The organism is Kitasatospora sp. NPDC048365, from assembly GCF_043200835.1.
GTDB classification, from domain to species: domain Bacteria; phylum Actinomycetota; class Actinomycetes; order Streptomycetales; family Streptomycetaceae; genus Kitasatospora; species Kitasatospora terrestris.
On the sequence record NZ_JBICYJ010000004.1, the window covers coordinates 109,838 to 165,607 of the forward strand.

General features: G+C 72.5%; 56 protein-coding genes (2 of these 56 only partly in view). 49 read left to right on the top strand and 7 right to left on the bottom strand.

Annotation, left to right across the window (positions count from 1 at the left end):
* From ACGFX4_RS05340 to ACGFX4_RS05465, 26 genes are all read left to right on the top strand, one after another.
* Positions 1 to 111, top strand: partial view of a hypothetical protein gene (locus ACGFX4_RS05340; RefSeq protein ID WP_393070435.1) — the end only. Its footprint begins 408 nt before the window's first position; 111 of the gene's 519 nt are visible here — the last part of the coding sequence; its start codon lies off the left edge, out of view; its stop codon occupies positions 109 to 111.
* A gap of 1,156 nt (positions 112 to 1,267) precedes the next feature.
* Complete coding sequence (locus ACGFX4_RS05345) at positions 1,268 to 1,444, top strand: hypothetical protein (RefSeq protein WP_393070436.1); 177 nt, start codon at positions 1,268 to 1,270, stop codon at positions 1,442 to 1,444.
* A gap of 336 nt (positions 1,445 to 1,780) precedes the next feature.
* The gene (secY, locus tag ACGFX4_RS05350; RefSeq protein ID WP_393070438.1) at positions 1,781 to 3,088 is read left to right on the top strand and encodes a preprotein translocase subunit SecY; all 1,308 of its coding nucleotides are present in this window, start codon (positions 1,781 to 1,783) and stop codon (positions 3,086 to 3,088) included.
* Complete coding sequence (locus tag ACGFX4_RS05355; protein WP_393070440.1) at positions 3,088 to 3,741, top strand: adenylate kinase; 654 nt, start codon at positions 3,088 to 3,090, stop codon at positions 3,739 to 3,741. Before secY ends, ACGFX4_RS05355 begins: the two co-directional genes overlap by 1 nt.
* Before the next feature lie 109 nt (positions 3,742 to 3,850).
* Positions 3,851 to 4,687, top strand: a complete 837-nt coding sequence (gene map / locus ACGFX4_RS05360) for a type I methionyl aminopeptidase (RefSeq protein WP_345697568.1) — start codon at positions 3,851 to 3,853, stop codon at positions 4,685 to 4,687.
* Between the two features lie 54 nt (positions 4,688 to 4,741).
* The gene (mscL, locus tag ACGFX4_RS05365) at positions 4,742 to 5,164 is read left to right on the top strand and encodes a large conductance mechanosensitive channel protein MscL (protein WP_393070442.1); all 423 of its coding nucleotides are present in this window, start codon (positions 4,742 to 4,744) and stop codon (positions 5,162 to 5,164) included.
* A gap of 135 nt (positions 5,165 to 5,299) precedes the next feature.
* Positions 5,300 to 5,521 (top strand): translation initiation factor IF-1, encoded by a 222-nt coding sequence (gene infA / locus ACGFX4_RS05370; protein WP_003956442.1) that lies wholly within the window; start codon positions 5,300 to 5,302, stop codon positions 5,519 to 5,521.
* A 35-nt stretch (positions 5,522 to 5,556) separates the two neighbouring features.
* Complete coding sequence (gene rpmJ, locus ACGFX4_RS05375; RefSeq protein WP_003956441.1) at positions 5,557 to 5,670, top strand: 50S ribosomal protein L36; 114 nt, start codon at positions 5,557 to 5,559, stop codon at positions 5,668 to 5,670.
* A gap of 175 nt (positions 5,671 to 5,845) precedes the next feature.
* Positions 5,846 to 6,226 carry a 30S ribosomal protein S13 gene (rpsM, locus tag ACGFX4_RS05380; protein WP_345697566.1) on the top strand — a complete coding sequence of 127 codons (381 nt, stop codon included), beginning with the start codon at positions 5,846 to 5,848 and terminating at the stop codon, positions 6,224 to 6,226.
* A gap of 72 nt (positions 6,227 to 6,298) precedes the next feature.
* The gene (gene rpsK / locus ACGFX4_RS05385; RefSeq protein ID WP_345697565.1) at positions 6,299 to 6,706 is read left to right on the top strand and encodes a 30S ribosomal protein S11; all 408 of its coding nucleotides are present in this window, start codon (positions 6,299 to 6,301) and stop codon (positions 6,704 to 6,706) included.
* A gap of 116 nt (positions 6,707 to 6,822) precedes the next feature.
* Positions 6,823 to 7,845, top strand: a complete 1,023-nt coding sequence (locus ACGFX4_RS05390) for a DNA-directed RNA polymerase subunit alpha (protein ID WP_030457404.1) — start codon at positions 6,823 to 6,825, stop codon at positions 7,843 to 7,845.
* A gap of 129 nt (positions 7,846 to 7,974) precedes the next feature.
* Positions 7,975 to 8,454: a 50S ribosomal protein L17 gene (gene rplQ / locus ACGFX4_RS05395; RefSeq protein ID WP_393070444.1), complete on the top strand. Its 480-nt coding sequence runs from the start codon at positions 7,975 to 7,977 to the stop codon at positions 8,452 to 8,454.
* Positions 8,455 to 8,559: 105 nt separating this feature from the next.
* The gene (gene truA / locus ACGFX4_RS05400) at positions 8,560 to 9,432 is read left to right on the top strand and encodes a tRNA pseudouridine(38-40) synthase TruA (RefSeq protein ID WP_393070446.1); all 873 of its coding nucleotides are present in this window, start codon (positions 8,560 to 8,562) and stop codon (positions 9,430 to 9,432) included.
* A 54-nt stretch (positions 9,433 to 9,486) separates the two neighbouring features.
* Positions 9,487 to 11,145, top strand: a complete 1,659-nt coding sequence (locus tag ACGFX4_RS05405) for an ABC-F family ATP-binding cassette domain-containing protein (RefSeq protein ID WP_393070447.1) — start codon at positions 9,487 to 9,489, stop codon at positions 11,143 to 11,145.
* A gap of 207 nt (positions 11,146 to 11,352) precedes the next feature.
* Entirely contained in the window at positions 11,353 to 11,796 is a 444-nt protein-coding gene (gene rplM, locus ACGFX4_RS05410) for a 50S ribosomal protein L13 (protein WP_345697561.1), read from the top strand.
* A gap of 48 nt (positions 11,797 to 11,844) precedes the next feature.
* Positions 11,845 to 12,351, top strand: a complete 507-nt coding sequence (gene rpsI, locus ACGFX4_RS05415) for a 30S ribosomal protein S9 (protein ID WP_393070449.1) — start codon at positions 11,845 to 11,847, stop codon at positions 12,349 to 12,351.
* A gap of 147 nt (positions 12,352 to 12,498) precedes the next feature.
* A complete protein-coding gene (gene glmM / locus ACGFX4_RS05420; protein ID WP_393070451.1) occupies positions 12,499 to 13,863 on the top strand; it encodes a phosphoglucosamine mutase in 1,365 nt (454 codons plus the stop codon).
* A 130-nt stretch (positions 13,864 to 13,993) separates the two neighbouring features.
* A complete protein-coding gene (locus tag ACGFX4_RS05425; RefSeq protein ID WP_393070453.1) occupies positions 13,994 to 15,109 on the top strand; it encodes a LamG-like jellyroll fold domain-containing protein in 1,116 nt (371 codons plus the stop codon).
* 241 nt (positions 15,110 to 15,350) lie between these two features.
* Entirely contained in the window at positions 15,351 to 16,142 is a 792-nt protein-coding gene (locus tag ACGFX4_RS05430) for a glycosyltransferase family 2 protein (RefSeq protein ID WP_393070455.1), read from the top strand.
* A gap of 4 nt (positions 16,143 to 16,146) precedes the next feature.
* Complete coding sequence (locus tag ACGFX4_RS05435) at positions 16,147 to 16,677, top strand: hypothetical protein (RefSeq protein ID WP_393070456.1); 531 nt, start codon at positions 16,147 to 16,149, stop codon at positions 16,675 to 16,677.
* Positions 16,678 to 16,712: 35 nt separating this feature from the next.
* The gene (locus ACGFX4_RS05440) at positions 16,713 to 17,828 is read left to right on the top strand and encodes a glycosyltransferase family 4 protein (protein ID WP_393070458.1); all 1,116 of its coding nucleotides are present in this window, start codon (positions 16,713 to 16,715) and stop codon (positions 17,826 to 17,828) included.
* A complete protein-coding gene (locus tag ACGFX4_RS05445; protein WP_393070460.1) occupies positions 17,825 to 20,125 on the top strand; it encodes a DUF2206 domain-containing protein in 2,301 nt (766 codons plus the stop codon). The genes ACGFX4_RS05440 and ACGFX4_RS05445 overlap by 4 nt, the downstream gene beginning before the upstream one ends.
* Positions 20,122 to 21,276, top strand: coding sequence for a glycosyltransferase family 4 protein (locus tag ACGFX4_RS05450; RefSeq protein ID WP_393070461.1), 1,155 nt, complete (start codon positions 20,122 to 20,124; stop codon positions 21,274 to 21,276). The genes ACGFX4_RS05445 and ACGFX4_RS05450 overlap by 4 nt, the downstream gene beginning before the upstream one ends.
* Positions 21,269 to 22,624 (top strand): lipopolysaccharide biosynthesis protein, encoded by a 1,356-nt coding sequence (locus ACGFX4_RS05455; protein WP_393070463.1) that lies wholly within the window; start codon positions 21,269 to 21,271, stop codon positions 22,622 to 22,624. The genes ACGFX4_RS05450 and ACGFX4_RS05455 overlap by 8 nt, the downstream gene beginning before the upstream one ends.
* Positions 22,624 to 23,871, top strand: coding sequence for a polysaccharide pyruvyl transferase family protein (locus tag ACGFX4_RS05460; protein ID WP_393070464.1), 1,248 nt, complete (start codon positions 22,624 to 22,626; stop codon positions 23,869 to 23,871). The genes ACGFX4_RS05455 and ACGFX4_RS05460 overlap by 1 nt, the downstream gene beginning before the upstream one ends.
* Complete coding sequence (locus ACGFX4_RS05465) at positions 23,868 to 25,013, top strand: glycosyltransferase family 4 protein (protein WP_393070465.1); 1,146 nt, start codon at positions 23,868 to 23,870, stop codon at positions 25,011 to 25,013. The genes ACGFX4_RS05460 and ACGFX4_RS05465 overlap by 4 nt, the downstream gene beginning before the upstream one ends.
* Before the next feature lie 8 nt (positions 25,014 to 25,021).
* Here ACGFX4_RS05465 and ACGFX4_RS05470 read toward each other — a convergent pair whose 3' ends face one another.
* Together ACGFX4_RS05470 and coaA are read right to left on the bottom strand one after the other, a co-directional pair.
* On the bottom strand, positions 25,022 to 26,245 hold the full coding sequence (locus tag ACGFX4_RS05470; RefSeq protein ID WP_393070467.1) for a cellulase family glycosylhydrolase: 1,224 nt from the start codon (positions 26,243 to 26,245) through the stop codon (positions 25,022 to 25,024).
* A 97-nt stretch (positions 26,246 to 26,342) separates the two neighbouring features.
* Positions 26,343 to 27,332 carry a type I pantothenate kinase gene (gene coaA, locus ACGFX4_RS05475; protein WP_345697548.1) on the bottom strand — a complete coding sequence of 330 codons (990 nt, stop codon included), beginning with the start codon at positions 27,330 to 27,332 and terminating at the stop codon, positions 26,343 to 26,345.
* A gap of 99 nt (positions 27,333 to 27,431) precedes the next feature.
* Here coaA and glmS point away from each other — a divergent pair, with 99 nt between their 5' ends.
* A complete protein-coding gene (glmS, locus tag ACGFX4_RS05480) occupies positions 27,432 to 29,288 on the top strand; it encodes a glutamine--fructose-6-phosphate transaminase (isomerizing) (RefSeq protein ID WP_393070468.1) in 1,857 nt (618 codons plus the stop codon).
* Positions 29,289 to 29,327: 39 nt separating this feature from the next.
* On the opposite strand, the gene ACGFX4_RS05485 is transcribed toward glmS, so the two are convergent.
* Complete coding sequence (locus tag ACGFX4_RS05485) at positions 29,328 to 29,879, bottom strand: Uma2 family endonuclease (RefSeq protein ID WP_393070719.1); 552 nt, start codon at positions 29,877 to 29,879, stop codon at positions 29,328 to 29,330.
* A 149-nt stretch (positions 29,880 to 30,028) separates the two neighbouring features.
* On the opposite strand from ACGFX4_RS05485, the gene ACGFX4_RS05490 reads away from it, so the two are divergent.
* The 6 genes from ACGFX4_RS05490 (at position 30,029) to ACGFX4_RS05515 (ending at position 35,308) form a co-directional block, all read left to right on the top strand.
* Positions 30,029 to 30,397, top strand: coding sequence for a holo-ACP synthase (locus ACGFX4_RS05490; RefSeq protein WP_393070470.1), 369 nt, complete (start codon positions 30,029 to 30,031; stop codon positions 30,395 to 30,397).
* A 17-nt stretch (positions 30,398 to 30,414) separates the two neighbouring features.
* A complete protein-coding gene (locus tag ACGFX4_RS05495; protein WP_393070472.1) occupies positions 30,415 to 31,839 on the top strand; it encodes an NAD(P)H-hydrate dehydratase in 1,425 nt (474 codons plus the stop codon).
* Positions 31,840 to 31,971: 132 nt separating this feature from the next.
* Positions 31,972 to 33,156, top strand: coding sequence for an alanine racemase (gene alr, locus ACGFX4_RS05500; protein WP_393070474.1), 1,185 nt, complete (start codon positions 31,972 to 31,974; stop codon positions 33,154 to 33,156).
* Positions 33,153 to 34,511, top strand: coding sequence for an alpha/beta fold hydrolase (locus ACGFX4_RS05505; protein WP_393070476.1), 1,359 nt, complete (start codon positions 33,153 to 33,155; stop codon positions 34,509 to 34,511). Before alr ends, ACGFX4_RS05505 begins: the two co-directional genes overlap by 4 nt.
* A gap of 33 nt (positions 34,512 to 34,544) precedes the next feature.
* Positions 34,545 to 35,057 (top strand): tRNA (adenosine(37)-N6)-threonylcarbamoyltransferase complex ATPase subunit type 1 TsaE, encoded by a 513-nt coding sequence (gene tsaE / locus ACGFX4_RS05510; RefSeq protein WP_393070478.1) that lies wholly within the window; start codon positions 34,545 to 34,547, stop codon positions 35,055 to 35,057.
* Between the two features lie 89 nt (positions 35,058 to 35,146).
* The gene (locus ACGFX4_RS05515) at positions 35,147 to 35,308 is read left to right on the top strand and encodes a hypothetical protein (protein WP_393070480.1); all 162 of its coding nucleotides are present in this window, start codon (positions 35,147 to 35,149) and stop codon (positions 35,306 to 35,308) included.
* Positions 35,309 to 35,320: 12 nt separating this feature from the next.
* Here ACGFX4_RS05515 and ACGFX4_RS05520 read toward each other — a convergent pair whose 3' ends face one another.
* On the bottom strand, positions 35,321 to 35,884 hold the full coding sequence (locus ACGFX4_RS05520; protein ID WP_393070482.1) for a hypothetical protein: 564 nt from the start codon (positions 35,882 to 35,884) through the stop codon (positions 35,321 to 35,323).
* 138 nt (positions 35,885 to 36,022) lie between these two features.
* Here ACGFX4_RS05520 and tsaB point away from each other — a divergent pair, with 138 nt between their 5' ends.
* Genes tsaB through ACGFX4_RS05545 form a run of 5 tightly spaced genes read left to right on the top strand, consistent with a single transcriptional unit; the run spans position 36,023 to position 39,420 of the window.
* Positions 36,023 to 36,670, top strand: coding sequence for a tRNA (adenosine(37)-N6)-threonylcarbamoyltransferase complex dimerization subunit type 1 TsaB (gene tsaB, locus ACGFX4_RS05525; RefSeq protein WP_393070484.1), 648 nt, complete (start codon positions 36,023 to 36,025; stop codon positions 36,668 to 36,670).
* Positions 36,671 to 36,690: 20 nt separating this feature from the next.
* Positions 36,691 to 37,170: a ribosomal protein S18-alanine N-acetyltransferase gene (rimI, locus tag ACGFX4_RS05530; protein WP_393070486.1), complete on the top strand. Its 480-nt coding sequence runs from the start codon at positions 36,691 to 36,693 to the stop codon at positions 37,168 to 37,170.
* The gene (gene tsaD / locus ACGFX4_RS05535; RefSeq protein ID WP_393070488.1) at positions 37,163 to 38,245 is read left to right on the top strand and encodes a tRNA (adenosine(37)-N6)-threonylcarbamoyltransferase complex transferase subunit TsaD; all 1,083 of its coding nucleotides are present in this window, start codon (positions 37,163 to 37,165) and stop codon (positions 38,243 to 38,245) included. The genes rimI and tsaD overlap by 8 nt, the downstream gene beginning before the upstream one ends.
* The gene (locus ACGFX4_RS05540) at positions 38,242 to 38,508 is read left to right on the top strand and encodes a hypothetical protein (RefSeq protein WP_393070490.1); all 267 of its coding nucleotides are present in this window, start codon (positions 38,242 to 38,244) and stop codon (positions 38,506 to 38,508) included. Before tsaD ends, ACGFX4_RS05540 begins: the two co-directional genes overlap by 4 nt.
* Before the next feature lie 45 nt (positions 38,509 to 38,553).
* Positions 38,554 to 39,420 (top strand): polysaccharide deacetylase family protein, encoded by an 867-nt coding sequence (locus tag ACGFX4_RS05545; RefSeq protein WP_393070492.1) that lies wholly within the window; start codon positions 38,554 to 38,556, stop codon positions 39,418 to 39,420.
* On the opposite strand, the gene ACGFX4_RS05550 is transcribed toward ACGFX4_RS05545, so the two are convergent.
* The gene (locus ACGFX4_RS05550) at positions 39,421 to 40,587 is read right to left on the bottom strand and encodes an SAM-dependent methyltransferase (protein ID WP_393070494.1); all 1,167 of its coding nucleotides are present in this window, start codon (positions 40,585 to 40,587) and stop codon (positions 39,421 to 39,423) included.
* 215 nt (positions 40,588 to 40,802) lie between these two features.
* Between ACGFX4_RS05550 and groES the strand changes: the two genes are divergently transcribed.
* The 3 genes from groES (at position 40,803) to ACGFX4_RS05565 (ending at position 43,929) form a co-directional block, all read left to right on the top strand.
* Entirely contained in the window at positions 40,803 to 41,108 is a 306-nt protein-coding gene (gene groES / locus ACGFX4_RS05555; protein WP_014136232.1) for a co-chaperone GroES, read from the top strand.
* 98 nt (positions 41,109 to 41,206) lie between these two features.
* The gene (groL, locus tag ACGFX4_RS05560) at positions 41,207 to 42,841 is read left to right on the top strand and encodes a chaperonin GroEL (protein WP_393070496.1); all 1,635 of its coding nucleotides are present in this window, start codon (positions 41,207 to 41,209) and stop codon (positions 42,839 to 42,841) included.
* Between the two features lie 83 nt (positions 42,842 to 42,924).
* The gene (locus ACGFX4_RS05565; RefSeq protein ID WP_393070498.1) at positions 42,925 to 43,929 is read left to right on the top strand and encodes a LysR substrate-binding domain-containing protein; all 1,005 of its coding nucleotides are present in this window, start codon (positions 42,925 to 42,927) and stop codon (positions 43,927 to 43,929) included.
* A 25-nt stretch (positions 43,930 to 43,954) separates the two neighbouring features.
* Here ACGFX4_RS05565 and ACGFX4_RS05570 read toward each other — a convergent pair whose 3' ends face one another.
* Positions 43,955 to 44,281, bottom strand: coding sequence for a WhiB family transcriptional regulator (locus ACGFX4_RS05570; protein WP_345697531.1), 327 nt, complete (start codon positions 44,279 to 44,281; stop codon positions 43,955 to 43,957).
* A 544-nt stretch (positions 44,282 to 44,825) separates the two neighbouring features.
* Here ACGFX4_RS05570 and ACGFX4_RS05575 point away from each other — a divergent pair.
* From ACGFX4_RS05575 to guaB, 3 genes are all read left to right on the top strand, one after another.
* A complete protein-coding gene (locus ACGFX4_RS05575) occupies positions 44,826 to 45,437 on the top strand; it encodes a response regulator transcription factor (RefSeq protein WP_014136228.1) in 612 nt (203 codons plus the stop codon).
* 174 nt (positions 45,438 to 45,611) lie between these two features.
* Entirely contained in the window at positions 45,612 to 46,307 is a 696-nt protein-coding gene (shbA, locus tag ACGFX4_RS05580; protein WP_393070501.1) for an RNA polymerase sigma factor ShbA, read from the top strand.
* 273 nt (positions 46,308 to 46,580) lie between these two features.
* Positions 46,581 to 48,083 carry an IMP dehydrogenase gene (guaB, locus tag ACGFX4_RS05585; RefSeq protein ID WP_393070503.1) on the top strand — a complete coding sequence of 501 codons (1,503 nt, stop codon included), beginning with the start codon at positions 46,581 to 46,583 and terminating at the stop codon, positions 48,081 to 48,083.
* Positions 48,084 to 48,136: 53 nt separating this feature from the next.
* Here the strand turns inward: guaB and ACGFX4_RS05590 are convergent, their stop codons facing one another.
* Entirely contained in the window at positions 48,137 to 48,733 is a 597-nt protein-coding gene (locus tag ACGFX4_RS05590; RefSeq protein ID WP_393070505.1) for a hypothetical protein, read from the bottom strand.
* A 118-nt stretch (positions 48,734 to 48,851) separates the two neighbouring features.
* Here ACGFX4_RS05590 and ACGFX4_RS05595 point away from each other — a divergent pair, with 118 nt between their 5' ends.
* The 5 genes from ACGFX4_RS05595 to ACGFX4_RS05615 form a co-directional block, all read left to right on the top strand.
* Entirely contained in the window at positions 48,852 to 49,979 is a 1,128-nt protein-coding gene (locus ACGFX4_RS05595; protein WP_345697527.1) for a GuaB3 family IMP dehydrogenase-related protein, read from the top strand.
* Positions 49,980 to 50,146: 167 nt separating this feature from the next.
* Entirely contained in the window at positions 50,147 to 52,150 is a 2,004-nt protein-coding gene (locus ACGFX4_RS05600; RefSeq protein ID WP_393070508.1) for a serine/threonine-protein kinase, read from the top strand.
* A 113-nt stretch (positions 52,151 to 52,263) separates the two neighbouring features.
* Positions 52,264 to 53,385, top strand: a complete 1,122-nt coding sequence (locus tag ACGFX4_RS05605; RefSeq protein ID WP_393070510.1) for a protein kinase — start codon at positions 52,264 to 52,266, stop codon at positions 53,383 to 53,385.
* A gap of 167 nt (positions 53,386 to 53,552) precedes the next feature.
* The gene (locus ACGFX4_RS05610) at positions 53,553 to 55,301 is read left to right on the top strand and encodes a serine/threonine-protein kinase (protein ID WP_393070512.1); all 1,749 of its coding nucleotides are present in this window, start codon (positions 53,553 to 53,555) and stop codon (positions 55,299 to 55,301) included.
* 74 nt (positions 55,302 to 55,375) lie between these two features.
* Positions 55,376 to 55,770 carry the 5' portion of a succinic semialdehyde dehydrogenase gene (locus tag ACGFX4_RS05615; protein ID WP_393070514.1) on the top strand. The gene runs 1,240 nt beyond the window's last position, so only the first 395 of its 1,635 coding nucleotides appear in the window; the start codon lies at positions 55,376 to 55,378; its stop codon lies beyond the right edge, outside the window.

Sequence of the window (55,770 nt, forward strand, 5' to 3'; positions counted from 1 at the left end):
CTCAAGCACGTTCAGGACGGTTACCTCCTGGACAGCAACGGGGGTGGCAGTGTTTACGCCACTGCGGACCCGGGCCCGGGCACCAACAACCACTACCAGCTGTGGCACTAGCCGGTGACCGTGCGGCCCAATGGCATCGCGAGATCCAGTGATAAGTAATTTCTCTGACTGGCGATGATTTATCGGCCAATGTTGGGCGAAGCGGCCCGCCGACCCTCGGGTCCGGTGGGCCGCTTTGTCGTAGCAGGCTCGACAGTTGCGTCGGCCGGGATCGGGCCGACCGGCCGGACGCGAGTTCTGCGGCCCCTGAGCCCGAATCCACCGGGCTGTGACTGGCGCGGGGGTGGGGCTGGTCCCGCTGGCCGAGCGGGTCGGGCTTCCCGACCTGGCCGGCGAGCGGCGGATCGACGGTGCCGGCAGCAGCGGTGGCGCCAACCCGGCTGCGAAAGTGATGACGCTGGTCGCGGCGGTGTGCGTCGGGGCCGACTCGATGGACCACACCGGCCGACTCCGGCACGGCGCCATGGGCCGACTGTTCGGCGGGGTGCCGGCGGCCTCGACCTTGGGCACTTTCCTGCGCTCGTCGGCCCACGGGCAAAACCGGCAACTCCGCGCGCTCATCGGGACTTCCTCGTCCACCTGGCGGCCGAGGTCGGCCGGTTCACGGGCGTGTGCACGCTGCACCCGATCGTGGCCACCCTCTCCACCCCGAGGGCCCGCCCGGTGATCGCGGCCGTGAGGCTGCGGCGGGGCAATGCAGCCGACGCCCGCGGCGCCGGGCCCTTCACGGGCTAGGCCCCGCCCGCCATGCCGGGGCGGGCCGTACGGCGATCGTCTGCGCGGACAGCCAGTTCTACAACGCCGATGTCGTAGCCGCCTGCCGCCGCACGAGAGCGCACTTCCCGCTGACCGTGCGGACGAACCCCACGTCGCCGCCGTCGGCGAGGACACCTGGACGCCGATCCGCCACCCCGAGGCATTCCTGGACCCTGACGCCGGCGAGCCGGTCTCCGACGCCGAGGGCGCCGAGATCCCCTGCACCGCGTTCACCGGCCGCCGGAAGCCGAGCACGCCACCGCCCGCCCGATCGTCCGCCGGGTCCGCCGCCTGAATTGTGAAGTCCAGTCCCGGCGGGGAGGGCCGTTCATCTCCTGGCGTTACCGCCCCGTGTTCACCGACAGTCCCTCCACCGTGCTCCAGCCGAGCTCCGCCACCGCCGGCACCCGAGCGTCGAGCAGGTCACGCGGACGGCAAGGGCTCGGATCCCTTGCCGGGACCCTTCCGTGCGAGGGTCACCACCGCGACCCTGCGCGTTTACCTCATCCACATCCCGGCCGGCCTCGCCCGTTCGGCCCGGCGGGTGACGCTGCACCTGCCCGACCGCTGGTCCTGGCAGCATGCTTTCACCGGCCTCTTCGACGCCGCCCACCCGCCACCGGCCTGATCAACTACCCGGCCACCCCCCCCCGACAGGGCCCTACCGGAGCAGACGTGGAAAGGCTGGACAGACCAGCAGACACTCCACGCGTCCACCGGGATCCCCGGCCCAGGCGAGGCCGGCCGTGCCAGCTGTCTGTGGGCAAACCCGGGCATCCCGTACCCCGTGAGTGGGGGAGCGCCAGCTCACGCTTCTGCGAGTGGCCGCGCACTGTTAGAGTCCCTGGAGTTCCCTTGTAGGCTGCGCGCAGGATGGTGCTGTCTGTACGAGGGCCCGAACCACAAACTCCCCATTCAGGACCGACCCTCCCGCCGACGACGCGCGGGAGGCGCAGGAGGCACCGTGCTCAGTGCGTTCGCGCGGGCGTTCCAGACGCCCGACCTGCGCAAGAAGCTGCTGTTCACGCTGGGCATCATGGTGCTGTTCCGGCTGGGCGCCCACATCCCCGTGCCCGGGGTCAACTTCGAAGCGGTTCACGCCTGTGTGAGCTCGCAGAAGCAGGGGCTGTTCGGGCTGGTCAACCTTTTCAGCGGCGGCGCGCTGCTGCAGCTGACCATCTTCGCGCTCGGCATCATGCCGTACATCACGGCCAGCATCATCCTCCAGCTCCTCACCGTGGTCATCCCGCGGCTCGAGGCGCTGAAGAAGGAGGGGCAGGCCGGCACGGCGAAGATCACTCAGTACACCCGCTACCTGACCATCGCGCTCGCCGTGCTCCAGGGCACCGGCATCCTCGCGACTGCGTCCAGCGGCGCGCTGTTCTCGAGCTGCCCGCAGGGTAACGACATCGTGCCGGACACCTCGGTCTTCCGGATCGCCACCATGGTGATCATCATGACCGCCGGCACCACCGTGATCATGTGGCTGGGCGAGCTGATCACCGACCGCGGTATCGGCAACGGCATGTCCATCCTGATCTTCACCTCGATCGCGGCGGGCTTCCCCGGTTCGATGTGGGCGATCAAGGAGTCCGGCAAGCTGCTGGACGGCTGGGGCGAGTTCGCCAGCGTCGTCGCGGTCGGCATCATCGTCGTCTGCCTGGTCATCTTCGTGGAGCAGGCGCAGCGTCGGATCCCGGTGCAGTACGCCAAGCGCATGATCGGCCGCCGCGCGTTCGGCGGAACTTCGACCTACATCCCGCTCAAGGTGAACCAGGCCGGTGTGATTCCGGTCATCTTCGCCTCGTCGCTGCTGTACATCCCTGCGCTGGTCGTACAGCTGACCAACTCCCAGGCCGGTTGGGCCGTTTGGATCAAGAACCACTTCGTGCGCGGTGACCACCCGATCTACATGGTCACGTACTTCGCGCTGATCGTGTTCTTCGCCTTCTTCTACGTCGCCATCTCCTTCAACCCCGAAGAAGTTGCCGACAATATGAAGAAGTATGGTGGGTTCATCCCGGGCATCCGGGCCGGCCGCCCCACGGCCGAGTACCTGAACTACGTGCTCACCCGCATCACGTGGCCGGGTTCGCTCTACCTGGGCCTGATCGCCCTCATCCCGATGATCGCCCTGGTCGCCTTCGGACAGCAGACCAACTTCCCGTTCGGCGGCACCTCCGTCCTCATCGTCGTAGGCGTTGGACTCGAAACTGTGAAGCAGATCGAGAGCCAGCTCCAGCAGCGCAATTACGAAGGGTTCCTCCGCTGATGCGAATCGTCCTCGTCGGACCCCCCGGGGCCGGGAAGGGTACTCAGGCGCACGTTCTGGCCAAGACCCTGTCCATTCCCCACATCTCCACCGGAGACCTGTTCCGCGCCAACATCAGCCAGGGCACCGAGCTGGGCCTTGAGGCTAAGGCGTACATGGACGCGGGTCGCCTGGTGCCGGATGAGGTCACCATCGGGATGGCCAAGGACCGGATGCTCCAGGAGGACGCCGTGAACGGCTTCCTGCTGGACGGCTTCCCCCGCAACCTCGGCCAGGCCAAGGCCCTGGACGAGATCCTGGCCACCGAGGGCATCGCCCTCGACGGTGTGCTCGACCTGGAGGTCCCCGAGGACGAGGTCGTCAAGCGGATCGCCGGCCGCCGGCTGTGCCGCACCAACGGCGCCCACGTCTTCCACGTGGACTACAACGCGCCGAAGACCGAGGGCGTCTGCGACGAGTGCGGCGGCGAGCTGTACCAGCGCTCGGACGACACCGAGGAGGCCGTGCGGGTCCGTCTGGAGGAGTACCACTCCAAGACCGAGCCGATCATCGGCTACTACCAGGAGCAGGGCCTCCTGGTGACCATCTCCGCCCTGGGGAAGGTCGACGAGGTGACCGAGCGCGCGGTCGCCGCCCTCAAGAAGAACGACTGACGTACGACGTCGCCGGACGGCCGGGAAGCCCAGTGGGGCTTCCCGGCCGTCCGTGCGTCGTACCGTTGGTAGCGAAGCAGACGAGAAGCAGACGGAAGGCGTTGACCAGATGGTGGAGATCAAGACCCCCGAGCAGATCGCCAAGATGCGGGCGGCCGGGCTGGTCGTCGCCGAGGCGCTGAAGGCGTGCCGGGAGGCGGTGGCCCCGGGCATCACCACCCAGGACCTGAACGACATCGCCGACAAGGTCATCACCGACCACGGCGCCACCTCGAACTTCCGCGCCGACCACGGCGGCCTGTGGTTCCCGGGCGTGATCTGCGCCTCGGTGAACGAGGAGGTCGTCCACGGCATCCCCGGCGAGCGGGTGCTCCGCGAGGGCGACCTGATCTCGATCGACTGCGGCGCCATCCTGGACGGCTGGCACGGCGACGCGGCGATCACGGTCGCGGTCGGCGCCACCGCCCAGGAGAACGAGATGCTCTCCCGGGTCACCGAGGGCTCGATGTGGGCCGGCATCGCCCAGATGAAGAAGGGCAACCGGCTGGTCGACGTCTCCCGGGCGATCGAGGGCTTCATCCGCCGCCAGCCGCTGCCGCCCAAGGGCAAGTGGGGCATCACCGAGGGGTACGGCGGCCACGGCATCGGCACCGCGATGCACATGGAGCCGCACGTGCTGAACTACGTCGCCGGCCGCGGCAAGGGCATGAAGCTGGTGCCCGGCACCGTGCTGGCGATCGAGCCGATGGTGAGCCTCGGCACCCCGCACACCACCGTGCTGGAGGACGACTGGACGGTCGTCACCGACGACGGCACCTGGGCCTCGCACTGGGAGCACTCGGTGGCCGTCACCGAGCAGGGCCCGCTGGTGCTGACCGCCTTCGACGGCGGGAAGGCGGAGCTGGCCAAGCTCGGCGTGCAGGCGGCTCCTGACCCGCTCGGCTAGCCGGTATCGTCTCTGGTTCGAAGACCAGGGACGAATCAGGCAGGGGAGCGAGCAGTGCTCAAGGGTTTCCGCGACTTCATGATGCGCGGCAACGTGATCGACATGGCCGTCGGTGTGGTGATCGGCGCGGCCTTCACCGCCGTCGTCACCGGCTTCGTCTCGGCCTTCCTCACCCCGCTCGTGGGTGTGGTGGTCGGGGCGGCCGGCGACTTCAGCTCGTACAAGTTCACGGTGGCGAGCGTCACCTTCCCGTACGGACAGTTCCTGAACGTGCTGATCGCGTTCACGATGACCGCCGCGGTGCTGTACTTCTGCGTGGTGCTGCCGGTGACCAAGGCCACCGCGCGCTACATGCCGAAGAAGCCGAAGACCCCCAAGCGCCCGTGCCCCGAGTGCCTGACCGAGATACCGCAGGCCGCCCGCCGCTGCTCGGCGTGCACCGCCCACGTGGAGCCGGTGGCAGCGGGCGTCCTCTAAGCGTGTAGCATGGACTGTCGGCTCTCTCGTAGCGTGTTTCGGCACGCCCTCATCCCTCTCGGGTGAGGTGAAGCCTGGTTCGCACGAGCGTTCCGCATACGGTAGCCGGACCCCGAAGGGTGGATCTCGCAGTTCATGGCTAAGAAGCAAGGCGCCATTGAGATCGAGGGCACCGTGATCGAGTCTCTTCCGAACGCGATGTTCAAGGTCGAGCTGCAGAACGGTCACAAGGTCCTCGCGCACATCAGCGGCAAGATGCGCATGCACTACATCCGCATCCTCCCGGATGACCGGGTCGTCGTGGAGCTCTCTCCCTACGACCTGACCCGCGGCCGGATCGTCTACCGATACAAGTAAATCGCTCCAGATCTAGACCCCGGAGAACCTGAATCATGAAGGTCAAGCCGAGCGTCAAGAAGATCTGCGACAAGTGCAAGGTGATCCGCCGCCACGGCCGGGTCATGGTGATCTGCGACAACCTGCGCCACAAGCAGCGCCAGGGCTGATCCTCGCCCCAGCATTTCTCGTAGTACTTCGCGCGACGCGCACAACGTCATAAGCGGGCCGCCCGATCCGTTCCCCGAACGGACTGCCACCCCCGGTCAGAGGCCGGGGCTCCTTGTCGAGAGACATCGAGTAGGCGGCACGCAAGACCTCTGAGAAGAACCACAGGAGCCATGAATGGCACGCCTTTCCGGCGTTGATCTCCCCCGCGAGAAGCGGATCGAGATCGCCCTCACCTACGTCTACGGCATCGGCAAGACCCGCGCGCAGCTGGCGCTGGCCGAGACCGGCGTGAACCCGGACATCCGCGTCCGCGACATCACCGAGGACGACCTCGTCAAGCTGCAGAAGTTCGTGGACGCGAACTTCGAGGTCGAGGGTGACCTCCGCCGTGCCGTCGCCGCCGACATCCGCCGCAAGGTCGAGATCGGCTGCTACGAGGGTCTGCGTCACCGTCGCGGCCTGCCGGTCCGCGGTCAGCGCACCCACACCAACGCGCGTACCCGCAAGGGCCCGCGTCGCGCGATCGCCGGCAAGAAGAAGCCGGGCAAGAAGTAGTCCGTCCCGTAACCGGACATCCCTCCGGCCCGCGGGTTAGCGGACCGACCACCTCAGTAGGAGAACAGACTTATGCCCCCCAAGGGTCGTCAGGCTGCCGGCGCGAAGAAGATCCGCCGCAAGGAGAAGAAGAACGTCGCTCACGGGCACGCCCACATCAAGAGCACGTTCAACAACACCATCGTTTCGATCACCGACCCGCAGGGCAACGTGATCTCCTGGGCCTCGGCCGGCCACGTCGGTTTCAAGGGCTCGCGCAAGTCCACCCCGTTCGCCGCGCAGATGGCCGCCGAGGCCGCTGCCCGTCGCGCGATGGAGCACGGCATGCGCAAGGTCGACGTCTTCGTCAAGGGCCCGGGTTCCGGCCGCGAGACCGCGATCCGTTCGCTGTCCGCCACCGGCATCGAGGTCGGCTCGATCCAGGACGTCACCCCCACCCCGCACAACGGCTGCCGTCCGCCGAAGCGCCGCCGCGTCTGACGCTGTAGCGCCGCGTTGAAACCTCGTACGGGGTCCTGTTTCTCACAGGACCCCGTACGCTTGAGTCCATCGGCATCAAATAGTGGGTGCCGAAGACAACTGGAGGATCCAGAAACATGCTGATCGCTCAGCGTCCCTCGCTGACCGAAGAGGTCGTCGACGAGTTCCGCTCGCGGTTCGTGATCGAGCCGCTCGAGCCGGGCTTCGGCTACACCCTCGGCAACTCCCTGCGTCGCACCCTGCTGTCGTCGATCCCCGGTGCCGCTGTCACCAGCATCCGGATCGACGGCGTCCTGCACGAGTTCACCACCGTGCCGGGCGTCAAGGAGGACGTGACCGACCTCATCCTCAACATCAAGCAGCTGGTCGTCTCCTCGGAGCACGACGAGCCGGTCGTGATGTACCTGCGCAAGCAGGGTCCGGGTGTGGTCACCGCCGCCGACATCGCGCCCCCGGCCGGTGTCGAGGTGCACAACCCCGAGCTGGTCCTCGCCACGCTGAACGGCAAGGGCAAGCTGGAGATGGAGCTGACCGTCGAGCGCGGTCGCGGCTACGTCTCCGCCGTGCAGAACAAGGCTTCCGGCCAGGAGATCGGCCGCATCCCGGTCGACTCGATCTACAGCCCCGTGCTGAAGGTCACCTACAAGGTCGAGGCCACCCGTGTCGAGCAGCGGACCGACTTCGACAAGCTCATCGTCGACGTCGAGACCAAGCCCGCCATGCGCCCCCGTGACGCCATGGCCTCGGCCGGCAAGACCCTCGTCGAGCTGTTCGGCCTCGCCCGCGAGCTGAACGTCGACGCCGAGGGCATCGACATGGGCCCGTCCCCGACGGACGCCGCCCTGGCCGCCGACCTGGCGCTGCCGATCGAGGAGCTGGAGCTCACCGTTCGGTCGTACAACTGCCTCAAGCGCGAGGGCATCCACACCGTGGGTGAGCTCGTCGCCCGCTCCGAGGCCGACCTGCTCGACATCCGCAACTTCGGTGCGAAGTCGATCGACGAGGTCAAGGCGAAGCTGGCCGGCATGGGCCTGGCCCTCAAGGACAGCCCGCCCGGATTCGACCCGACCGCCGCCGCCGACGCCTTCGGCGCCGACGACCTGGACGACCAGGGTTACGCGGAGACCGAGCAGTACTGAGTTTGAACCGTCGGAACGGCCGCCTCGGCGGCCGTTCCCGCGGGTCGAGACAAGTCCTGGGAGCACAGTGCGCCCAGGCCCGCCGAGGTACCTGGTACGGCCCCGGTCGGAGATCCAAGGAGTAATTCCATGCCGCGTCCCACCAAGGGTGCCCGCCTCGGCGGCGGCCCGCACCACGAGCCCCTGCTGCTCGCCGGTCTGGCCCGTGAGCTGTTCCAGTACGGCCGCATCACCACCACCGAGGCCAAGGCCCGTCGCCTGCGCCCGCTGGCGGAGAAGCTGATCACCAAGGCGAAGAAGGGCGACATCCACAACCGTCGCCTGGTGCGCAAGACCATCACCGACGTGTCGGTGCTGCACACCCTCTTCACCGAGATCGCCCCGCGCTTCGAGAACCGCCCGGGTGGCTACACCCGTATCACCAAGATCGGCACCCGTCGTGGCGACAACGCCTCGATGGCCGTGATCGAGCTGGTCGAGGGCGAGATCGCCACCAAGGCGACCGTTGCCGAGGCCGAGGCCGCCGCCAAGCGCGCGGTCAAGGAGGCCGAGCAGGCCGAGGCCGTCGAGGCCAAGGCCGACGAGGCCACCGAGGCCGAGCAGGCCTGACGCCTTTAGGTGTTGCCGCGGGCCCGTTCTCCCATCCGTGGGGGAGCGGGCCCGTTCCTTCTGTCTGGAGTAGATGTGGTCACTGATTGCGCCGAGCAGCCCCCCGTGAAGGACGGCCCCGCCGACGGGTACGTCCGGATCCGGCTGGACCTCGCCTACCACGGGGCCGAGTTCTCCGGCTGGGCACGGCAGCGCGGGCGGCGCACCGTCCAGGAGGAGATCGAGAGCGCGCTGCAGGTCGTCACCCGCAGCTCCGAGCTCTACCCGCTGACCGTGGCCGGCCGCACCGACGCGGGCGTGCACGCCCGCGGCCAGGTCGCGCACGTCGACCTGCCGGTCGAGCTGTGGGCCGCGCACGGGGAGAAGCTGCTGCGCCGGCTCGCCGGACGGCTGCCCGGCGACGTCCGGATCTACCGGGTGGCCGAGGCGCCGTACGGCTTCGACGCGCGCTTCTCCGCGGTCTGGCGGCGCTACGCGTACCGGGTCGCCGACCACCCCGGTGGGGTCGACCCGCTGCTGCGCGGGCACGTGCTCTGGCACGACCGGCCGCTGGACGTCGAGAAGATGAACGCCGCAGCGAAGCTGCTGCTCGGCGAGCACGACTTCGCCGCGTACTGCAAGAAGCGCGAGGGCGCGACCACCATCCGCACCCTGCTGGAGCTGCACTGGGACCGGGTGCCGGTCGACCCGTACGCGGCGCAGGAGGGCTCGCTGGCGGTGGCCACCGTCCGGGCGGACGCCTTCTGCCACAACATGGTGCGGGCGCTGGTCGGTGCGATGCTGCTGGTCGGCGACGGGCACCGGCCGGTGGAGTTCCCCGGCGAGGTGCTGGCCGGCGGGGTGCGCAACTCCGCGGTCAACGTGATCCGGCCGTACGGGCTGACCCTGGAGGAGGTCGGCTACCCGGCCGACGACCAGCTGGCCGCCCGCAACAAGGCGGCCCGCCGGCTGCGCACCCTGCCGGGCGCCGGCGCCTGACCGGTAGGAAAAGCCGTTTGGACCCACTGCGGAGGGCCAGGCACAATCGCCGCTATGGGACACGTCGAGATTTCGCACCTTGAGTACTACCTGCCGGACGGACGGGTGCTGTTCGACGACGCGTCCTTCCGGGTCGGCGAGGGTGCCGCGGTGGCGCTGGTGGGCGCCAACGGCGCGGGCAAGACCACGCTGCTGCGCATGATCGCCGGTGACGTGCAGCCGCACGGCGGCTCGGTGACGGTCAGCGGCGGGCTCGGCGTGATGCGCCAGTTCGTCGGGACCACCGGCCGTGAGGACAGCAAGGACGCTCCGGGCGCGCTGCCCGCCGACGCCTCGGTGCGCGACCTGCTGGTCTCGGTTGCCCCGGCCCGGATCGCCGCCGCCGCCCGCATGGTCGACGCGGCCGAGCTGGCGATGATGGCGCAGGACGACGAGAAGACGCAGATGGCCTACGCCCAGGCGCTCTCCGACTGGTCCGACGCCGGCGGCTACGAGTACGAGGCCGACTGGGACGTGTGCACCATGGCCGCGCTCGGCATCTCCTTCGACAAGGCGCAGTGGCGCGGGCTGAACACCCTCTCCGGCGGCGAGCAGAAGCGACTGGTGCTGGAGGCGCTGCTGCGCGGCCCGGACGAGGTGCTGCTGCTCGACGAGCCGGACAACTACCTGGACGTACCGGGCAAGCGCTGGCTGGAGGAGGCCATCAAGGCGACCTCCAAGACGGTGCTGTTCATCTCGCACGACCGCGAGCTGCTCTCCACCACCGCCGAGAAGATCATCAGCGTGGAGTCCGGCGCGGCCGGCTCCAGCGTCTGGGTGCACGGCGGCGGCTTCGAGTCCTTCCACCAGGCCCGCCAGGACCGGTTCGCCCGCTTCGAGGAGCTCGGGCGCCGCTGGGACGAGGAGCACGCCAAGCTGAAGAAGCTGGTGGTCACCCTGCGCCAGGCCGCATCGGTCAGCCACGCCCTCGCCACCCGCTACGCCGCCGCCCAGACCCGGCTGAAGAAGTTCGAGGAGGCCGGCCGGCCGGAGGAGCCGCCGCGCGAGCAGTCCATCACCATGCGCCTGAAGGGCGGCCGCACCGGCGTGCGGGCCTTCACCATGGAGCAGCTGGAGCTGACCGGCCTGATGAAGCCCTTCGACCTGGAGGTCTTCTACGGCGAGCGGGTCGCCGTGCTGGGCTCCAACGGCTCCGGCAAGTCGCACTTCCTGCGGATGCTGGCCGGCGACGAGAGCGTGAAGCACGGCGGCAACTGGAAGCTCGGCGCCCGCGTGGTGCCGGGCCACTTCCGGCAGTCCCACGCCCACCCGGAGCTGCTGGGCCGCACGGTGCGCTCGATCGTGGAGGAGGAGCACGCGCTCAGCCGGGGCGCCGCGATGGGGGCGCTGCGCCGCTACGAGCTGGACCGGCAGGAGGAGCAGAAGTTCGAATCGCTCTCCGGCGGCCAGCAGGCCCGGCTGATGATCCTCAAGCTGGAGCTGTCCGGCTCGACCGCGCTGCTGCTGGACGAGCCGACCGACAACCTGGACCTGGAGAGCGCCGAGGCGCTGCAGCAGGGCCTGGAGGCCTTCGACGGCACGGTGCTCTGCGTGACCCACGACCGCTGGTTCGCCCGGAGCTTCGACCGCTTCCTGGTCTTCGGCGAGGACGGCCGGGTGTACGAGGCTCCCGAGCCGGTCTGGGACGTGACCCGCGTGGTCCGTGACCGCTGAGTTTGGATTCAGCCCCCTCGCCCCGGTATTGTGGGCCCTTGTTGTGCGTATTGGCTCGCTCCATCTCACGTGAGAGGTCGGTACGCCGGAGACACCAAGGCCGATGACCAGCGGCCCAACCCGATTGCGTCCGGGGCGGGCAAGGCTGATCCCTCGGTTCAGGGTGCTCCTGTCAGACACACTCACTGAAAAGCGAAGGCTACGACCGTGCGTACGTACAGCCCCAAGCCCGGCGACGTCCAGCGTCAGTGGCACGTCATCGACGCGACCGACGTCGTGCTCGGCCGCCTGGCCTCCCAGGCCGCCAGCCTGCTCCGCGGCAAGCACAAGGCGATCTACGCGCCGCACGTTGACACCGGCGACTTCGTCGTCATCATCAACGCTGACAAGGTGCACCTGTCGGGTAACAAGAAGACCCAGAAGATGGCGTACCGCCACAGCGGTTTCCCGGGCGGTCTCCGCTCGGTCCGCTACGACGAGCTGCTCGACAAGAACCCCGAGAAGGCCGTCGAGAAGGCCATCAAGGGCATGCTCCCCAAGAACACCCTGGGCCGTCAGATGCTCTCGAAGCTGAAGGTCTACTCGGGCGACCAGCACCCGCACGCTGCGCAGCAGCCGGTGCCGTTCGAGATCACCCAGGTCGCGCAGTAATTCCGGCCACCTAACCCCATCACTGAAAAGCAGGAGCTGAGGAACACCGTGGCCGAGACTGCCATCGAGAGCACCACCCTCGAGGTCGACTTCGACGAGAACGTCGAGGAGTACACCACCGAGACCGAGTACACCACCGAGTCGCTGGCCGGCCGCTTCGGCGAGGCCGTCCCCGGCGCCGGCCTCGGCCGCCGCAAGGAGGCGATCGCCCGCGTGCGCATCGTCCCCGGCACCGGCCAGTGGAAGATCAACGGTCGCACCCTGGAGAACTACTTCCCCAACAAGGTGCACCAGCAGACCGTGAACGAGCCCTTCAAGCTCCTCGAGCTCGACGGCCGTTACGACGTTGTCGCCCGCATCTCGGGTGGCGGCGTCTCCGGTCAGGCCTACGCGCTGCGCCTCGGCGTGGCCCGCGCCCTGAACGAGGCGGACGTGGACAACAACCGCGGCCCGCTCAAGAAGGCCGGCTTCCTGACCCGTGACTCTCGCGCCGTCGAGCGCAAGAAGGCCGGTCTCAAGAAGGCCCGCAAGGCGCCGCAGTACAGCAAGCGCTAATCGCATCCCGCGAGTGCGACTCGTACGCCCCGGAGTACTTCACGTACTCCGGGGCGTCGTGCTCCCGGCCTTGTGCGGAGGTCGTGGAGTGATTCGATGGAAAGCCGGTCGACGACGGCTGGAACGGCTGAGGACAGGACGACAAGCATGGGACGACTCTTCGGAACCGACGGGGTGCGCGGTGTGGCCAACGAGGGCCTGACCGCCGAACTAGCCCTCGGCCTGTCGGTCGCGGCGGCTCACGTGCTGGGCGACGCGGGCGCCTTCGACGGACACCGTCCGGTCGCCGTGGTCGGACGTGACCCGCGCGCCTCCGGAGAGTTCCTGGAGGCCGCCGTGATCGCCGGCCTGGCCAGCGCGGGCGTCGACGTCCTGCGGGTCGGCGTGCTGCCCACCCCGGCCGTGGCGTACCTCACCGGCGCGCTCGGCGCCGACTTCGGCGTGATGCTCTCCGCCAGCCACAACGCCATGCCGGACAACGGCATCAAGTTCCTCGCCCGCGGCGGCCACAAGCTGGACGACGCGATCGAGGACGCGATCGAGGCCCACTACCGGCGCTACGGCGTCGGCGACGACGAGTGGAAGCGCCCCACCGGCGCCGACGTCGGCCGGGTCCGCAGCTACAACGAGGGCTTCGACAAGTACGTCGCCCACCTGGTCGCCGTCCTGCCGAACCGCCTCGACGGCGTCAAGGTCGTCATCGACGGTGCGCACGGCGCCGCCGCCCGGGTCGCCCCGGAGGCCTTCGCCCGGGCCGGCGCGGAGGTCGTCTACACCCTCGGCGCCGAGCCCACCGGCCTCAACATCAACGACGGCGTCGGCTCCACCCACCTGGACAAGCTGCGCGTCGCGATGCAGGAGCACGCCGCGGACCTCGGCATCGCCCTCGACGGCGACGCCGACCGCTGCCTGGCCGCCGACGCGGACGGCAACGAGGTCGACGGCGACCAGATCATCGCGATCCTCGCGGTCGCCATGAAGGAGGCCGGCACGCTGCGCCGCGGCACCGCCGTCGCCACCGTGATGTCCAACCTGGGCTTCAAGCTGGCGATGGAACGCGAGGGCATCGAGCTGGTGCAGACCGCGGTCGGCGACCGGTACGTGCTGGAGGAGATGAAGCAGCACGGCTTCGCGCTCGGCGGCGAGCAGTCCGGCCACGTGATCCTGCTCGACCACGCGACCACCGGCGACGGCACCCTCACCGGCCTGATGCTGGGCGCCCGACTGGCGGCCACCAAGCAGTCGCTGGCCGACCTGGCGTCGGTGATGACCCGGCTGCCGCAGGTGCTGATCAACGTCAAGGGCGTGGACAAGAACCGGGTCGAGAGCTGCGAGGAGCTGCAGGCCGCGGTCCGCGAGGCGGAGGCCGAGCTCGGCGCCACCGGGCGGGTGCTGCTGCGCAAGTCCGGCACCGAGCCGCTGGTCCGCGTGATGGTCGAGGCGGCGGACGAGGCCCAGGCGAACGCCGTCTGCGGGCGCCTCGCCGACGCCGTCCGCACCCACCTGGGCTGACGGACCGACCGTCTCGGCAGTGGCCTGACCGACGGTCAGGCCACTGTAAAGACGCGGAAATGTTTCGATGAAGGGTCTTCACCGGCATCCGCCGTTGGGATGAACGACCGGATGTTCTAGCATCCGGTCTATGACTGACGGTACCCAGCAGCCCGACGGGGCTGCCGCGCCCGGCCCGGGCCCCAGCGCCACGCCCCCGGAGCCCTTCGCGGGCGGGCAGCCGCCCGCGCCGCAGCCCGGGTACGGATACCCGCCCCAGCAGGGCGGATACGGGTATCCGTACGAGACCGGCGGCTACGGGTACCCGCAGGGTCAGTACGGTCCGCCGCCGGCGTTCCCGCTGCAGTCCGGCCCGCCGACCGAGCCGGACTGGTCGGCGCTGGCGGACGAGGCGGAGGCGGAGAGCCGGCGCAAGCGCCGCCGCTGGACGGCCGTCGTGGCGGCGGTCGCGGTGCTGCTGGGTGTGGGCGTCGGTGTGGTGGTGGTGAAGACCCGTCACAGCGGCACCCCGGTCGCCGACCCGAGTTCCTCGGCGAGCGCGAGCGCCTCGGCCTCGGCCAGCGGCGGCGGATCCGCGGCCACCGTGCCAGGGGACGAGAACCTGCTCGCCGACCGGGCCGGCCAGGCGCACCTGGCGATGGGCCCGGACGCGCAGGTGGGCAAGGACAAGAACGGGAACGTGTTGCGGCTGCGGAGCAACGGCAACTCCTTCGCGCAGTCCGCCGACCGGCTGGTCGACGTCACCAAGAGCTTCAGCATCTCGGCCTGGGTCTACTGCGAGGCGCCGGCCGGCGCCCGAATGGCCATCAGCGAGGGCGACGGCGTCTCCTACTCCTTCGAGTTGGGCCGCGACGACACCAACGGTCGGAAGGGGTGGGTCTTCCGGGTGCAGACCGCCGACAAGGGCGCGGACAGCACCGCCGTGGAGGTGATGTCGGCGAGTGACACCACATCGGGTCAGTGGGCGCTGCTCACCGGCACCTACGACGCCACGTCGAAGACCGTCGCGCTGTACGTCAACGGCGCCCCGGCCGGCACCGCGACGGTGCCCGGGATTTGGGCCGGACCCGGCCCGCTCCAGCTCGGCCGCAGCCGCCACCACGGGATCTGGGGCAACTACTGGGCGGGCGTGCTCGCCAACGTCAAGGTCTGGGACAAGGCGCTGACCCCCGCTCAGGTGGCAAGCCTCAAGGACGGCAAGGCCGAAGCGGGTGCGAAGCCCACCAATGCCTGGTTGGTCGGCTGAGCGAAAACTGCCAGTTTACCCAATGGCAAGTCAGCTCGCCGTCACAATGTGATCACGCGCGAGTCGGATGCTGCCCGCGGATGGACTAGGCTTGCCCGCGGTTCGAGTCCAGCGCTCCGTCGTACGCGGCCGTTCATGCCGCCACCCGGTTCGGGACGGGGCGATTGTCGCGGGCGGACGGCATCCGAGTGGAGACCGCTCGGAGCCGGAAAGCCAAGCATCCGCTCCAGGGGGGAGCCACGTGAGTCGTCTGTCGATCGTCATCCCGGCGCTCAACGAAGCCGAGAACCTGCCAACGGTTTTCGACACCATTCCGGTGGCGGAGCTGGAGGCGGCCGGCTGGCAGACCGAGGTGGTCGTGGTGGACAACGCCTCCACCGACGGCACCGCGGACGTGGCCCGGGCCCTCGGGGCCACGGTCGTGACACAGCCTCGGCGCGGATACGGCAACGCCTACCAGGCGGGGTTCGACCGGGCGACCGGTGACGTCATATCCACCGGCGACGCGGACTGCACCTACCCGTTCGACTCGCTGCCCGAGCTGTTGAGTGTCCTGGTCGAGCAGGACGTCGAGTTCATGACGACCAATCGGCTCGGCCGCGCGAACCGCTCGGCGATGAAGCGTACGCACACCATCGCCAACCATGCGCTCAGCGCGCTCAGCCGCGGGCTCTTCCGCAATGGACTGCGGGACTCCCAGTCGGGCATGTGGGTGTTCCGGCGCTACGTCTGGGACGGCCTGGACGTCCGATCGCCCGGCATGGCCTTCTCGCAGGAGATCAAGAACGCGGCGACCCGCGCCGGGTACCGCTACCTCGAAGTGCCGATCGAGTACCGCCCGCGCGGTGGCGAGGTGAAGCTGAAGGCGCTCCCGGACGGGATGGCCAACCTCCGGCAGCTCTTCGAGCACCGGCTGCGCCGGGAGGCCGGGCGACGGGTCGAGTGCCCGGGGACCCTCGCCCCGAGGCAGGCCGCACCGGCCGTCGACGCCGCCGACGACAGTGCGCTGACCGCGCATTACGAGGCGGTCTGAGCACGTGATCGAGTCCGCCCGGACCGTCGAGCGGTCTGCGGACCGCCCCTCGGACCCGCCCGCACCGCGGTCGGAGGCCCGGCCGCGGCGCCGACGGCCGGCCGGGCACGGAAAGCGGCTGCGCACGGCGGCGGCTGCTCTGGCCGCCGCCGTCGCGGTGGTCGGCGTGTGCTCGCTGGAGCCCGTCCGAACCGTGCTGGAGCAGTCCTTCACCAAGCAGCAGACCCCGTTCGCGGAGCTCTACTTCACCGCCTCGCCCACCTTCGAGGGCGCCACCGTGGTCGTGCCGCTGGCGCTCAACGACCACGGCACGGGCGCGAAGTCGTACGAGGTGAAGGTGACGCTAGAATCGGCCGACGGCAAGGCGGTGGCCACCACCACCGCGCCGCTGGTACCGCACGAGGGGGCTCCGGTGCCGATCGTCGTCCGCCTGGAGGCGAAGGGCGAGGTGTCGACGGTGCGCGTCTCCCTTCCCGGTCACCCGCAGAAGCTGCACTTCAGGTTCGGAAGCGCTCAGATCAAGGGCAATCCGTGACCTCCGGACCGCGAACTCCCCGCCCAGGAACCCCGATGCGTACCGTCCTGCAGGTCACCCCGTACTACCCGCCGCACCTGGGCGGGCTGGAACGGGTCGTCGAGCACCTCTCCCAGCAGCTGTCCCACCGGCACGACGTACGCGTCGTCACCACCGTGCTCGGTGCCGGGGGAGCGGAACGGCACGAGCGGCAGGGCCGGCTGAGCGTGCGCCGGCACCGGGCGGTCGAGGTCGCCCACACCGCGGTCGCTCCCGGCCTCCCGATCTCCCTGCTCAGGGCCCCGCGCGGTTCGGTGGTCCACCTGCACTGCGCCCACGCGCTGCTGCCGGAACTGGTGGCGCTCACCAGTCTGGTGCGCCGCGGGCGGTTCCTGGTCCACTTCCACCTCGACGTGGACTCTTCCGGTCCGCTCGGCGGGCTGCTGCCGCTGTACAAGAAGCACGTCCTCGCCCGGGTGCTGCGGGCAGCGGTCGGCGTGATCGTCCTGACCCGGTCCCAGGCCGACTTCGTCCGCGACCGGTACCGCGTGCCCGCGGAGCGGGTGTTCGTGGTGCCCAACGGGGTCGGCCGGGAGTTCTTCCGGCCCGTCCGGGAGCCGCGGCAGCGTCCGCTCGAGCTGTTGTACGTCGGCCGGCTCAGCGCCCAGAAGAACGTCGCCCGCCTGCTGGAGGCCATGGCCCTCGTACGGCAGCCGGTCCGGCTGCGCCTGGTCGGCGACGGTGAACTGCGGGAGCGGCTGGAGGCCCGGGCGGCCGAGCTGGGCCTCGGATCGGTCGAGTTCGCGGGAGGCCTGCACGGGGCCGACCTGGTGGCGGCCTACGAGGCGGCGGACGCCTTCGTGCTGCCGTCCGACCGGGAGGGGATGCCGCTGGTCGCGCTGGAGGCCATGGCGGCGGCACTGCCGGTCCTGGCCACCGCCGTCCCCGGCAACACCGAACTGCTCGGCGAGGTGGGCCTGCTCGCAGCGCCCGAGCCGACCGCGCTGGCCGCCGCGATCGACCGGCTGGCCGCGGATCCCGCCCTGCGCGGGACGCTGTCGGCGCGGAGCGCCGAGGCCGCCCGCGGCTACTCCTGGGAGGCGGTCGCCGCCCGGGTCGAACAGGTCTACGGCGAGCTCTACGGCGAGCTCCGTCCCGCGGTGGCGGCATGACCGTGCCGGCCGTCCTGCGGGGGCGGCTCGGTGTGATGGTGGGCGTCGGCCTGGCCTGCGTGCTGGAGGCGGTGCCGGGGATGCCGGCCGTTCCGCGCACCCTGGCCGGTCTGTGGCTGCTCCTGGGGGCGCCGGTGGCGCTGTGGCGCGGTACCGCGAGCCGGGTGGTCTCCACCCGTGACGCCTCCCTGATGCTGTCGGTCGGCTTCGCCGTGATCACCGACATCCTGGTGGCCCTAGGGCTGAACACGGTGCTGCCACTGCTCGGGGACGACCGCCCGCTCGGGCGACTGGACCTGTCGGCGGCGACCATGACGGTGCTCCTGGTGATCGGCGTGCTCGCCCCCGAGGAGGAGCGCGAGGAACCGGTGGCCGGCTCGGGCCTGCCACGAGGCGCAAAGACCGTCGGAGGCCTCGGGGCGCTCGCCCTGCTGCTCTCGGTCGCCGGACCGATCCGGCTCAACAACGGCTTCAGCGGCGCGGTCAGCACGGTGGCGCTGGTGGTGATCGCCGCCCTGCTGGTGCTCCTGGTGGCCCGGCGGCGGCGCCACCCGGCATCCCTCACCGGGACCGGGCTGTACGTCGCCGCCACCGCGTTGCTGCTGCTCAACTCCCTGCGCGGCTGGTACATCACCGGCCACGACATCCAGCGCGAGTACAAGTACTTCCGGCTCACCCTCGGCGGCTCGCTGTGGGACCCCGCGACCTACGTCGACGCCTACAACGCCTGCCTGAGCGTCACCCTGCTGCCGGTGAGCGTGGTCCGGCTGACCGCCGTCCCGGACCTGTACGTCTTCAAGGTGCTGCTCCCGCTGCTGTTCGCCTTCACCCCGGTGCTGGTCTACCGGTCGGTGCGCAACGTGGCACCGCAGTTCGTGGCGCTGCTCTCGGCCGTCTACTTCATGATCTTCCCGACCTTCTTCAGCGACATGACCTTCCTGGGCCGCCAGGAGGTCGCGTTCTTGCTGCTCGGCTGCTCGATGACGGTGCTGACCGACCCGGGCAGGCCGCGGGCGCGGAGACGGTGGGCCTTCAGCGTGCTGATGGCCGGGGTGGTCCTCTCGCACTACTCCACGACCTACGTGGTCGTGGCCACGCTCGGCATCGCCTTCGCGGTCGACAAGACCTGGCGGCTGGCCGCGCGGGCGCGGGAATCGCGGCCCCGCCGACGCAGTCAGAACGACCAGTCCACCTCGTTCGTGACCTGGTGGATGGTGCTCCTGCCGGCCGTCCTCGCGCTGCTCTGGGCCGGGCCGGTCACCGGAACCTCGGGCCAGCTGCAGAGCACGCTGCGGATCGTGGCGCAGAACGTGCTGCACCCGGGCCAGGCGCAGAGCGGTTCGTCCGACACCTCGTACAGCCTGCTCGGCGGTACCAAGGCGAGCCCGGAGGAACTGCTGGCGGACTTCCGCGAGGAGTCCCTCGAACAGACCGAGAGCCAGCGCGCCGCCGGCGCCTACATGCCGCTCACCAAGCTGAAGTCCACCCCCACGCCCGTGGTGGCGCAGGCGGACCTGCCGGTGACCGGGGCCGGCAAGGCCCTGGAGGCGATCGGCATACCGGTGCCGGGGCTCAACGGGGCACTGCGCCAGGGGGCCGCTCTGCTCCTCCAACTGCTGGTGCTGGTCGGCTTCGTGGTGGTGTTCCGCAGCCGCAACCGCTCGTTCCGGCCGGCCCGGGACCAGATCACCCTGACCGCCGGGGCACTCGCGGTCGTCGCGCTGTTCACGCTGCTGCCGCAGCTGTCGGTGGACTACAGCGTGCTCCGCGCGTTCCAGCAGGGCCTGTTCTTCTTCGCGCCGTTCGTGGCGGCCGGCACCCTGTGGGCGCTGCGCTGGGCGAACCGGCGCACCGTACCGCTGGCCTGCGTGCTGACCACGGCGCTGTTCCTCGACCTGACCGGCGTGGTGCCCAAGGTGCTGGGCGGCTACCCGGCGCAGCTCCAGCTGAGCAACGCCGGCCGCTACTACGACATCTACTACCCGCATGCCGAGGAGCGCCAGGCGGCGTACTGGCTGACGCAGCGGACCGCCAACGACAAGGGGCAGCTGGTCCAGACGGACCGCTACGGCTTCAGCCGGCTGCAGACCCTGCTCACCGGCAAGAGCCAGGGCGAGATCTTCCCGACCTTCATGCGCACCCACTCCTACGTGCTGCTCGGCACGACCGCGGCCAGGAAGGACGAGGTGACCGTCTTCTACCGCGGAGACCTCATCACCTACCGTTACCCGATGGGCCTGCTGGACGCCACCAAGAACCAGATCTACAGCAGCGAGGGAGCGAGGATCTACCGATGAGCAGCGCCGGCGGGCCGCAACGGGTCCTGCTCGTCAGCCACTACTTCCCCCCGCACCTGGGCGGCATCGAGAACGTCGTGCGGCAGGAGGCGGTCAACCTGGTCGCCGCGGGCGCCGAGGTCACGGTCCTCACCAGCGGTGAGCGGAGCGTCGTCAGCGAGGACGACGGCGTCCGCGTGGTCCGGGTGGCGGCCTGGAACGGCGCCGAGCGGGCCGGCGTGCCGTTCCCCGTGCTGTCGCCGACCGCGCTCCCGGCCGCGATCCGCTGGGCGCGCTGGGCCGACGTCGTGCACGTGCACGACTGCCTCTACCTGACCTCGTGGACGGCCGGCCTCGCCGCCGTCCTCACCCGCACCCCGCACCTGCTCACCCAGCACGTCGCCATGGTGGAGCACCCGTCCGCGGTGGTGCGCGCGGTGCAGCGGGCGGTGTACGCGGTGGCCGGACGGGCCCTGCTGCGTCGTGCTGCGAACGTGTTCACCCTCAACGCCTCGGTCGCCGCGTTCGTGCTCGGCCTCGGCGCCCGCCCGGAGCACGCCCGCCATCTCGCCAACGGGGTCGACACGGCCCTGTTCCGGCCGGCCGGGTCGGCCGAGGAGCGCGTGCTGGCCCGCAAACGCCTGGGACTGCCGACCGACCGCCTCCTGGTGCTGTTCGCGGGCCGGCTGGTCCCCAAGAAGGGCTACGACCTGCTGCTGGCCGCCCACCGGGGCACCGCCGACTACGACCTGGTGTTCGCCGGGGACGGCGACTCGGCGGCGCTGGCGGGCCGGCCCGGGGTGCACCACCTCGGTACGCTCCCGCCCGAGGAGCTGGCCGAGGCCTACCGGGCGTGCGACCTGTTCGCGCTGCCGTCCACGGCCGAGGGATTTCCGCTGACGGTGCAGGAGGCGATGGCCTCGGGCCTCCCGGTGGTGACCACGGACGACCCCGGCTACGCCCCGTACCGCCTGGACCGCTCCCTGGTCGCGCTGGTGCCGCGCGAGGTCGAGGCGCTCCGCGCCACCCTGGACGAGCTGGCCGCCGACGCGCCGCGCCGCGAGCGGATGGGGCGCCACTCCCGGGAGCACGCGGTCGCCGCCTTCACCTGGGAGGAGCATGTGCGTTCGCTGCTCCGCCACTACCGGCAGGCTCGGACCGGGCGTGGCTAAGCACAGCGGACAGCGCGGCTCCAGACGGTCGACCCCGGGCGGTCGGTCGGCCCGGCACGCCCGCCCGACCGACCAGGTCTACCGCAGCTCCTTCTTCCTGCTGGCCTCGACCGTGATCACGGCGGCGCTCGGCTTCCTGTTCTGGGTGGTCGTCGCCCGGTACTACACGATCGAGCAGGTCGGCCTGGCCACCTCGCTGGTCTCGGCCAGCGTGCTGCTGGCCAACCTGAGCCTGTTCGGTCTGAACAACACGCTGATCCGCTTCCCCGCGCCGGCCTTCGCCCGCAACGGCCAGATCACCCAGTCGATCGTGGTGGTGGCGGGGACGGCCTGCCTGGCCGCCGTGGTCTACCTGCTGGGCCTGCCGCTGTACGGCAGCAAGCTGGTGTTCTTCCGGGACGAGCCGCTGGGGGCCGCCGCCTTCGTGGTGTTCTGCGCGCTGGCCGCGGTCAACCTGCTGACCAAGTCGGTGTTCGTCGGGGCCAGGGTGCCGCAGTACAACGTGGTCATCGACGGGCTGCTGCAGGGCGTGGTCAAGCTCGTCATGCCGACCGTCCTGGTGGTCTTCGGCACCGCCGGCATCGTCGGGGCGACCGGGGCCGGCTACGCGGTGGCCGTCGTCGGGGCGCTGTTCGCGATGCGCCGCAGGCTCGGGTTCCGGTTCGACGTGCGGACCCGGCGAACCAGGCTCCGCGAGCAGCTCCGGTACTCGTTCGCGAGCCACGTCTCCGGACTGCTCGGCATGGTGCCGATGATGGTGCTCCCGCTGACCGTGCTGCACCGGCTCGGCGCGGCCGCGGCGGGCTGCTTCTTCGTCGCCTTCCAGATAGCGGCGCTGCTCAACGCGGTGTCCTCGGCGGTGGGGGAGGCCATGTTCGCCGAGGCCTCCTCGGACCTGTCCCGGCTCGGCGAGCTGCTGCGCCGCTCCGCCCGGATCATCGCGGTGGTGCAGATCCCGGCGGTCGCGGCGGTGGTGCTCGGCAGCGGCCTGCTCCTGCACGTCTTCGGCGGCGACTACCGGAACCGGGCCCAGGGCCTGCTGGTGGTCCTCGCCCTGGGCGCGCTGGCCGTCGCGCTGCGGACCTGGGCCAACTCCGCGCTCAAGGTGACCCAGCGGATGCGCCACCTGGTCCTCAGCAACGTCCTCGGCGCGGTGCTCACCATCGGGCTCGCCCAGCTGTGGGCGCCGCGCGGACTGGTCTGGGTCGGATGGGCCTGGGGCATCGGCAACCTGATCTCCGGGCTGTACGCCGCCGGGGCCCTGCTCGGGCGGCGTCCGGCCGTCCCGCAGCAGCCGCGGCCGACTGCGCCCTCCGCCATGATTCCTGCCGAGGGGTACCCCCACTGATGAAGATCGTGGTCGTCAACGCCTACGTCCGGGAGAACGCCGGCGACGCCGCGCTGCTCTCCGTGTGCCTGCGCCACGTCCGGGAGGCCTTCCCGGAGGCCCGGACGGCCATCGCCGGCATGGAGAGCCCGGCCGTGCACGGCGACTTCGAGGGCGTCGCCAACCTGGGCTCGATCCGCCGGTACGTCGCGGACGGCGGGGCCGCGCTCGTGGTGCGCCTGGTCCGCCGCCTGATGGTGGCCGCGCTGTGCACCCTGGCCCTCCTGCTGCCGAAGCCCGCCGCCCGGGGGCTGCTGCGGCTGCTGCCCGCCGAGGCGCGGCGGGAGGCCCTGGCCGTCGCGCAGGCCGACCTGGTGGTCTCCATGGGCGGGGGCTACCTGCTCGCCCGGCCCGGCCTCGACGGCTACCAGAACGTCTACTTCGTGCTGCTGCCGGCGCTGATCGCGCAGAAGTTCGGCGTCCCGGTCGTGTGGGCGCCGCAGTCCTTCGGCCCGTTCCCGGCCGCGCTGCAGCGCCGACTGGTCGCCCACGCGCTGAAGCGGTCGCCGCTGGTCCTCGCCCGCGAGGACGTCAGCGTCGAGCTGTTGGCGGAGTGCGGGCTGCCCGCCGACCGGATCCGCCGGGCGGTGGACGCCGGGTTTGCGTTCGCCCCACCCGTGACCTCCGACTGGCGGTCCCGGCTCGGGGTCGACCCGGGGCAGTCACTGGTCGGCATCACCGCGCGCCGCTGGCTCCCTCCGGCGGCCCAGGAACGGTACGAGCGGGCGCTGGCCCGCACCGTCGACCGGCTCCAGGCGGACGGCGCCCGGGTGGTGCTGATACCCCAGGTCAGCACCGACTACCTCGGCGACGACGACCGGGTGGTCGAACGCCGGATCGCCCAGTACTGCGCCGAGGCGCCGATCCTGGTCGAGGACCGGGTCGACTACCGCGACCTCAAGGGCGTCTACGGGGAGTGCTCGATGCTGATCGGCACCCGGTTCCACTCGGTGATCTTCTCGCTGACCAGCGGCGTGCCGTGCGTCGCCATCGAGTACGAGCACAAGACCCGCGGCATCATGGCCGACCTCGGCCTCGGGCAGTGGGTGCTGCCCATCGAGGACGTGACCTTCGAGCGGCTGTGGCCGCTGGCGGCCGGCCTGCGCGACGACCCGGCGGCGTACCGCTCCGCCCTGCGGGACCGGCTGCCCGAGTACGTGGCGGACGCGGAGGGCTTCCCCGAGCTGCTGCGCCGGGTGGTCCGATGAGCGGCCGGCGGACGGTGGCGGTCGTCGCCCCGTACTACCCGCCCAAGATCGGCGGTGTGGAGAACTACGCGGCCCGGGTCGCCCGGGCGGTCGCGGACAGCCCGGACCTGCGGGCCGTGGTGATCACCAGCCGGCTCTCCGGCCTGCGGACCTCGGTCACCGACGAGGACGGCATCCGGGTGGTCCGGCTCGGCACCTGGCTGAGGCTGTCGAACACCCCGCTGAGCCCGCTGTGGCCCGTCCAGCTCCGCCGCTGGCTGCGCCGCAGCGGGGCCGAGGTGGTGAACGCCCACGCCCCGGTCCCGGGCATGGCCGACCTGGCCGTCGCGGTGGCGGGCCGCCGGCCCACGGTGCTGACCTACCACGCCGGTTCGATGCACAAGGGCGAGCCGGGCAGCGGACTCGCGGACCGGCTGATCGGCGCGTACGAACGCCGGGTGCTGCCCGGGGTCTTCCGGCGGGCCCGGACCCTGGTCGCGGTCTCGCCGGTGTCCCTGGCGGCCGGCCGGCCGCACGCCGTGGAGATCACGCCGGGCGTCGACACCGAGCGGTTCACCCCGGGCGTGGCCGCCTCGCAGCGGCCCCGCACCCTGGTCTACGCCGGCCGGATGGACCGTTCCTCGGCCTGGAAGGGCGTGGACGTCCTGGTCCGCGCCTTCGCCGAGCTGGCGCCGGCCCTGCCGCAGGCCCGGCTGCGCCTGGTCGGCGGCGGGGACGCCCTGCCCGGTCTGCTGGACCTCGCCGCCGAACTCGGCGTGGCCGACCGGGTCGAGGCCGTCGGCGAGCTGACCGGGGACGACCTGGTCGAGTCCCTGCGGACCGCCGCGGCGCTGGTCCTGCCGTCGCGGACCGAGGCCGAGTCCTTCGGGATGGCGCTGGTGGAGGCGATGGCCTGCGGCACACCCGTGGTCGGCTCGGCGGTCGGCGGCATCCCGTACGTCCTGGCCGAGGGCGAGACCGGCCTGCTGGTGCCCCCGGGCGAGGTGGCACCGCTGGCCGCGGCGTGTGCGCGCCTGCTGTCGGACGGGGAGCTGGCCGACCGCCTCGGCGCCGCCGGGCGCCGACGGGTCGAGCAGCACTACGCGTGGACCGGACTGACCGACCGCTACCTCGACCTGTTCCGTTCCCTCCGGCGCACCTGAGGCCGGCGCTACTGCGTCTTGCGCTGGTAGGCCGTGATCGCGTCCCGCAGGGCGTTGAACGCGGGCTTCGGCGTCCCGTCGTACCGCCGCAGGCCGTAGAACATCGAGCGGCGCTGCTTGTCCTTGGCCGTACCGGTGTCCTGGTGGGCGAACCAGAAGACCGCGCCGACGTGCTTGTTCGCGGCGGCGGCCGGCACCGTGTCGGCGGCGATCGCGGCCTGGAAGTCCTCGGTGACGTGGGTGGCGCCGTCCGGGATCGTGGTGGCGTCGGCGGCGGCGCCGGGCCCGTTGGTGGCGGCGCCGGTCTCGGTCAGCCAGATCGGGAGGTCGGGCGTGCCGTACTTGTCCAGGACCGCGACCAGGTTGTCCTTCGAGCTGCTGATCTGCTCGAAGGCGGTGCCGAAGTCGGTCTTCGCGCTGGGCAGGTGCGGATAGGTGTAGGGGTGGTAGGCGATCGCGTCCACCAGCTTGTTGGCCCCGAGCTTGGAGACCTGGTCGAGGAACTCGGTGTGCGACACGAAGCCCTTGGCCGGGTCGGTGCCGACCGCGGCCAGACCGCCCATCAGCAGGTACGCCTTGGGGTCGGCGGCGCGCATCGCCTTCGTGGTGAGCTTCAGCAGGTTCGTGTACGCCGCCGCGTCGGGCTTGGGCGCCCAGAACGGGATGTTCGGCTCGTTCCAGATCTCCCAGGTGTGCACGCCCATCGGCGCGTAGCGCTTGGCCGCGTCCTTGGCGAAGTTCGCGAAGTCCTCCGGCTTGGCCGGGGCGCAGGAGGGGTCGTCGCCGGGGCAGTTGGACTTCCGGGCCCACTTCGGGGTGTAGCTGATCGTCGGCAGCACCTCCAGACCGTGCTGCTGAGCGGCCTTCAGCACCCGGTCGAAGCGCTGCCAGTTGAAGTTCTTCGGGTTGTCCGGCTGGATGTTGTTCCAGGACAGGTCGACCCGGATCCACTTCGTGCCGAGCGCGGTGGCGTCGTCCAGGGCCGAGGCCAGCGCGTGGTCGGACTTCCAGGTCAAGGTGTCGCCGTAGGCCAGTCCGATCCGCAGGCGGTTGCCGTCCTGCGCCGGGGTCACGGGGGACGGCGACACCGTCGGCTCGGCCGAGGCCCCGGAGTTGTCCGCCGCGGAGGAGTTCGACGAGGTCTCGGCGGCCAGGATCGTCGCCGTGGCGGCCACGGCGAACGAGACCAGTGCGACGATCAGCCGCTGACGCTTCCCCGTGTGCGCAAACATGCGCAACAGAGTAAGCCAGTGCGGGTGGCTGTGTGTTCGAGAGCCCCCGGTCCGGAGTCCGGAGCCAGTGGTCCGGAGTCCGGGGTCCCGGGTCCGGTCAGAGCTTGCGCAGCAGGGCGCGGCGGACCTTGTGGTCCTGGCCCTTCTGCAGGATCAGGGTGGCCCGGCCGCGGGTGGGCAGCACGTTCTCCAGCAGGTTGGGCTTGTTGATGGTGCGCCAGACCTGGCGGCCGTAGTCCATCGCCTCCTCCTCCGGCACCTCGGTGAACCGGCGGAAGTAGGAGTTGGGGTCCTGGAAGGCGGTCTGACGCAGCTTCCGGAAGCGGTCCAGGTACCAGCGTTCGATGTCGTCGGTGCGCGCGTCGACGTAGATGGAGAAGTCGAAGTAGTCGGCGACCGCCAGCCGGGTCCGGCCGTCGGTGCCGGGCAGGGCGGGCTGGAGGACGTTCAGGCCCTCGACGATCAGGATGTCCGGGCGCTCCACGGTCAGCCGCTCGTCCGGGACGATGTCGTAGACGAGGTGCGAGTAGACGGGCGCGGAGACCCGGTCCTTGCCGGCCTTCACGTCGGCGACGAAGCGCATCAGCGCCCGCCGGTCGTACGACTCGGGGAAGCCCTTGCGGGCCATCAGGCCGCGGCGGCGCAGCTCCGCGTTGGGGAGCAGGAAGCCGTCGGTGGTGACCAGCTCGACCCGGGGGTGCTCGGGCCAGCGGGCCAGCAGCGCCTGCAGCAGGCGGGCGGTGGTGGACTTGCCGACGGCCACCGAGCCGGCCACGCCGATGATGAACGGCGTGCGGGTGCGCTCGGTGTCGGGGGTGTCCAGGAAGGTCCCGAGGGCGCCGCGCAGCTCGTGGGTGGCGTGGATGTACAGGTTCAGCAGCCGGGAGAGCGGCAGGTAGACGTCCCGGACCTCGTCGAGGTCGAGGGCGGTGCCCAGGCCACGCAGCCGCTCGACCTCCTCCGCGGTCAGCGGCAGCGGGGTGCGCTCGCGCAGCGCGCTCCACTCGGCGCGGTCCAGATCCACGTACGGGGAGGGGGTGGGCGTGGCGGCGCCCCGCGTACAGAGTTCGGTCAGCACATCGTCCATTGTGGGCCGTGCGGTGGAGGACGGGTGGTGTGGTGTCGGTCACCCGGCGTCGCCGCCGGCGCGACCTGAGCCCTTCGCGAGCCGCATATGCTGGCGCGCATGTGCGGAATTGTTGGATATGTGGGCCCTCAGTCGGCCCTTGACGTGGTGATCGCCGGTCTTCGGCGACTCGAGTACCGAGGGTACGACTCGGCCGGTGTGGCCGTGCAGACGCAGGGGGCCTCCGGGCAGTGGTCCCTCGCGACGGACAAGCGGGCGGGCAAGCTCGCCAACCTGGAGAAGTCGCTGGCCGACACCCCTCTGCCGGCCGGCACGACGGGCATCGGGCACACCCGGTGGGCCACCCACGGCGGCCCGACCGACGCCAATGCCCACCCCCACCTGGACGACCACCGCAAGGTGGCGGTCGTCCACAACGGCATCATCGAGAACTTCGCCCAGCTGCGGGCCGAGATCTCCGAGCGCGGCCACACCCTGCGCTCGGAGACCGACACCGAGGTGGTCGCCCACCTGCTGGCCGAGGCGTACGACGGCGACCTGGCCGAGGCCATGCGGGCCGTCTGCCGGCAGCTCGACGGCGCCTTCACCCTGGTGGCGGTGCACGCGGACGCCCCCGACGTGGTGGTCGGCGCGCGCCGCAACTCGCCGCTGGTGGTCGGCGTCGGCGAGGGCGAGAACTTCCTCGCCTCCGACGTCGCCGCGTTCATCGCGCACACCCGTGAGGCGATCGAGCTCGGCCAGGACCAGGTCGTCGAGCTGCGCCACTCCGGCGTGACCGTGACCAACTTCGACGGCACCCCCGCCGAGGTCCGCGAGTACCACGTCGACTGGGACGCCTCCGCCGCCGAGAAGGGCGGCTACGACTACTTCATGCTCAAGGAGATCGCCGAGCAGCCGAAGGCCGTCGCCGACACCCTCCTCGGCCGGATCGGCACCGACGGCCGGCTCACCCTCGACGAGCTGCGCATCCCGGACCGGGTGCTGCGCGAGATCGACAAGGTCGTCATCGTGGCGTGCGGCACCGCTTTCCACGCCGGCATGATCGCCAAGTACGCGATCGAGCACTGGACCCGCATCCCCTGCGAGGTCGAGGTCGCCTCGGAGTTCCGCTACCGCGACCCGATCATGGACGACCGCACCCTGGTCATCGCCATCTCGCAGTCCGGCGAGACCATGGACACCCTGATGGCGCTGCGGCACGCCCGCGAGCAGGGCGCCAAGGTGCTGGCCATCTGCAACACCAACGGCTCGACCATCCCGCGCGAGTCCGACGCGGTGCTCTACACCCACGCCGGCCCCGAGGTCGCCGTCGCCTCCACCAAGGCGTTCCTGACCCAGCTGGTGGCCTGCTACCTGGTCGCGCTCTACCTGGGCCAGGTCCGCGGCACCAAGTGGGGCGACGAGATCTTCGGCATCATCCGCGAGCTCGGCGACATGCCGAAGCACGTCGAGGAGGTGCTGGGGACCATGGAGCCGGTCCGCGAGCTCGCCCGCTCGCTGGCCGACGCCCGCTCGGTGCTCTTCCTCGGCCGCCACGTGGGCTTCCCGGTCGCCCTGGAGGGCGCGCTGAAGCTCAAGGAGCTCGCCTACATGCACGCCGAGGGCTTCGCCGCCGGTGAGCTCAAGCACGGCCCGATCGCGCTGATCGAGGACGGCCTGCCGGTCGTCGTCGTGGTGCCCTCGCCGCGCGGCCGCTCGATCCTGCACGACAAGATCGTCTCCAACATCCAGGAGATCCGCGCCCGCGGTGCCCGCACCATCGTCATCGCCGAGGAGGGCGACGAGGCCGTCGTGCCGTACGCGGACCACCTGATCCGCATCCCGGCCACCCCGACCCTGCTCCAGCCCCTGGTCTCCACCGTGCCGCTGCAGGTCTTCGCCTGCGAGCTGGCCACCGCCAAGGGCCACGAGGTCGACCAGCCCCGCAACCTGGCCAAGTCGGTCACCGTCGAGTAACCGCTCACGCCGGTTCGGTGCCCCTGCGGTGGCTGCGCTCTACCGCAGGGGCGCCGTGTCGAGCGTGAACGAGAACGGTGCGGGCAGTTCGAGCGGCTTGCCGAAGGTGACCTCGGTGTGTACGCGGTAGTCGCCGTCGGCCGGGTCGGTGAAGAGGGTGACCGTGGCGCGGCTGCGATCGACCAGCAGGTAGCAGGGAATGTCGGCGGCCGCGTAGCCGCGCCGCTTGGCCTCGCGGTCCCGCACCGGGTTGGTCGAGGTGATCTCGAAGACCAGCAGTACCCCGGCCGGATCGGCCCACGGCTCGGCGTCCTCGAAGTGGCCGACCGGAGCGATCGTCCCGTCCGGGACGAAGTGGCCGCCGGGCACCACCAGGCCCTTGTTTCCGGAGACGTCCACGTCGAGCACGGCCTTGCGGACGAACTGCTTGATGATCAGCGAGAACGCGGTCTCGTGAGATCCGTCCGGCGGTGGGGTCACGACGATCTCCGCTTCGATCAGCTCGGCCTTGTAGCCGGGCGGCGTCTCCAGCCCGAGGAACGTCCGCAGGAGGTCGTCCTCGGCGGGCAGCGGGTGTTCGACGGCAGGCATGGCGACCATGGCCCTTCTCCCTCCTGATGGGTCCGTGCCGGGCCACACGCTAGGTGGACGGGGCGGCGCGGGGAGGGGATCGAAGCGGTTCTCACCCGAAAGTGTGCCGTAAGGTCCCCGGGCAGGAGCGGAAGTCAGGGAGCGCGCAGGTGATCATCGGGGTCGGGATCGACGTGGCGGAGATCGAGCGGTTCGGGGCGACCCTGGAGCGCACGCCGGGGACGGCGGAGCGGCTGTTCACGGCGGGGGAGCTGGTGCTGCCGTCCGGGGCGCGGCGGGGCGTCGCGTCGCTGGCCGCGCGGTTCGCGGCGAAGGAGGCCCTGGCCAAGGCGCTGGGCGCGCCCGCCGGGCTGCGCTGGACGGACGCCGAGGTGCTGGTCGAGGAGTCCGGCCGGCCGGTGCTGCGGGTCACCGGGACGGTGGCGGCGCGCGCGGCGGAGCTCGGCGTGAAGTCGTGGCACGTGTCGCTGAGCCACGACGCGGGCGTAGCGTCGGCCGTGGTGATTGCCGAGGGCTGACCGTTCGGGAGGTACGGATGCGGCACGCGCACGCGGTCGAGCAGGTACGGGCGGCGGAGGCCGCGCTGATGGCCCGGCTGCCGGAGGGGACGCTGATGCAGCGGGCCGCCGCCGGACTGGCCGCGGTGTGCGTGCGCCTGCTGCCCCGGGTGTACGGCAGCCGGGTGCTGGTCCTGGCGGGCAGCGGCGACAACGGCGGCGACGCGCTGTACGCGGGCGCCCGGCTGGCCCGGCGCGGCGCGTCGGTGCGGGTGGTGCTGCTGACACCGGAGCGGGCGCACGCCGGCGGGCTGGCCGAGCTGCTGGCCGCGGGCGGGCGGGTGACGGCGGACCCGGCCGAGTTCGAGCGGGCGGACCTGGTGCTGGACGGCATCGTCGGGATCGGCGGGCGGGGCGGGCTGCGTCCCGCGGCCGCGCCGTACGCCGGGATGCGGCGGAGCGGCACGGTGGTCGCGGTGGACGTGCCGAGCGGGGTGGACGCCGACACCGGCGAGGTCGACGGCGTCGCGCTGCGGGCGGACGTGACGGTGTGCTTCGGCACGTACAAGCCGGGCCTGCTGATCGACCCGGGGGCGGCGTACGCGGGCGTGCTGCACCTGGTCGGCATCGGGCTGGAGCTGCCGCCCGCGCCGGTGACGGCGCTGCAGGCGCAGGACGTGGCCGGGCTGCTGCCGCGGCCCGCGGCCGAGAGCGACAAGTACCGGCGCGGCGTGGTCGGCGTCGCGGCCGGGTCGGCGCGCTACCCGGGGGCGGCGGTGCTGGCCGTCGCGGGCGCGCTGCGCGGCGGCGCGGGCGCGGTGCGGTACGCCGGGACGGCCGCTGAGGAGGTGGTGCGGCGCTTCCCGGAGGTGCTGGTCACCGAGGGGACGCCGGGCGGCGCGGGCCGGGTGCAGGCGTGGGTGGTCGGTCCGGGCGGCGGCGAGGGCGCGGGCGCGGCCCTCGCCGAGGCGCTGGCCTCCGACGTACCGGTGCTGGTCGACGCGGACGGGCTGACCGAGCTGGCCCGGCTCGGCCCGGACGCGCTGCGCGACCGGACCGCGCCGACCGTGCTCACCCCGCACACCGGGGAGGCGGCGCGGCTGCTGGCCGGCGCCCTGGGCGGGCCGCCGCCGCCCGCCGACACCCTGGCCGCGACGCGGCTGGCGACCGCCCGGCGGCTGGCGGCGGCGTACCGGGCGACCGTGCTGCTCAAGGGTTCGACCACGGTGGTCGCCGACCCCGGCGGCGGCGTCCGGGTGAACGCGACGGGCACGCCGTGGCTGGCCACCGCGGGCAGCGGCGACGTGCTGTCCGGGCTCACCGGTTCGCTGCTCGCCGCCGGCCTGGCGCCGCTGGACGCGGCCTCGGTGGGGGCGTACCTGCACGGCATGGCGGGACGGGACGCGGCGGAGCGGCGGACGCCGGTCACGGCGACGGAGGTCGCGGAGCACGTGCGGTTCTGACGGGGAGCCGTGGAGCCGGTCGCGGATTAGGCCTGTCGCGTGGTCGGTGTCGCCCGCGCGGCGGAGCCGCAAATCGACAGCGGCCCGAGCCCCTAGCGGGACTCCGGCCTTCCGTCTGGGAGACTGAGGGTGATGACGACTGCGAACACCACCGGGACGGCGGCTCTCACCACGGGGGCCCGCGCCGAGGCGACGATCGACCTGGGTGCGCTGCGCGACAACCTCGCGGCGCTCCGTGAGCGGGTGGCGGGGCCGGAGCTGATGGCGGTGGTCAAGGCGGACGCCTACGGCCACGGCGCGGTCCGGTGCGCGCGGGAGGCGGTCGCGGCGGGCGCCCGCTGGCTGGGCACGGCCACGCCGGAGGAGGCACTGGCGCTGCGCGCCGCCGGGATCGGCCCCGACCGGGCGCGGATCCTGTGCTGGCTGTGGACGCCGGGCGGCCCCTGGCAGGAGGCCCTGCGGCAGCGGATCGACATCTCGGTGAGCGGCCGCTGGGCGCTGACCGAGCTGCTGGCGGCGGTCCGGGAGACCGGCGTGTCCGCCCGGGTGCACCTGAAGGTGGACACCGGCCTGGGCCGCAACGGCTGCCAGCCGCACGACTGGCCGGACCTGGTGGACGAGGCGCTGCGCGCCCAGGCGGAGGGCCTGCTGGAGGTGGTCGGCCTGTGGTCGCACTTCGCGGCCGCCGACGAGCCGGGCCACCCCTCGATCCAGGCACAGCTGGACTCCTTCGCGGCGGCCCTGGCCTTCGCCGAGGGCGCCGGGGTGCGCCCGGAGGTGCGGCACCTGGCGAACTCGCCGGCCACCCTGACGCTCCCGCAGTCGCACTACGACCTGGTCCGGCCGGGTCTGGCGATGTACGGGCTGTCGCCGGTGCCGGACCTCGGCGGGCCGGCCGACTACGGGCTGCGCCCGGTGATGTCGCTGGCGGCGCGCCTGGCGCTGGTGAAGACCGCGCCGGGCGGCCACGGGGTCAGCTACGGGCACCACTACACGACGCCGGGCCCGACCACGCTGGGCCTGGTGCCGATCGGCTACGCGGACGGTGTGCCGCGGCACGCGAGCAACACCGGCCCGGTCCAGATCGGCGGCAAGTGGTACCGGGTCGCCGGCCGGGTGGCGATGGACCAGTTCGTGGTGGACCTCGGTGGCGACACGCCCGAGGTCGGCACCGAGGTGCTGCTGTTCGGCTCCGGCGAGCACGGCGAGCCGACCGCCGAGGACTGGGGCCGGGCCTGCGGCACCATCAGCTACGAGATCATCACCCGGATCGGCTCGCGGGTGCCGCGCCGGTACCTGCACGGGATCACCGCGTGACCGAGCCGGACGCCTCGAACCCGGTCGCGCAGGTCGCCAGGGCGGCCGAGGCCGCGACCGGGGTGAGCCGTGCCGGGCTGATCGGCATCTCGCTGGGCGTGGTGGCGGCGGGCGCCGCCGCCGGTGTGGCGATCGAGCGGCTGACGATGGGCCGGGCGATGCGCCGCCGGGCCCGCGAGGAGCTGGACGCCGACGCGGCGTTCGGCTCGCTGCGCGGCCGCCCGCGGACCGTCCCCGCCCCGGACGGCACCGAGCTGTATGTGGAGCTGGACGGCACCGGCTGGCCGGACCCGGTGCAGGTGCACCCCGAGCCGGACGGCTCCCGGCGCGGCTGGTTCCCGCGCCGGCGCGGCGAGGCACCGGTGGACCGCAGCGGGCTGCCCGGGGTGCTGGGCGGTTCCGGCGCGCTGGTCCGGGCGGCCGGCCGGCCGCTCTTCGGCGCCGCGCGGCGCACCGCCGACGGCGAGCCGCTGACCGTGGTGTTCTGCCACGGCTACTGCCTGAACCAGGACAGCTGGCACTTCCAGCGGGCCGCCCTGCGCGAGGGCCTGCGGCTGGTCTTCTGGGACCAGCGCAGCCACGGCCGCTCCGAGCGCTCGCGCTCGTACCTGGCCGGGGACCCGGCCTCGATCGACCAGCTGGGCGCCGACCTGAAGGCCGTGGTGGACACCGTGGCGCCGAGCGGCCCGCTGGTACTGGTCGGCCACTCGATGGGCGGCATGACGGTGATGGCGCTGGCCGACCGGCACCCGGAGCTGTTCCGCGAGCGGGTCGCCGGGGTCGCGCTGATCGGCACCCTGGCGAGCGACTGGGACTCGGTGACGCTGGGCCTGCCCGCGGCCGGTGCCCGGCTGTTCAAGCGGGTGGCGCCGGGCGTGGTGCGGCTGCTGGGCCGCCAGGTCGAGCTGGTGGAGGCCACCCGGCGGTTCGGCGCGGACGTCAGCGCGGTGTTCTACCGGCGCTTCTCGTTCGGCACCAAGGACGTCGACCCGGCCGTCGTGCGGTTCGCCGAGCAGCTGCTGGACGCCACCCCGATCGACGTGGTCGCCGAGTTCTACCCGGCGTTCTCCGCGCACGACAAGCAGGCGGCCCTGGCCGTCCTGAAGGACATCCCCACCCTGGTGCTGGCCGGCACCCGGGACCTGCTCACCCCGCCCGGGCACAGCGAGGCGATCGCCCGGGCGCTGCCCGGCGTGGAGCCGGTCCTGGTCCCGGACGCCGGGCACCTGGTGATGCTGGAGCGCCCCGGGACCGTCGACCGGCAGCTCGCCGCGCTGCTGGTGGCCGCCGCCGCGCACGCCCACGCCGCGCCGCTCCCGCCGTCCGTCCAGGACCTGGCGGACGGCTCGGACTGACCCCGAACACCCAGGAAGGACACCGACCCCCCGATGGGAAACCGGACCACTCTGACCGTCGACTCCGCCGCGCGGATGAACCGCCTCGGCCGGGAGCTGGCCGCGCTGCTGCGCCCAGGCGACCTGGTGCTGCTCTCCGGCGAGCTCGGTGCGGGCAAGACCACGCTGACCCGGGGCCTCGGCGAGGGGCTCGGGGTGCGCGGCGCGGTCACCTCGCCGACCTTCGTGATCGCCCGGGTGCACCCCCCGCTCGGCGACGGCCCGGCGCTGGTGCACGTGGACGCGTACCGGCTCGGCGGCGGCCTCGACGAGATGGAGGACCTCGACCTGGACGTCTCGCTGCCCGAGTCGGTGGTGGTCGTGGAGTGGGGCGAGGGCAAGGTCGAGCAGCTGTCCGAGGACCGGCTGGAGGTCCGGATCGAGCGGGCGCTCGGCGGCGAGGCGGCCGACGACAGCGATCCGCGCACGGTCACCCTCACGGGTCTGGGCGCGCGCTGGGTCGACGTGGATCTCACCGAAATGGGTGAGCGGCCGGTCGGTTCGTAACCGGTCCGCCCCCGGGGTGTTGCGGCGGGGCGCGCGCCCGTGATGGGATGGCCGTCACAGGTTAGGTATGCCTAACTGGGAGGCGCCCCATGTCGAGCACCACCCCCGCCGCCGAGCGGCCCCGACCCGTCGAGCAGCCCGCCCGGCCCGAGCAGGCCCCGGCCGAGGTACCGATGAGCGCGCTGCTGGCCGCCTGCCGGGCGGCCGCCGCCGTCTCCACCCCGCCGGAGCGCACCCCCAGGGCCGCCTAGCGCAGCCGGCCGTTACGGGAGCACGACCACCCGGGTGCCGGTCGGGGCGAAGTCCCACAGCGTCTGGCCGTCGGCCCGGGAGGCCCGGATGCCGCCGGTCTTCAGGCCGGCCGCGGCGGACGGCGCCGGCGCCTTCTCGTCGACCAGCGCGCTGAAGCCGAAGACCGTCTCGCCCTGCTTGGCGAACCGCACCACGTGCTCGATCGGCCGCTGGTCGGTGCCCGTGCCGGAGGCCGTCCGGCCGTACACCGTGTAGGTGCCCACCGCCGGGTCCACCGAGCCCGGGGAGACCTTGAACGCGGCCACCACCTGCGGCGTCTTCCTCGGGTCGACCAGCCAGACCTGGTGGTCCTTCACCGCGTACACCACCCGCAGCCCGGAGCCCGACTCGGCGGGCAGCGCGGGCCCCGCGACGGTCGCGGAGGGCGACGGCGAGGCCGAGGCGGAGGCCGGGGCGCTCGGCGCGGCCGCGGCCCGGCCCGGCGCGCCGCTCGCCTGGAAGGCCAGCACGCCCACCACGGCCAGCGCACCCGCGGTCAGCCCACCGACCACCACACCAGGACCCAGCTTCGCCACGTCAGCTCCCACCGTCGGCTCGTGCCCGCATCAGCTCTCCGCGCCCATCGTGCCAGCTCCGCACCGCACAGCCCGACTCATCGGATTGTGTTCCCACGTGGTCCTGCGCCCCGCCCGGCACCCTCTAACCTTGGAGCCGTGCTGCTGCTCGCGTTCGACACCGCAACCCCCGCCGTCACCGCCGCCGTCCACGACGGCACGGCCGTCCTCGCCGAAGCGTTCCAGGTCGACGCCAGACGCCACGGCGAGCTGCTGCTCCCGACCGTCGACCGGGTGCTGCGCGAGGCGGGCGTCGACAAGCGCGACCTGACCGGGATCGCGGTCGGCGTCGGCCCCGGCCCGTACACCGGCCTGCGGGTCGGCCTGGTCACCGCTGCCGCGCTCGGCGACGCGCTCGGCCTGCCCGTGCACGGCGTCTGCACCCTGGACGCGATCGCCCACCAGGCCCGCCGCGAGGGCGTCGAGGGGCCGTTCACGGTCGCCACCGACGCCCGGCGCAAGGAGGTCTACTGGGCCGCCTACGACGCCGAGGGCCGCCGCACCGCCGGCCCCGCCGTCGACCGTCCGGCCGAACTGCCGCCGGTCGAGCGGGCGGTCGGCGCCGGCGCGCTGCTGTACGGCCTCGGCGGGGCGAGCGGCCCCGAGCACGTCTCGGCCGGCGCGCTCGCCGACTTCGCCGCGGCCGAGCTGGCCGCCGGCCGCGAGCTGCTCGCCAACGCGCCGCTCTACCTGCGCCGCCCGGACGCCCAGGTGCCGGCCGGCTACAAGGCGGTGCTCCCGCAATGACCGCGGTCACCCTGCGACCCATGCGGTGGTGGGACATCGAGCCGGTCATGGAACTCGAACTGCGCCTCTTCCCCGAGGACGCCTGGTCGCGCGGCATGTACTGGTCCGAGCTGGCCGAGGCGCACGACGGCGGCACCCGCCACTACACCGTCGCCACCGACCCGGACGGCGCGATCCTCGGCTACGCCGGGCTGATGGCGGTCGGCGGGGAGAGCGACGTCCAGACCATCGCCGTCGACACCGAACGGCAGGGCCGCGGCCTCGGCGGCGCCCTGCTCACCGACCTGATCGAGGAGTCCCGCCGCCGCGGCTGCGCCGAACTGCTGCTGGAGGTGCGGGTCGACAACGCCCGCGCCCAGCAGCTGTACGAGCGCCACGGGTTCCGGCCGGTCGGCATCCGCCGCGGCTACTACCAGCCGGCCGACGTGGACGCGCTGGTGATGCGCCTCGACCACCCCACGCACGAAGCTCACGAATCCAAGGACCCTGACCATGGCTGACGAACCCCTCGTCCTCGGCATCGAGACCTCCTGCGACGAGACCGGCGTCGGCATCGTCCGCGGCACCACCCTGCTCGCCGACGCGGTCGCCTCCAGCGTCAACGACCACGCCCGCTACGGCGGCGTCGTCCCGGAGATCGCCAGCCGCGCGCACCTGGAGGCGATGGTCCCCACCATCCAGCGCGCCCTGGACACCGCCGGGGTCAAGGCGAGCGACCTGGACGGCATCGCGGTCACCGCCGGCCCCGGCCTGGCCGGCGCCCTGCTGGTCGGCGTCAGCGCCGCCAAGGCGTACGCCTGGGCGCTCGACAAGCCGCTGTACGGCGTCAACCACCTCGCCTCGCACATCTGCGTCGACCAGCTGGAGCACGGCCGGCTGCCCGAGCCGACCATGGCGCTGCTGGTCTCCGGCGGCCACTCCTCGCTGCTGCTGTCCTCCGACATCACCAGCGACGTCCGCCCGCTCGGCGCCACCATCGACGACGCCGCCGGCGAGGCCTTCGACAAGGTCGCCCGGGTGCTCGGCCTCGGCTTCCCCGGTGGCCCGGTGGTCGACCGGATGGCCCGCGAGGGCGACGGGAAGGCGATCGCCTTCCCGCGCGGCCTGAACAACGCCGGCGACCCTGCGTACGACTTCTCCTTCTCCGGCCTGAAGACCGCCGTCGCCCGCTGGGTGGAGGCCAGGCGCCGGGCCGGTGAGGAGGTGCCGGTCGCCGACGTCGCCGCGTCCTTCCAGGAGGCCGTCACCGACGTGCTCACCCGCAAGGCGGTCCGCGCCTGCAAGGACAACGGCGTCGACCACCTGATGATCGGCGGCGGCGTGGCCGCCAACTCCCGGCTGCGCGAGATGGCCCAGCAGCGCTGCGACAAGGCCGGCATCGTGCTGCGGGTGCCCCGGCCGGGCCTGTGCACCGACAACGGCGCGATGGTCGCCGCGCTCGGCTCCGAGATGGTGTGGCGGAACCGCACCCCCTCCTCCCTCGACCTGTCCGCGGACTCCTCGCTGCCGGTCACCGAGACGCACGTGCCCCACAAGGACTTCCACGCGCACGCCCATCAGGCGCTCTCCTCGTGACCCTGGCCCGGATGTGGGAGGCCCGCGCCGCCGACGGGCGCGGGCCCGAACTGCACGCCTGGGTCCGGGAGGTCGCACTGCCCGCGCTGCGCGGCACGCCCGGCCTGGAGCGCGCCGAGGTGCTCACCGCGCCGGGCGAGCGGGTGCTGCTGATCACCTGGTGGACGGGCGAGCCCGCGGACGCGGACGTGCCCGAGACCCCCGCCGATCTGCTGGCAAGACCCGCCCACAGGTGGACATTCAGCCGCACCCACGTCGAGTAGCGTTCCCCGGGACGTCGCTGGGCGATTCCGGGGAGAGCGGTAACGGTGAAGAAGACGTACGGCGCGGTGGCCGTCCTGGCCCTGCTGGCGACCGCCACCGGCTGCGGGGGATCCACGCCGAGCTCCGCCAACAACCTCCCCGTACCGGCCGCCTCGGCCCCCGCGGCCGCGCCCTCGGCGTCCGGTCCTGCCGCCGCGTCAGCGGCCGCCGACTCGGGTGCGGGGTGGGCCAAGTGGGGCCTGCAGCCGCTCGCCGCCGCCCCGGCCGCGCCCGCCGACAGGCCGATCAAGCTGGCCGGGTCCGGTGCCGTGCCGGTGTTCAGCGAGGTGCCGACCAAGGACAGGGTCGTCTTCATCACCATCGACGACGGCGCCGAGAAGGACCCGAGGTTCGTCGAGATGATGACCGACCTCAAGGTCCCGGTCTCGATGTTCCTGACCCGCGACATCGTCAAGGACGACTACGGCTACTTCAAGCGGCTCCAGGCGCTGGGCAATCACATCCACAACCACACCGTGGACCACGCGATCATGAGCAAGGTCCCGGCCGAGAAGCAGCACTCCGAGATCTGCGACGCCCAGACCGCCCTCACCGAGCAGTACGGCACCGCCCCGCTGCTGTTCCGCCCGCCCTACGGCGACGGCGCCAACACGGCCGCCCTCAACACCGCGGTGCAGCAGTGCGGTCCGCGCGCGATCGTGCTCTGGCGCGAGTCCATGCAGATCCACGACATGCAGTACCAGGCCGCCGACAAGAAGCTGAAGCCCGGCGACATCATCCTCGCCCACTTCCGCGGCCCCAAGGACCTCAAGGGCGAGACCATGACCGAGATGTTCGCCGAGATGCTGCGCCGCATCCACGAGCAGGGCTTCGCGGTCGCCCGCCTGGAGGACTACATCCAGGCACCCTGATCAGAGCGGCTGACCCAGCATCATCAGCGGCCCGTGGTCGGTGCGGGAGAGGATCACCGTCGCCGTGTTCGGCCCGGTGGGCTTCAGTTGGCGGCGCAGCTCCTCCGGGGTGATCGACATTCCGCGCTTCTTGATCACCACGGTGCCGACCTTCCGTTCGCGCAGCAGCGCCTTGAGCTTCTTGACGTTGTACGGCAGGACGTCGGTCAGCTCGAAGGCGTGCGCGAACGGGGTGGGCACCAGGCGGTCGGAGGTGACGTACGCGATCATCGGGTCGATCAGCCGGCCCTCGACCTGCGCGGCCACCTCGGCGACCATGTGGGCGCGGATCACCGCGCCGTCCGGCTCGTACAGGTAGCGGCCGACCGGGCCGGCCTCCGGGTCCGGGAGGTCGCCGCCGGCCAGCGTCCGGTCGCCCGGGAGCAGGGTGGCGCGGTGCGGGGCGGCCGCCCCCGTGCCGAACCAGATCACCGCCTCCTTCACGTCGCCGTGGTCGGAGACCCACTCCGCCTCCGCACCGTCCGGGACCAGCTCGTGCGGGATGCCCGGGGCGACCTTCAGCGCGCCGTACGGGGTGCGCCGGGCCGCCTCGATCGCCCAGGACAGCGGCGGCGAGTACGCCTCCGGGTCGAACACCCGGCCCCGCGAGGTGCGCCGCGCCGGGTCGGTGAAGACCGCGTCGTACCCGGCGGTGTCGACCTCGAAGACGTCCGCGCAGCGCACCTCGACCAGCTCGGCCAGGCCCAGCGCCGCCGCGTTCGCCTCGGCGACCGCGCAGGTCAGCGGGTCGCGGTCGACCGCCAGCACCGCCACCCCGGCGCGGGCCAGGGCGATCGCGTCGCCGCCGATCCCGCAGCACAGGTCGGCGAGGCGCTTGACGCCGAGTCCGGCGAAGCGCCGGGCCCGCCAGTCGGCGACGCTGCGCCGGGTCGCCTGCTCGACGCCGTTCGGGGTGAAGAACATCGCGTCGGCGTCCGCGCCGAACTTGTCGCGGGCCCGCTGCCGCAGCCGGGCCTGCTCGAAGGCGGCCCGGACCAGGTCGGCCGGGTGGTCCCGGCGCAGCCGGGTGGCCAGCGCCAGCTCCTCGGAGGGTGTGAACTCCCGCAGTTCGGCCAGCAGGTCGCGGCCCTGACCGGTCAGCAGCGCCCGGAACGATTCGATCTCCACGGGCCCATTCTCCCCCCGGGTTCGCGCGAGTCCCGCGCGACGCTGTTGGCACTCTGGTTGACTGAGTGCTAACGGCGTCCTATGGTCGTTCCTGGCACTCCCCCCAGGGAGAGTGCTAACGCGATGGAGCGCGTCTGACCCCCGCGACGGCAGACGTGCAGTCATCGCCACCTACCTGAAAGACAACCCCGTAATCTCCGAAGGGGAGCTCGGACGTGACCACCAGCAGCAAGGTTGCCATCAAGCCGCTCGAGGACCGCATCGTGGTCCAGCCGCTCGACGCCGAGACCACCACGGCCTCCGGCCTGGTTATCCCGGACACCGCCAAGGAGAAGCCCCAGGAGGGCGTCGTCCTGGCCGTCGGCCCGGGCCGCTTCGAGGACGGCCAGCGCCTGCCGCTCGACGTCGCCGTCGGTGACATCGTCCTGTACTCGAAGTACGGCGGCACCGAGGTGAAGTACCAGGGCGAGGAGTACCTGGTCCTCTCGGCTCGCGACGTCCTCGCGATCATCGAGAAGTAAGTCGTTCCAGCCCGCCCCGGATCCGTGTCAGTACTGACAGGGGCCCGGGGCGCGGTTGTTGGTTCACGTAGACAGCACAACCCTAGGGAAACGGGATCATGGCGAAGACCCTGCAGTTCGACGAGGACGCCCGCCGCTCGCTGGAGCGCGGTGTCAACAAGCTGGCCGACACCGTCAAGGTGACCATCGGCCCCAAGGGCCGCAACGTCGTCATCGACAAGAAGTTCGGCGCCCCCACCATCACCAACGACGGTGTGACCATCGCCCGCGAGGTCGAGCTCGACGACCCGTACGAGAACCTCGGCGCGCAGCTGGTCAAGGAGGTCGCCACCAAGACCAACGACGTCGCGGGCGACGGCACCACCACCGCCACCGTGCTGGCCCAGGCCCTGGTCAACGAAGGCCTGCGCAACGTCGCCGCCGGCGCCGGCCCGGCCGCCCTGAAGAAGGGCATCGACAAGGCCGTCGCCGCCGTCTCCGAGCACCTGCTCTCCATCGCCCGCGAGATCGAGGGCCAGGAGGACGTCGCCGCCGTCGCCGCCCTCTCCGCGCAGGACCCGCAGGTCGGCGAGCTGATCGGCGAGGCCATCGCCAAGGTCGGCAAGGACGGCGTGATCACCGTCGAGGAGTCCAACACCTTCGGCGTGGAGCTGGACTTCACCGAGGGCATGCAGTTCGACAAGGGCTACCTGTCGCCGTACTTCGTCACCGACGCGGAGCGCCAGGAAGCCGTCCTCGAGGACCCGTACATCCTGATCAACCAGGGCAAGATCTCCTCCATCCAGGAGCTCCTGCCGCTGCTGGAGAAGGTCCTGCAGGCCGGCGCCTCCAAGCCGCTGCTGATCATCGCCGAGGACGTGGACGGCGAGGCGCTCTCCACCCTGGTGGTCAACAAGATCCGCGGCACCTTCAACGCGGTGGCCGTCAAGGCCCCGGGCTTCGGCGACCGCCGCAAGGCCATCCTCGGCGACCTCGCCACCCTCACCGGCGGCCAGGTCGTCTCCGAGGAGGTCGGCCTCAAGCTCGACCAGGTCGGCCTGGAGGTGCTCGGCACCGCCCGCCGCGTGACCGTCACCAAGGACGAGACCATCGTCGTCGACGGCGCCGGCGCCCCCGACGAGGTGGCCGGCCGGGTCAACCAGATCAAGGCTGAGATCGCCAACACCGACTCGGACTGGGACCGCGAGAAGCTGCAGGAGCGCCTGGCCAAGCTGGCCGGCGGCGTCTGCGTCATCAAGGTCGGCGCGGCCACCGAGGTCGAGCTCAAGGAGCGCAAGCACCGCCTGGAGGACGCCATCTCCGCGACCCGCGCCGCGGTCGAGGAGGGCATCGTCGCCGGTGGTGGCGCCTCCCTGGTGCACGCCCAGAAGGTGCTGAACGACGGCCTCGGCCTGACCGGCGACGAGGCGACCGGTGTCGCGGTCGTCCGCAAGGCGCTCGCCGAGCCGCTGCGCTGGATCGCCCAGAACGCCGGCCTCGAGGGCTACGTCATCACCCACAAGGTCGCGGAGCTGGAGGCCGGCCACGGCTTCAACGCCGCCACCGGCGAGTACGGCGACCTGCTGAAGGCCGGCGTCATCGACCCGGTCAAGGTCACCCGCTCCGCCCTGGAGAACGCCGCCTCCATCGCCTCCCTGCTGCTCACCACCGAGACCCTCGTGGTGGAGAAGAAGGAGGAGGAGGCCGACAACGGTCACGGCCACTCGCACGGCGGCCACGGCCACAGCCACTGAGGCACGCGGCACGGCTGAACAGCTGACCAGGGGCGCGAGGAACCACTCCTCGCGCCCCTGGCGCTTTCCGTATCGTTGACCCCGTGATCGAAGCCCGCCATCTGCGTGTCCTGCGTGCCGTCTCCAGGACCGGCTCCTACTCCGCCGCCGCCCGGGAGCTGGGCTGCACCCAGCCGGCGGTGAGCCAGCAGATGAAGGCGCTGGAGAAGTCGGTGGCCACCCCGCTGGTGGTGCGCTCCGGCAAGGGCATGCAGCTGAGCGAGGCCGGCCGGGTGCTGCTGAAGCACGCCACGGGGATCCTCGCGGGCCTGTCCGCCGCCGAGGAGGAGGTCGCGGCGATCGCCGGGCTGCGGGCCGGACGGGTGCGGTTGGTGTCGTTCCCGACCGCGAGTTCCACCCTGGTGCCGCGTTCCGTCGCCCGGTTGCGTGCCGCCCGTCCGGGGGTGCGCGTGTCGCTGGTGGAGGCGGAGCCGCCGGAGTCGCTGACGATGCTGCGCGGCGGCGAGTGCGAGGTGGCGCTGGCGTTCCGGTACCCGGACTCGCAGGGCGGCGCCGCGTTCCGCCCGTCGCCGCACGCCACGCCGCGCGAGGCGCGGGCCGAGGCGGCGCTGGAGGCGGCCGCCTCGGCGGCGGCGAACGACTGGTCGGACCTGGTGGTGCGCCCCCTGCTCGACGACCCGCTGGTGGGCGTGGTGCCGGAGGGCCACCCGCTGGCGGACCGCGACGCCGACCGCCCGGTGGAACTGGCGGAGCTCTCCGGCGAGCAGTGGATCGCGGGCTGCCCGCAGTGCCGGGGACACCTGGTGGAGCTGTGCGCGGACGCCGGCTTCGAGCCCCGGATCGACTTCGCGACCGACGACTACCCCGCCGTGGTCGGCCTGGTGGCGGCCGGGCTGGGGGTGGCGGTGCTGCCGGGGCTGGCGCTGGAGTCGGTGCGCCACACCGGGGTGGTCGCGGTGCCGGTGCGGGCGGCGATCGGCGGGCCGGCCCGGCGACAGGTGGTGGCGTTGACCCTGCCGGACCTGGCGGAGGTTCCGGCGGTGGCGCTGATGCTGGATCAGCTGGAGGCGGCGGCGGCCCCGCACTGAGCGCCGCCCGGCCCGTTCGGCGAGGTCAGCGCCGGATGGTGCTCGGCATGGCCAGCGGCACCTCGGCCAGCCGGTTGCGGGCGCGGCCCAGCAGCTCCTCGCGCTCGTCCTCGGTCAGTCCGCCCCAGACGCCGTAGGGCTCGCGCACCGCCAGGGCGTGGGCGGCGCACTGGGCGCGTACCGGGCAGCGCATGCACACCTCTTTGGCGCTCGCCTCGCGCGAGCTCCGGGCGGCCCCGCGTTCGCCCTCCGGGTGGAAGAAGAGCGAGCTGTCCACGCCGCGGCAGGCGGCGGACAGCTGCCAGTCCCACAGGTCGGCGTTGGGGCCGGGGAGGCGGGAGAAATCTGCCATGGCTCATACCCTTCGAGGACTCGGGACCTGACAGCTCGGCGAGGATGGTGCGGCGAGGCTGCACGGGGCCGGTAGGGACACCTGGAAATATGACTTACGCCAACCAACAGGACAAGTCACCCACAGACCGACACAACAGTCAATGACCCCACAGAAGCTATAAAAACGGACAAACGGGGCAATAGGTTTGGACGGGCGCGCTGCGACAACCGGGTGGCGCGCCGGGCGTGGAAGGCCGTCGGGCGGCGCGCAGGACGCGGGTACCGCGCACGAGCAGCACAAAAGTGCGGCGTGTGCACCGCGAGGTGCCTGATCCGTGATGGGTTGGCCACGTACAGTGGTGGAGATGGCCCTGAAGGCCGTAACTCATTCGGGTGACGGTCGTTGGATGTGCGGAGGCGGTTAGCGGGCGTGGGAGCCCGGGAACGATCGCGGTGGCATCGGCGATCAATTCCGGGGTCCGTCGTCGGCCGGCCGTGTCGGAGAGGTTCGTACCAGCCAGGAGGCTCAACGTGACGCGGATCAGCTGCGGAGGACGACGGTCATGACATCCGTACTCGTCTGCGACGATTCCCCGCTCGCCCGGGAGGCGCTTCGCCGAGCGGTCGCGACCGTGCCCGGCGTCGACCGGGTGACCACTGCGACGAACGGTGAGGAGGTCCTCCGCCGCTGGGTGGCCGACCGCTCCGATCTCGTTCTGATGGATGTCCGGATGCCCGGCCTCGGCGGGGTGGAGACGGTCCGCCGACTGCTCTCGGCCGACCCGGGCGCCCGCATCATCATGCTCACCGTCGCCGAGGACCTGGACGGCGTGGCGCTCGCGGTCGCCGCCGGCGCCCGCGGGTACCTGCACAAGGACGCCTCGCGCGCCGAACTGCGGGCCACCGTGACCCAGGCGCTCGCCGACCCGACCTGGCGGCTCGCGCCGCGCCGGCTGCGCAGCCCCGACATGGGTGCCGCGCCGACGCTGACGGCGCGTGAGATCCAGGTGCTGGAGGGCATGAGCCACGGGCGCAGCAACGCCGAGATCGGTCGCGAGCTGTTCCTCTCCGAGGACACCGTGAAGACCCACGCCCGGCGGCTGTTCAAGAAGCTCGGCGCCTCGGACCGCGCGCACGCGGTGGCGCTCGGCTTCCGCTGGGGCCTCGTCCGCTGAGCGCGGACGTGTGACGTTGCGGTCCCGAGGCTGCACCATGGAGGAGTGGAGCACCTCGGGGACCAGCGGACAGGCAGGGGAGGCGGCACGGTGCACGCGGCGACGCATAACGTTCCGATGCACAAGTCCGGACGCGGTGCCGCGTTTTCCGCGCCGAGCAGGCACCATGGACCGATGCGCGACGACGAGGCAGCCGCCCCGAGTGCGGCTCAGCCCGAGCCGGCCCGGCCCGAGCCCGAGGGCCCGGCCGCCGATCCGTCGTACGCGTCGGACCGTCGTGCCAAGCAGCCGGCCGGCTCCACCTCGCCGGAGATCGCCGAACTGGTCGCGGCCGCGGTGCGCGGCGAGGGCCCGGCGATCGAGGCGCTGCTGGGCTACGTCCTCCCGCTGGCGCTGCGCTACTGCCGGGGCCGGCTGGTCCGGCTGCCCGGCAACGCGAGGCACCACGTGGACGACGTCGCGCAGGAGGTCTGCGTCGCGGTGTTCGTGGCGCTGCCGCGCTACCGCGACACCGGGCGTCCCTTCGAGGCCTTCGTGTACGGGATCGCCGCGCACAAGGTCGCCGATCTGCAGCGGGCCGCGATGCGCGGGCCCGGCTCGACGGTGATCCCGCCGGACGACCTGCCGGAGACGCCGGACGAGTCGCTCGGCCCGGAGGAGCGGGCGCTGCTGAGCAGCGACGCCGCCTGGATCAAGGAGCTGCTGTCCAACCTGCCGGCCCGCCAGCGCGAGCTGGTGCTGCTGCGGGTGGCGGACGGGCTGTCGGCCGAGGAGACCGGTGAGGTGCTGGGGATGTCGCCGGGCGCCGTCCGGGTGGCCCAGCACCGGGCGCTGAGCCGGCTCCGCGCGCTCGCGGAAGAGTCCTCGTAGCTCCGGTGTTGTCAAGAAGGCGCGACGGGGACACCCCCGGACACCAGTACCATGGGGTATCGGCGCCTGGTCGGGTCGCCAAAGTTTCGTGGGTGTGAGCGGGGTTCCCTCGGAGGTTCCTCCAAACACCGGGCGTCTTGGCGGCCGAGGCCGATGCCGGTGCGCGCGGGTGGTCGCCGCGACCGCGGCCGTCCACCCAGCAGAGAGACGTGCCCGGAAACCCTCGCTGGGCGCGACAGAGATCGACGGCCCGCCACGGAAGGTCCCCTTCACATGTCTTACAACGCCGCAGGCGTACCCGAGAAGTTCGCGATGCTCGGACTCACGTACGACGACGTCCTGCTGCTGCCCGGGGCCTCCGAGGTGCTCCCCAACCAGGTCGACACCTCCTCGCGGGTCTCGCGCAACGTGCGGGTCAACATCCCCCTGCTGTCCGCGGCGATGGACAAGGTCACCGAGTCGCGGATGGCGATCGCGATGGCCCGTCAGGGCGGCGTCGGCGTGCTGCACCGCAACCTGTCGATCGAGGACCAGGTCAACCAGGTCGACCTGGTGAAGCGCTCCGAGTCCGGCATGGTCACCGACCCGATCACCGTCGGCCCGGAGGCCACCCTGGCCGAGGCGGACGCGCTGTGCGCCCGCTTCCGGATCTCCGGCGTGCCGGTCGCCTCGCCCGACGGCAAGCTGCTGGGCATCGTCACCAACCGTGACATGGCCTTCGAGAGTGACCGCAGCCGCCGGGTCTCCGAGATCATGACGCCGATGCCGCTGATCACCGGCAAGGTCGGGATCTCCGGCGAGGACGCGATGGCGCTGCTGCGCCGCCACAAGATCGAGAAGCTGCCGCTGGTCGACGACGAGGGCCGGATCAAGGGCCTGATCACCGTCAAGGACTTCGTCAAGGCCGAGAAGTACCCGAACGCCGCCAAGGACGCCGAGGGCCGTCTGCTGGTCGGCGCCGCCGTGGGCGCCTCCGCCGAGGCCTTCGACCGGGCCCAGGCCCTGGTCGGCGCCGGCGTGGACTTCCTGGTCGTCGACACCTCGCACGGCCACTCGCACAACGCGCTGGCCTGGATCGCCAAGATCAAGGCCGCGGTCGGCGTCGACGTGGTCGGCGGCAACGTCGCCACCCGTGACGGCGCCCAGGCGCTGATCGACGCCGGCGTGGACGGCGTCAAGGTCGGTGTCGGCCCGGGCTCCATCTGCACCACCCGCGTGGTCGCCGGCATCGGCGTCCCGCAGGTCACCGCGATCTACGAGGCCGCGCTCGCCTGCCAGGCGGCCGGCGTGCCGGTGATCGGCGACGGCGGCCTGCAGTACTCCGGCGACATCGGCAAGGCGCTGGCCGCCGGTGCCGACACCGTGATGCTCGGCTCGCTGCTGGCCGGCTGCGAGGAGTCGCCGGGCGAGCTGCTGTTCATCAACGGCAAGCAGTTCAAGTCCTACCGCGGCATGGGCTCGCTGGGCGCCATGCAGTCCCGCGGCCAGGCGAGGTCCTTCTCCAAGGACCGCTACTTCCAGGCCGACGTCTCCTCCGACGAGAAGCTGATCGCCGAGGGCATCGAGGGCCAGGTCCCCTACCGCGGCCCGCTCTCCGCGGTGCTCTACCAGCTGGTCGGCGGCCTCCGCCAGACCATGGGCTACGTGGGCGCCGCCACCGTCGCCGAGATGGAGTCCAAGGGCCGGTTCGTGCGGATCACCTCCGCCGGCCTCAAGGAGAGCCACCCGCACGACATCCAGATGACCGTCGAGGCGCCGAACTACACCAGCCGCTGACGGTACGACCTTCGAGGGGGCGCGGGGTTCCACCCCGCGCCCCTTCGCGTGCGCTAGCCCAGGTCCAGGTGGATCGGGGTGCCCGGGGGGAGGTCGCGGACCTGGACGGCGATCTGGGTGAACAGGGTGCGGTGCACGTCCTTGTCGCTCAGCTCCAGGTTGTCCACCTCGTCCGCGCCGCCCAGGAAGAGCGGGTGGCGGTGGCACACCACCTGGTCGAAGGCGAGCGGGCCGGTCTGCGGGTTGGCGGCGCGCCACTCCAGGTACTGGGCGAGCAGCAGCAGGTCGTCGGCCTCGGCGGCGACCACGTCGTGCCACTCGTCCAGGCTCAGCTCGCTCTCCAGGAACTCGTCCGAGCCGAAGTCCACCGCGGCCACCGTGCCGTCCTCGGTGTTCACCGCGAACTCGCGGCCCAGCCAGTCGAAGGCGAACACCCCGTACCGCTCGGCGAAGCCCGGGACCAGCTCGGCGCAGGCGGCGTTCGCCGAGGCGGCGCTGTCGGCGGTGTGGAACCGGTACAGGCCGTCGGCCAGGGTCGTCCCGCCCATCGGGCCGAGCACGCGGCGGACGGGATCGGGGTACCCGGACAGGTCCCCGGGCCGCGCTTCCCGTGCCGTGACGGGAAACGCGTCGGTGAGAGCAGCGAACATGGGCGAACCCTAAGCGTCCGCCACTCGGCCGGGCGCGGCAGGGGGCCGGACGGTGCGGGATACTGGTGGGCGGCCGGGGTGACCCGGTCGGGAGATGAAAGCTGCAGAAGGGCTCGAAGTGACTGAGATCGAGATCGGGCGAGGCAAGCGCGGCCGACGGGCGTACGCCTTCGACGACATCGCCGTCGTCCCCAGCCGCCGTACCCGGGACCCGAAGGAGGTCTCGATCGCCTGGCAGATCGACGCCTACCGCTTCGAGCTGCCGTTCCTCGCGGCCCCGATGGACAGCGTGGTCTCGCCCGCCCAGGCGATCGCCATCGGCCAGCTCGGCGGCCTCGGCGTGCTGAACCTCGAGGGCCTGTGGACCCGCTACGAGGACCCGCAGCCGCTGTTCGACGAGATCGCCTCGATCTCCGACGAGGTGGCCGCCACCCGTCGCCTGCAGGAGATCTACGCCGAGCCGATCAAGGCCGAGCTGATCAAGGAGCGGATCAAGCAGGTCCGCGACTCCGGCGTGGTCACCGCCGCCGCGCTCTCGCCGCAGCGCACCGCCGAGTTCTCCAAGGCCGTCGTCGACGCCGGGGTGGACGTCTTCGTCATCCGCGGCACCACGGTCTCCGCCGAGCACGTCTCCGGCGCGGCCGAGCCGCTCAACCTCAAGCAGTTCATCTACGAGCTCGACGTGCCGGTGATCGTCGGCGGCTGCGCCACGTACACCGCCGCGCTGCACCTGATGCGCACCGGCGCGGCCGGCGTGCTGGTCGGCTTCGGCGGCGGCGCCGCGCACACCACCCGGGGCGTGCTGGGCATCCAGGTGCCGATGGCGACCGCGGTGGCCGACGTGGCCGCCGCCCGCCGCGACTACATGGACGAGTCCGGCGGCCGCTACGTGCACGTCATCGCGGACGGCGGCGTGGGCTACAGCGGCGACATCCCGAAGGCCGTCGCCTGCGGCGCGGACGCGGTGATGATCGGTGCCGCGCTGGCCCGGGCCACCGACGCGCCCGGCAAGGGCTACCACTGGGGCATGGAGGCGGTCCACGAAGAGCTGCCGCGCGGCAAGCGCGTGGACCTCGGCACCGTCGGCACCACCGAGGAGATCCTCACCGGCCCGTCGCACACCCCGGACGGCACCATGAACCTGTTCGGCGCGCTGCGCCGGGCCATGGCGACCACCGGCTACACCGAGCTGAAGGAGTTCCAGCGGGTCGAGGTGACCGTCAACCCGGCGCTCAACCACCGCTGACGATCCGTCAGTTGACGATTCGGGCCCCCGCCGCCGGCGGGGGCCCCTCGTATTTCCCCGCCCGGGCGGGCCGGGCGGCGGCGAAGGGTGGGGCCGGTTGGCCAGCGGGTGCCCGGACAGGGGATGATGGAACCTCTGGCCGGTAACACACGGGGGAGAGCGCACCGATGACGCAGCCGCAGAAGTCCACCGGCCGTCTGTTGGCGGGGCGCTACCGGCTCAACGACGTGCTCGGCCGGGGCGGCATGGGCACCGTCTGGCGGGCCGAGGACGAGATGCTCGGCCGGATCGTCGCGGTCAAGGAACTGCGGATGACCGGCGCCGTCGACGAGGACGAGAAGCACCGCCTGATCGTCCGCACGCTGCGCGAGGCCAAGGCCACCGCCCGGATCCGGCACACCGCCGCCGTCACCGTCTTCGACGTGGTCGAGGAGGACGAGCGGCCCTGGATCGTGATGGAGCTGGTGGAGTCCCGCTCGCTCGCCGAGGTGATCAAGGACGACGGCACCCTCACGCCGGTCCGGGCCGCGGAGATCGCGCTCGACCTGCTGGGCGTGCTCGGCGCCGCGCACGCCCAGGGCGTGCTGCACCGCGACGTGAAGCCGTCCAACGTGCTGATCGGCGAGGACGGGCGGGTGGTCCTCACCGACTTCGGCATCGCCAGCGTCGAGGGCGACACCTCGATCACCTCCACCGGCATGCTGGTCGGCGCCCCCTCCTACATCTCGCCCGAGCGGGCGCGCGGCCAGAAGCCCGGCCCGCCCGCCGACCTCTGGTCGCTCGGCGGCACGCTGTACGCGATGGTCGAGGGCAAGCCGCCGTACGACCGCGGCTCCGCGCTGGCCACGCTGACCGCCGTGATGACCGAGGAGCTGGAGACGCCGGCGAACGCCGGCCCGCTGGCACCGGTGATCGAGGGCCTGCTGGCCAAGGACCCGGCCGAGCGCCTCGACGCGGCGGCCACCCGGGCGATGCTCAAGCGGATCGTCGCGGACGGCGCGGCCCGCGCGGAGGCGACCACGCAGCAGGCGGTGCCGGCCCCGGTGGCGGCCGCGGCCGGGGCGGCGGCGTCCGGGTCGGCTGCGAAGGCGAAGGCCGACGGCGCGGCGAAGGCCGGTGCCGAGCAGGCCTCCCGCGCCCCGCAGGGCGCTGCGCGGCCCGCGACCGCCTCGCGGGGCGTGAGCGTCCGGCGTGCTCCGGGCGCGGTCCGGGGCGGGAGCGCCGCCGGCGGTGCGGTGGCCGCGGCGGGCGGTGCGGGCGGTGCGGGCGTTCCGCACGGCGCGGACGTCGTGAGCGGCGCGCCCGCTCCGGCGGCCGGCGTCGGCGCGCCCGGCGCGGCGAACGCCGTGGTGGAGCCCGCCGAGGCGGAGACCGGCCTGTTCGCCGCGGTCGGCGTCCGGCTGACCGCGGACCGGCGGCGGACCGCGCTGCTCGCCGGCGCGGCCCTGGTCGCGGTCCTGGCGCTGGTCGCCGGGCTGGTCGCGCTGCTGGGGGACGGCGATCCGGACGGCAGGACCTCCGCCGACGGCGCGCCGGCCTCGGCCTCGGCCCAGGCGTCGGCCGCCGGTACCGCCGGTACCGGTGGGACGGGCGCCTCGGGCACCCCGGGCGCCCCGGCGAGCCCGGCGGCCTCGACCCCGGCCCCGGCGGCCTCGCCGCAGGGCGGTGGCTCGTCGCAGGGCGGCGGGGCGGCGTCCGGGGGCACCTCGGCGGGCGGCACGCTGCCGGCCGGGTTCGCCACCTTCAAGGACGCCTCGGGCTTCTCCATAGCCCTGCCGGACTGGCTCGCGGACAAGGGTCCGGACTACGACGAGACCAGCCGGCGTTTCGAGGGCCGCGGCGTGCGCCTGGTGATCGACTGGCGGAGCCCGGCGGGCGGCAGCGCCCTGAAGGACTGGCAGGACTCCGACCGGTCGGCCAACTTCAGCAACTACCGGCGGGTCCGGGTCGAGGGCATGACCTTCCGGACCTGGACCAACGCGGCCGACTGGGAGTGGACGTACTCCGGCAAGAGCGGCGCCACCCAGCACTCGCTCAACCGGGGCTTCGTGACCGGCGGCGGCAAGTACGGTTACGCGATCTACTGGACCATGCCCGAGTCGGACTGGAGCCTGCCGGCCAACTCGCAGGCGCGGCAGGTCTCGTACGACACCTTCGAACCGGCGCCGTAGCGCCGGCGCGGCCGGCCCGAGGGGTGCGGGCGCGGCGGTACGGCGGCGGACGGCGGCCGTTTCGGCGGCGGGCGCCGTACCCTGGCCCGAGAGGGCGGCGGGGAGGGATGGGAATGCGAGCGGTCCCGGGGCAGGTGGTGGGCGGGCGGTACCGGGTGACGGACCGTCCGGCCGAGGTGCCGGCGCACCCGTCGGCGGGCGTCCCCGCGCGGGACGCGGTGGGCGGCGCGCTGGTGACGCTGTCCGCGCTGGAGCTCCCCGAGTTCCTCGACCCGCTGCGGCCCGAGATGGAGGAGCAGCCCGGCCAGGGGCCTCGGGTGGCCGAGCGGGTGGCCGCGGTGGCCGCGGCCGCGCCGGACCATCCGCGACTGCTGCGCGGCCTGGGGGCGGTGCCCGAGGGCGGGCTGCTGTGGGTCGCGGAGGAGCGGCTGCCGGGTGAGCCGCTCTCCCGGCTGGCCGGCAACGGGCCGGTCTCCCCGTACCGGGTGGCGGAGATCGCCGCGGACCTGGCGGGCGCGCTGGAGGCGCTGCACCGCACCGGTCTGACGCACGGCAACCTGACCGCCGAGGCGGTGGTGGTGTGCGAGGACGGCGCGGCGGTGCTCGGCGGGCTGCTGCGCGGCGCCGCGGAGGAGGAGCTCTGCCAGGCGGTCGGCGGCCCGGTGCCGCGCCGGGTGTACGAGGCCCGGGCGCTGCTGGTGGGGGCGCGGGCGGAGCGGTGGCCGATCGACGCGGGCGCGCCGGCCGACTGCTGGGCGCTCGGGGTGCTGCTGTACCGGCTGCTGTCCGGGTACGGGCCCTACCCGGAGCAGGACCTGCCGACGCTGCTCGGCGCGGTGCGCGACGGCCGGTTCCGTCCGGCGGACGGCTGCGGGGTGCTGCGGCCGCTGGTCGAGCGGCTGCTGCAGCCGGAGGCGGGGCTGCGGCCGGACGCGGCGGCGGTGCGGCAGGAGCTGCGGACGGTGCTGGCGGGTGCGCCCGAGCCGTTCGGCGCGGGGGCGGTGCCGGCGCCGCTGCTGCCGGTGCTGCGGCCGCCGGCCGGTCCGCTGGTGCCCCGGCCGCGCGGGGCCCGGGCTGTGCGGCGGACGGATCGTCAGGGTGCGGAGCACCGCGCCGAGGTGGAGCTCCGGCGGCCGCCGCGGGTGCCGCCGGCGCTGCTCGGCCCGCTGCTGGTGGGCGGGGTGGTGCTGGCGCTGGTCGCGGCGCTGGCGGCAGTGGTGGCGTTCGCGGGCTGAGCCGGGCGCGGTCGCGCCGCGGCCACGGTTGCGGGACGGGCCGGGGCGACCGTACGGGCGTGTGATGTGCCGCATAGGCTGGGCCCGGAAAGAGACGTTGCGGTGACTGCGGTGCACCGGCCCTCCGCCGGAGCGGCGGCGGGGTGATGAGGGGGAGCGGTCGCCAGATGGGTTTTCAGGACCAGTCGACGGGCCGGGTGCTCGCGGGCCGGTACGCGTTGGGGGAGCGGCTGGGCCGGGGCGGGATGGGGACCGTCTGGCGGGCTCGGGACGAGATGCTGGACCGGGAGGTGGCGGTCAAGGAGCTGACCGTCAGCCACCTGTCGGAGGAGGACCTGGAGATCCTCCAGTCCCGGATGAAGCGCGAGGCGAGAGCCGCCGCGCGGATCAAGCATCCGGGGGTGATCACCATCCACGACGTGGTGGAGCAGGACGGCCGCCCGTGGATCGTGATGGAGCTGGTGGACGGCCGCCCGCTGTCCGCCGTGGTCTCCGAGGACGGCGCGCTGAGTCCGCGCGAGGCCGCCGAGGTCGGGGTGCAGGTGCTGGCCGCGCTGCACCGGGGGCACCAGCTCGGTGTGCTGCACCGGGACGTGAAGCCGGCCAATGTGCTGCTGGAGCACGGCACCGGGCGGGTGGTGCTGCTGGACTTCGGCATCGCCAAGTTCGAGGGCGCGGGCATCGAGCTGACCCGGCCGGGCGATCTGGTCGGCTCCCCGGACTACCTCGCGCCGGAGCGGGCCCAGGGCCACCGGCCGGGCCCGGCCTCGGACCTGTGGGCGCTCGGCGCGACGCTGTACACCGCGGTGGAGGGGACGTCCCCGTTCCGCCGGGACACGCCGCTGGGCACCCTCGCGGCGGTGGTCGACGAGCCGCTGCCGGAGTCGCACCGGGCGGGCGCGCTGGCGCCGGTGCTGGCCGCACTGATGGGCAAGGACCCGGCCGGGCGGCCGGGCGCGGACGAGGCGCTGCGGATGCTGCGCGAGGTCGCGGCCGGGGCGACGCTGGGCATCCGGGCGTCCGGGCCGGGCCCGGCGGAGCCGTCCCGGGTGCCCACCCAGTACGTGCCGGTGGTGGACCGGGTCGACCCGCCGGCCGCCGGACCCGCGGCGGACGGGGCGGCCTCGCCCACCGCCGCCACCGCACCCGCCGTCCCGGCCGTCCCCGGTGTTCCCGGTGTCCCCGGTGCTCCCGGTGCTCCCGGTGCTCCCGGTGTTCCCGCAGGTCCCGGGGCTCCCGGCGCGACCGCGGCCGCCCTGCCGGGCGCGCCGACCGAGCAGGTCCCCGCGGTGGGCCCGCGTCCGGCCCGTCGTCGGCGCCGGCTGCCGGTGCTGCTGGGCGGCGCGCTGGTGCTGGCCCTGGTCGCGGGCGGCGGCGCCTGGGCGGTGCTGCAGAACCGCGCCGAGGGCCCGGGCGGCGACCCGAACCCGTCGGTGACCGCGGTGGACCCGATCGCGTCGGGCGACCCGGCGCCGGCCGGCTGGACCTGGCGGGACGACGTCGAGGGTTTCCGCTTCCTGCTGCCCACCGACCAGCAGTGGCTGCGCACCGAGGAGAACGGGCAGGTCTACTACAGCCCGGACGCCAAGGTGCACTACCTGCAGTTCGCGGTGACGGTCGGGCAGCCGCTGACCCCGCGCGAGCACTTCAAGGAGATGGAGACGGCGGTCAGCAAGAGCCTCAAGGACTACCAGTCGCTGAGCATGTCCGCCGCCCGGATCAACGACCGGGAGGGCGCGGTGTGGGAGTTCTCGTACACCGCGAAGGACGGCTCGCGCCGGCGGGCGAAGGAGGCGGAGTTCCGGGACACCGACGGCACCTCGTACGCGGTGTACATCTCCGGTCCGGAGAAGGACTGGACGGCGCTGCAGCGCCGCTTCACCACCGTCCTCAACAGTTTCGCGCCCACCCGCTGAGGTAACTCCGACACAGAGCATTTCCTGTTACCGACGGGTACACAACGGCGCGCGGAGCGCCTAGGGTGTCCGCCATGACGGACATCTCGGCAGACGCACAGGCCCCCGCCGCCGGCACGGCCGGGCGCAACCCCGCGGCCCCCGGCGGCGGGCGCACGGTCGGCGCGGCGGTCACGCCCGCCGTGATCGCCCGGCTGGCCCGGGGCGTCACCGCGGACGGCAGCGCCGGTACCGCCGACACCATCGCCCCGCTGACCGGCGAGAAGCTGGCCGAGCTGCCGCTCTCCGGGCCGGTCGACGTCGAGCGGGCCTTCCGGCAGGCCCGGGCGGCGCAGCCGGCCTGGGCGGCGCTGCCGGTGCGCCGGCGGGCCGCGGTGCTGCTGCGCTTCCACGACCTGCTGCTGAAGCGGCAGGACGAGGTGCTGGACCTGATCCAGGCCGAGACCGGCAAGGCCCGGCTGCACGCCTT

What these genes read in the sequence shown, in the direction of transcription:
- ACGFX4_RS05440 (WP_393070458.1), top strand. Translation starts at nt 16,713, where the DNA reads ATGCGTACCGTCCTGCAGGTCACCCCGTACTACCCGCCGCACCTGGGC.
- rpsM (WP_345697566.1), top strand. Translation starts at nt 5,846, where the DNA reads ATGGCACGCCTTTCCGGCGTTGATCTCCCCCGCGAGAAGCGGATCGAG.
- ACGFX4_RS05575 (WP_014136228.1), top strand. Translation starts at nt 44,826, where the DNA reads ATGACATCCGTACTCGTCTGCGACGATTCCCCGCTCGCCCGGGAGGCG.
- map (WP_345697568.1), top strand. Translation starts at nt 3,851, where the DNA reads ATGGTGGAGATCAAGACCCCCGAGCAGATCGCCAAGATGCGGGCGGCC.
- ACGFX4_RS05425 (WP_393070453.1), top strand. Translation starts at nt 13,994, where the DNA reads ATGACTGACGGTACCCAGCAGCCCGACGGGGCTGCCGCGCCCGGCCCG.
- glmM (WP_393070451.1), top strand. Translation starts at nt 12,499, where the DNA reads ATGGGACGACTCTTCGGAACCGACGGGGTGCGCGGTGTGGCCAACGAG.
- guaB (WP_393070503.1), top strand. Translation starts at nt 46,581, where the DNA reads ATGTCTTACAACGCCGCAGGCGTACCCGAGAAGTTCGCGATGCTCGGA.
- groL (WP_393070496.1), top strand. Translation starts at nt 41,207, where the DNA reads ATGGCGAAGACCCTGCAGTTCGACGAGGACGCCCGCCGCTCGCTGGAG.
- ACGFX4_RS05390 (WP_030457404.1), top strand. Translation starts at nt 6,823, where the DNA reads ATGCTGATCGCTCAGCGTCCCTCGCTGACCGAAGAGGTCGTCGACGAG.
- shbA (WP_393070501.1), top strand. Translation starts at nt 45,612, where the DNA reads ATGCGCGACGACGAGGCAGCCGCCCCGAGTGCGGCTCAGCCCGAGCCG.
- ACGFX4_RS05570 (WP_345697531.1), bottom strand. Translation starts at nt 44,281, where the DNA reads ATGGCAGATTTCTCCCGCCTCCCCGGCCCCAACGCCGACCTGTGGGAC.
- ACGFX4_RS05470 (WP_393070467.1), bottom strand. Translation starts at nt 26,245, where the DNA reads ATGTTTGCGCACACGGGGAAGCGTCAGCGGCTGATCGTCGCACTGGTC.
- alr (WP_393070474.1), top strand. Translation starts at nt 31,972, where the DNA reads ATGACGACTGCGAACACCACCGGGACGGCGGCTCTCACCACGGGGGCC.
- glmS (WP_393070468.1), top strand. Translation starts at nt 27,432, where the DNA reads ATGTGCGGAATTGTTGGATATGTGGGCCCTCAGTCGGCCCTTGACGTG.
- rplQ (WP_393070444.1), top strand. Translation starts at nt 7,975, where the DNA reads ATGCCGCGTCCCACCAAGGGTGCCCGCCTCGGCGGCGGCCCGCACCAC.
- ACGFX4_RS05460 (WP_393070464.1), top strand. Translation starts at nt 22,624, where the DNA reads ATGAAGATCGTGGTCGTCAACGCCTACGTCCGGGAGAACGCCGGCGAC.
- rpsK (WP_345697565.1), top strand. Translation starts at nt 6,299, where the DNA reads ATGCCCCCCAAGGGTCGTCAGGCTGCCGGCGCGAAGAAGATCCGCCGC.
- ACGFX4_RS05610 (WP_393070512.1), top strand. Translation starts at nt 53,553, where the DNA reads ATGGGTTTTCAGGACCAGTCGACGGGCCGGGTGCTCGCGGGCCGGTAC.
- ACGFX4_RS05405 (WP_393070447.1), top strand. Translation starts at nt 9,487, where the DNA reads ATGGGACACGTCGAGATTTCGCACCTTGAGTACTACCTGCCGGACGGA.
- ACGFX4_RS05485 (WP_393070719.1), bottom strand. Translation starts at nt 29,879, where the DNA reads ATGCCTGCCGTCGAACACCCGCTGCCCGCCGAGGACGACCTCCTGCGG.
- tsaD (WP_393070488.1), top strand. Translation starts at nt 37,163, where the DNA reads ATGGCTGACGAACCCCTCGTCCTCGGCATCGAGACCTCCTGCGACGAG.
- tsaE (WP_393070478.1), top strand. Translation starts at nt 34,545, where the DNA reads ATGGGAAACCGGACCACTCTGACCGTCGACTCCGCCGCGCGGATGAAC.
- ACGFX4_RS05605 (WP_393070510.1), top strand. Translation starts at nt 52,264, where the DNA reads ATGCGAGCGGTCCCGGGGCAGGTGGTGGGCGGGCGGTACCGGGTGACG.
- ACGFX4_RS05465 (WP_393070465.1), top strand. Translation starts at nt 23,868, where the DNA reads ATGAGCGGCCGGCGGACGGTGGCGGTCGTCGCCCCGTACTACCCGCCC.
- ACGFX4_RS05590 (WP_393070505.1), bottom strand. Translation starts at nt 48,733, where the DNA reads ATGTTCGCTGCTCTCACCGACGCGTTTCCCGTCACGGCACGGGAAGCG.
- rimI (WP_393070486.1), top strand. Translation starts at nt 36,691, where the DNA reads ATGCGGTGGTGGGACATCGAGCCGGTCATGGAACTCGAACTGCGCCTC.
- ACGFX4_RS05445 (WP_393070460.1), top strand. Translation starts at nt 17,825, where the DNA reads ATGACCGTGCCGGCCGTCCTGCGGGGGCGGCTCGGTGTGATGGTGGGC.
- ACGFX4_RS05450 (WP_393070461.1), top strand. Translation starts at nt 20,122, where the DNA reads ATGAGCAGCGCCGGCGGGCCGCAACGGGTCCTGCTCGTCAGCCACTAC.
- ACGFX4_RS05600 (WP_393070508.1), top strand. Translation starts at nt 50,147, where the DNA reads ATGACGCAGCCGCAGAAGTCCACCGGCCGTCTGTTGGCGGGGCGCTAC.
- infA (WP_003956442.1), top strand. Translation starts at nt 5,300, where the DNA reads ATGGCTAAGAAGCAAGGCGCCATTGAGATCGAGGGCACCGTGATCGAG.
- ACGFX4_RS05495 (WP_393070472.1), top strand. Translation starts at nt 30,415, where the DNA reads ATGCGGCACGCGCACGCGGTCGAGCAGGTACGGGCGGCGGAGGCCGCG.
- ACGFX4_RS05515 (WP_393070480.1), top strand. Translation starts at nt 35,147, where the DNA reads ATGTCGAGCACCACCCCCGCCGCCGAGCGGCCCCGACCCGTCGAGCAG.
- ACGFX4_RS05355 (WP_393070440.1), top strand. Translation starts at nt 3,088, where the DNA reads ATGCGAATCGTCCTCGTCGGACCCCCCGGGGCCGGGAAGGGTACTCAG.
- coaA (WP_345697548.1), bottom strand. Translation starts at nt 27,332, where the DNA reads ATGGACGATGTGCTGACCGAACTCTGTACGCGGGGCGCCGCCACGCCC.
- rpmJ (WP_003956441.1), top strand. Translation starts at nt 5,557, where the DNA reads ATGAAGGTCAAGCCGAGCGTCAAGAAGATCTGCGACAAGTGCAAGGTG.